Here is a 57,671-nt window from a genome sequence, read left to right on the forward strand (position 1 = left end):
CCATTGTTTTTACCTTTCTTGGCATTACCTTCTGTTAGAATTCTTTCAGGTGGAATTGTAGATGTGAAAAAACGGCGTTACATACAACCGATCAACTAAGTAATGTTAAAAAGGGGGATTCGGGGACTGAAGCTGAAACTAAATGGCATCGATTCAACAAGGACCAAATGGACCTGTTCTAGTTCTAAAAGAAAGTGCACTACAACAGAAAGGTAAAGATGCACAACAAAACAATATTTCTGCAGCAAAATTAGTTGCAGAATTAGTAAAAAGTAGTCTTGGACCTCGTGGTCTAGATAAAATGTTAGTTGATTCCTTAGGTGATGTTACTATTACAAATGATGGTGCTACCATCCTCAAAGAGATTGATGTTCAACATCCAGCAGCAAAAATGATAGTTGAAATTTCTAAAACAGTAGACAATGAAGTAGGTGATGGTACAACTTCTTCAGTTGTATTTGCAGGTGCTTTGTTGGCAAGAGCAGAGGATCTTCTCAAAAAAGATGTTCATTCATCAACCATTGTTGATGGTTTTCAGGCAGCTGCAGACAAGACTCTTGAAATTTACTCTGCACTAGCAAAAAAAGTACTGCCTGATGATAAAGACTCTCTTAAGAAAATTGCTACAACCAGCATGCAATCAAAATTAATCTCTGAAGATAGTGGAATATTATCAAAAATCGTAGTTGACGCAATTCTTAGCATCGCTACAAAGAAAGGCGATGAATATTCAGTTGATCTTGAAAACATTAAAGTTGAAAAGAAGTCTGGCGGTTCAATTCAGGATACACAAGTTATACAAGGAATTGTTTTGGATAAAGAAATTGTTCATAGTGGAATGCCAACAAAAATCGAGAATGCCCATATTGCATTAATTAATTCTGCATTAGAAATTGAAAAAACTGAAATGAGTTCTGAGATTAGAATTACAGACCCCACTCAAATGCAGATGTTCTTAGAAGAAGAAAATAGAATGATAAAATCCATGGTAGATAAATTGCATGATATTGGAGCGAACGTTTTGATTTGTCAAAAAGGCATTGATGATATTGCTCAACACTATCTTGCAAAATATGGGATCATGGCAGTTCGTCGCGTAAAAGAAAGTGATATGATTAAACTTTCAAAAGCTACAGGTGGAAGAGTAATTAGTAATCTTGATGATCTTTCAGAAAATGATTTAGGTTCCGCAAAATTGGCCCATCAAAAAAAGGTGGAATCTGACAAATGGGTTTTCATTGAGGGTTGTAAACACCCACAATCTGTTACAATGCTAATTCGGGGAGGTTCTCAAAGAGTAATTGATGAAGTTGATCGTTCTATTCATGATGCATTAATGGTCGTAAAAGATGTAATTCAAAAGCCTGAAATTGTTGCAGGTGGTGGTGCACCTGAAGCATATGCAGCATCATTGCTAAAAGACTGGGCTGATAATTTTGATGGCAAAGAACAACTAGCTATCAAGAAATACGCAGAGGCTCTAGAAGTAATACCATTGACAATTGCTGAAAATGCAGGAATGGATCCAATTGATACTATGGCAAATCTACGAGCCAAACAAAATCAAGGTCGTAAATGGACTGGAATCGATGCTAGAAATACTCAGATTGCTGATATGATGGCAATTAATGTTATAGAACCCATTGCAGTCAAAGAGCAAATAATCAAATCTGCTACAGAAGCTGCTTGCATGATTCTTAGAATTGATGATGTTATTGCTACATCTGGCGCCCCCGGTGGCGGAATGCATTAAATCTGTAATTTAGTTAAAACTAAAAACTTCAAATTTTCTAAAGTTACTATTGTATAAAATTGGCATAGATTTAGGCGGTACCAAAACCGAAGTAATTTTACTTGATGAAAATCTTCGTGCTTTAGAAAGAAAAAGAATCCCAACACCACAAAATGATTATGAAGAAATAATCAATAACATTTCCTCTTTGGTTTTGGAAGTATCAGAAAATATTTCTGATTTTTCTATTGGTGTTTGTACACCTGGTGCCATTTCTAAACAAACTGGATTAATAAAAAACAGCAATACTCAATGCTTGATTGGGAACTCTCTAAAACAAGATCTAGAAAAAAAACTTGGGAAAAAAATTTCTATTGAAAACGATGCTAATTGTTTCACTATGGCAGAAGCTAAAATGGGTGCTGCTATGGATTATGGTTTAGTTTTTGGAGTAATCATGGGTACTGGTATTGGAGGCGGTATTGTGATTGATGGAAATCTTCATTCTGGTAGAACCAACATCGCTGGAGAATGGGGACATCATATTTTACATCGTAATGGAAATTCCTGTTATTGCGGAAAAGCTGGGTGTGTTGAAACTTACATCAGCGGCCCGTCATTAGAAAAACAATGGAAAAAACAAACTGGCAAATCTATGTCTCTTCCTGAAATTCTTTCTAATATTGACAATAAGGTTGGCCAGAAATGGAAAGATGAATTTCTTGAAAATTTTGGTTACGGCCTTGCTAATGTAATTGACATTTTAGATCCTGACGCAATTGTTTTAGGTGGTGGTTTGTCAAATATTGATTTTCTATACACTGAAGGAAAGAAATTAGTTTATGATAAAGTATTTTCAGATCTAGTTGATACTCCAATTTTGAAAAACAAATTAGGTGATTCTGCTGGTGTGTATGGTGCAGCGCTATTAACTTAGTTTTCAGGACACCCATCTATTCTTTGAATAAAATATCCATTTGTCATTATCTCAATTTCCATATCTTCTGGAACTGATTGCGTATGGCAAAATCTACATTCCTCTGTGCTTACTTTTGCTGTTTCTTCCCCAATTCCTTTTAGCCATTCTTCTGCAAAAGAAATCGCTTTTTCTATATCGCTTTCATCAGTAACTACATCAAAATGCATTGTATGACCATCTTTTGCCTTAACATATGTGTCAAAAACATGAAAATCCATGTTTATCCCAAATTTTTGGAATATTTATTTTTAATTTCCAGAATTTTATCTACAGTTTTGTTTACATCTACATCTAATTCTGTACTAATCAAAATTAATCCTGCACCACCAATAGGAATTGTAATACGATAAATTTTCTCATACTTTGCTAATGCAAAAATTGGTTTGCCGATTTTATCTGATGTTTTTTTACGTGTAGACCAGCGATAAACTGCCTGAGATAAAGACATCTCAGTTTCTTCTCTTGTTAAATGACTTTTTAATCCCTGTCTCATTTTATCATAAAGTTCACCGTAATCATAAATCCCAACATATCTGATTTTTTTATCACATTCTAAAACTTCATCACAAATTTTTTCATATTCCAAAACTATCCCTACTGTGGCTCAATCGTTGCAGGCGGTTTACTTGAAATTGTGTATGTTACCCATGTGACATCTTCAATCTCATTTGTTATTCTATTACTCATCTTCTCTAAAAGTCCATGTGGAAGTCGAGTCCAATCTGCCGTCATTGCATCTATTGAATCTACGACTCTAATCATTACAATATTTCCATATCTTCGTTCATCACCAACTACGCCTACTGCTCTATCATCACCTACAGCTGCATAAGCTTGCCATACTTTATCATACAAATTAGCTTCTAGTAATTCATCTTCAACAATTCTACTAGCCACTTTTGCAATCGTTAGTTTAGTTGGGGTTACCTCTCCGATTATTCTGACAGCTAGTCCTGGACCGGGAAATGGATGTCTCATGAAAAGCTTTTCTGGAACTTGAAGAATTTTTGCTATTTTTCTTACCTCATCTTTATACAGTTCCCTTAATGGTTCTAAAATTTCTAAATTAAGCCAATCTGGCAGTCCTCCTACATTGTGGTGAGATTTTATCACAGCTGCAGGACCTTTGGAGACTCCACTCTCAATCACATCTGGGTATAGTGTTCCTTGAGCCAGCCATTTGAAGGGACCATTTTTTTCTGCAAACTCTGTAAAAACATGAATGAATTCCTCACCCACAATCATTCTTTTCTTTTCAGGATCTTCTACACCTTTGAGTTTCCCAAGAAATTGATCAGCAGCATCAATTGAAGTAAAATTCACTTTGAAATTATCTTTAAACATCGCCTCAATTTCTTTTTCTTCATTTAATCGTAAGAGGCCATTATTTACAAAAACACACTTTAGTCTATCCCCGATTGCTTTGTGAATTAGTAGTGCCACTACTGTGGAATCTATCCCACCACTAACTCCACAAAGTACATTTCCTTCAATTTTAGAAATTTTCTCTACTGCAGAATCAATAAATCCCTCCATAGTCCAATCTTGATTTGCACCACAAACTTTCAAAACAAAATTCTTGAGAATTTCTGTACCTTGTTCTGTATGTACTACTTCTGGATGAAATTGAATTCCATAAATTGATTTGTTTTCTGATGCAATTGCCGCAGCTTTTGCACCTTCTGTATGTCCAATAACTTGAAATCCAGGTGGAATTTGCTCAGCTTCATCACCGTGACTCATCCATGCTCTAACTGATTCTCCAATCCCATTTAGAAGATCTTTGTCATTATCAATTGTAAGCAAAGATGAACCATATTCTTTGTTTGCTCTTTTTACTTTGCCGCCGTACTTGTTAACAATTAATTGATGTCCGTAACAAATTCCGAGTAACGGTAAATTCATTTCAAATATTTTATTTTCAGGAACTGGGGCATCTGAATTATAAACGCTTGATGGTCCTCCAGAAAAAATTATTCCTTTTGGATTAAGTTTCTGTAATTCCTCAAAACTAATATCATAAGGTACAAGTTCTGCATAAACTGAAAATTCTCTTATTCTTCTGCAAATCAAATGGCTATACTGTGACCCGAAATCTAAAACTACTATTTTGTCCATGTTATCACTTTTTGATATTTTCAAGCATTCTAGTTAATGACCACCCTGCTGTGTTAATTAATTCGTTGACTCTTTCTTTTTGTCTGTAGTTTTTAATTATGATTTCTCTAATATCTGATCCATTTTTGTTAATTATGTAATCAATAATTGACTCTTTTTGGATTTTTCCGTTCTCCGCTTCTTGGAAATCTTTCTTTTTCATTTCCCCAATAATTCTGTCTAAGAAGAATGATTTGAAGGGTGGGGTGTCTGCATTTATCATAATTTCATTGTCTAAAACTATGGATAATTGCTCTGGTGTAACATATGCATTAGCAATTATCTTGCCATCGTTTACTCTTTTAATTGGAATTGAATTTTCCACTGGGTTTTCAATAATTTCTGGTTTGGAATGGGTTTCTGGCCCTTTTTTCATTTCTAATTGAGATGCTTTTGTAAAACTAGAATCTTTTAAGAATAAATCTAAAACAGTGATGTTTTTTTCTAACATTTCAATGGATTCTTGATGTTTGTCTATTTGTTCTACCAAACTTTCTTTCATAGCGACAATTTCCTTTACCTGCTCTTCAGAAAATTTCATAATTTGGTTAATGTGGGATGGGTATTAAATGCATTCTAGGTAATTATAATATCCAGTTCTTTGTATGATATTTTTTGAAATCCCTTAATTGATTTTGACGTGGTAAATAATTCTGACTTTGTAATAGTTGATAACCATTCTAAAAGATTTTCCCCTTTTTTTAATTTCATTAATTTTGTTTCTCTATCTATTTTTTTTGTCTTTGAAAATTTACCAATTTTTTTTCCAAAATCCATTCCAAACAAAATTATTTTTTTTGCCCCATAATGATTTGCAAGAAATACTCCTCTATCTCCATCAGTAAATCCACCAAAATTTTGTATTTTACTAAAAGGTTTTGATTGTGTTGTTCCAATACAATTTTTAAATTTTTTTGCTAATGCTAACTTTTCCATATTATCACCATGCGCATGAACAACAAAAATGGCTTGTGTTTTTGCAATTTTTTTTAATGTGTCTTCATCGCCATCCAAATCTGTAACTATGATGTTTGGCATGATTCCATTTTTTACAAGTGATTCAAGTGAACTATCTGCAGCAATTTTAATTGATTTTCTGTATCTTTTTAATACTGGGATGGCCGTTAATAACGAAGGGCCTGAACCAATAACAAAAACTGTTTTTCCTTCAATTAGGCGGATAATTTTCTGATTTGCGTTTGATTCTTTTAAAATTGAGTTTAACAGAATAGCTGACTCTTTATCCTTTTTTTCACTATAATTGAATTCTTTTAAAATATCTGCATATCTCTTTTTCCAACCTAATTTCATCATATGACTCAAATTGCATTAGATTTGATAAACCATGTGGCAAAACTTGCAAATGTAGGCGTAGGTGGAAAAAATCCTGTTCGAATAATGGGAATTCTAAATACAAGTCCTGAATCATTTTACAAAAAATCCATCCATACAAGTACGATTAAAATAAAAAATTACATAAAAGAGATGGAAAATGCAGGTGCTGATTTTATCGATGTTGGCGGAATGTCCACTGCACCATATCTGCCTACTATGATTTCTGAGAAAACAGAATCAAAAAGAGTTCTTTCTGCAATTAAAATTATTCAAAATGTCTCCAATCTACCAATCTCAGTTGATACATGTAGGGCCAAAGTTGCAAAAGATGCTTTGGAAAATGGTGTTGAAATAATCAATGACATTTCAGGATTAAAATATGATGATGAAATGAAAAAAGTAGTATCAAAGTTTTCACCCTCTCTAATTTTATGTGCATATGACTCTAAAACTGTTTTAGGAAATCCCATCACTTCAACTAAAAAACTTCTTAGAGAAAGTTTGAAAATAGCCAAAAGTTCTCATATTTCCTCTGAAAAAATTGTATTGGATCCTGCTATTGGATTTTTTAGAAAAACAGGGCAAGGTCAATTTTTTACCAAAATTAAGTCAGATTGGGTAGAGCGAGATCTATCGATAATTCAAAATTTGAATTTGATAAAACAAAGTTTTCCAATTTTGATCTCGGTTTCAAACAAATCTTTTCTGGGAAGAATTTTGGGAAAAGAAAATCCTGCTGATCGGTTATTTGGATCAATTGCAGCAGAGACAATCTCTGTTGTTAATGGGGTCGATGTTATCCGTACGCACAATGTACAGGCAACTAAAGATGCAATAACTGTTGCATCTAATCTGTCAAAACAACACAAAGGCTTATAATCAATATTTAACTTTCTTAACAAGGTTTCATTGGAATTTAAAGAAGGATTAACTTTTGACGATGTTCTTCTTGTACCCAAATATTCAGATATTACAAGCAGAAGTCAGACCGATCTAACAACAAAATTATCTCGAAATATATCAATTAACATTCCTTTTGTAAGTGCAAATATGGATACTGTTACAGAATCCTCCATGGCTGTAGCAATGGCTCGTGCTGGCGGTATTGGAATAATTCACAGATTTTTGACCATAGAAGAACAAGCACACGAGGTTCTCAAAGTAAAACGTTCAGGAAGCATAATGATAGAAAATCCATATTCTATTACTTCAAACAAGTCTGTTCAAGATGCTATAGATTATGCAAATGATATGGAAATATCTGGTCTTTTAGTGGTTGATTCAAATTCCAAATTAATAGGAATAATAACGGAGAGAGATTTACTTTTTGCTGATCCAAAACTTCGCATTGAAGATGTTATGACAAAAGATGTCATTACTGCAAAATTTGGGGTTTCTCTTGATGAGTCTAAAGAAATCTTGCATAAACATAGAATTGAAAAATTACCAATAGTTGATGATTCTGGAATGATCAAGGGATTGATAACAAGTAAAGATATTACAAACAATGCTGATTTTCCAAATGCGTCAAAAGATAAGAAAGGACGCCCACTCGTTGGTGCTGCAGTTGGTGTAAAAGGTGACTTTTTAGAAAGAAGTGAATCTCTTTTAGAAGCAGGTGCAGATGTACTTGTTGTTGATATTGCACATGGTCATAGTGAAAATGCCCTGAGTACAATTCGTAATATCAAAAAAGCATTTCCTGACTGTGAACTGATTGCAGGAAACATTGCAACTGCTCAAGGTGCTGAGGATTTGATTAAAGCAGGTGTTGATGCAGTTAAGGTTGGTGTTGGATCTGGATCAATTTGTATTACTAGAGTAATTACTGGTTCTGGCGTTCCACAATTAACAGCAGTGATGGATTGTGCAAAAATTGGCAAGGATTATGGCATTCCTATAATTTCTGATGGTGGGACTCGAACTTCTGGTGATGCGACAAAAGCATTAGCTTCTGGAGCATCGTCTGTAATGGTAGGCAGTATGCTTGGCGGAACTGATGAATCGCCTGGTACAGTTTTGACTAAAAATGGAAAACGCTTCAAAGTTTATCGTGGAATGGCTTCTTTAGCTGCTTCAATTGGTAGAAAATCCAAAGAAACAGGTTCAATTTCCCTTGATGATGATCTTAATGATTATGTTGCAGAAGGGGTTGAAGCAATGGTTCCTTACAAAGGAACTGTTACTGATATTCTCAAGCAACTAACTGGTGGGGTACGCTCTGGATTGAGTTATTGTGGTGCTCATACAATTACACAAATGCAAGAAAATGCAGAATTTATCAAAATGTCAAGAGCCGGATTTGCAGAAAGTCAGCCTCATGATGTTTCTTTGATGTAACTCCTGTTCCATGAATTTTGTGTAACAATTATGAACTTGAGGATTTTCACCTATAGTCTTCATGAAAAGCAATAATCAGTACAAAACGGGAATAGCTAATTTTTTAAGCAGTATCCTAAACAATTCAAACATGTTGTCCAAAAGAACTATCATTGGTTTGGTAATTGGAAGTGTAATTATCGCTATTGGTGGATATTCTCTGATTTTACATATTGGAACAATCACAATTAATGAAAATTATGTTGTAGCAGTAGGCGATTCTACATTTTATACCATACCTGCACCTGCGCATACACAACAAACTATGACGATTACTGGTGATTCTTTTGATATGAAACTTGAAAGTCCTGGAGATGGATTACAGATTCCTAATACTTCATACAAAAAGGAAGTGAGTTTGAACTGGACTCATCTAATAGACGGTGAAACAAAAATCCATATTCAAAATACTGGTAATGCTGAATTGATAATTACTGGAGTTTTAGTTAGAACTTCTGATCCAATATGGTTCACTTTTGATCTTATGGTTATTACTTCTGGTATGGTGATCATTGGATTTAGTATGGGTTTTACTCTAAGAAAACCTAAGGGATTTTAGCCAAGTTTTGCAGAAGGATACGAACCTAAAACTTTCATAAATAGTGTATCGTGTTTTATTTTTTCCAACATTTCTGAAATCTTTGAATCCTCTTTATGCCCTTCAAAATCCACATAGAAATTATATTCCCATGTGTTTGTTTTTGTTGGTCTTGATTCAATTTTTGTTAGATTTACATTATTTTTGTGAAAATTTTCTATAATCCGAAACAATGAGCCTGGCTCATGCTTTATTGAGAAAATTATTGATGTTTTGTCATTACCAGTAATTGGACTGTTTGTTTTTGACAAGATTAAAAATCTGGTATAATTATTTAGGTTATTTGTAATGTTACTGGAAATTATTGGCATTTCATAAATTTCTGCTGCGTTCTTACTTGCAATGCTTGCACAATTTCTTTTGTTTAATTCTTTAACGATTTTTACACTTCCTGCAGTATCATATGATGGAATTGTCTTCATACTGTGTTCTTCGATAAATTTTCTGCACTGTCCCAAAGCTTGTGGATGTGAGTAAACAGTATCCACCTCATCTAATCTGCCAATTCCAATTAAACAATGTTGAATTCTATGATAGACTTCTCCTATTGCATTTAGATCTGTAGAATACAATAAATCATAGCTTTCGCCAACGCTTCCTTCCAATGAATTCTCTACAGGTAAAATTGCATATTCTGTTTTATCTGATGATGTATTTTCTAATACTTCGGCAAATGTGGCAAACGAAACAGTATCTATTTCATTATTAAAAAATATTAGTGCCGCTGCTTCACTGTACGCACCTCGTTCACCTTGGAACGAAACATTTGTCATTTTTTATTCTCTCAATTTTATAAAATCGCTATTGCCGAAATTGGAAGAAAGTTTTCTTTCATCAATCCATGCACATTCTGTACATTTGATGGCATCACGCATTGGAACAACTTTTCCACCACATTTTCTACACTTTGTAAATAAAACCCCTAAATTTGGTTCACTAATTGTTGCATGAATTGTACCATTAAGATGATTTAGAATTTTTAATGCTACTATATCATTTACCAATGCAACATTTCTTATTCTTAAATTTCGTGTGGAACAAACACATTCTACTTTTGATGTAGTTGGTCTTCCATTAATGTAATCAATAGAAACCGCAATCATTGATGACATTACTGCTGCGACTGTCCCAATAACTATGTCATCTACTTGAGGAATTGATAGAAGTTTTGGATGTTTAATACTGGCAATTCGTGTTGTCTTGTCAATATCTTTTTCACCTATGGTTGCTGCTCTTACCATATCGCCATCATCAAAGGTGTTATTTCCAGCCTCATATTCTTCAATAGATGCTATTTTGTCTCCCGGAAATGTCGCATTTTCAGACATGCAGGGATTTTTGTTTTTATGATTATAATTGTTTGTGGTTTGAGCCTCTGTATTTTTTGCAAGTTCTACTGATTAGGAAAAAGGAGAAATCAAAACTAGTCCAGGTTCATCTGGAACAAATTTAATCATGGCAATATCTTTATCCAATACATTATTTTGAGACTCTAATTGACCCGGAATCTGACCATTTACTGTGACTAACATTTTTGATGCAACAAATTCTTTAGGAATGTATAATATTACATATTGTGGTTTATCAATAGAAAACGAGATCATTCCAATTTCAGGAATGAATTCAAAATTTGATACAACAGCAGGGCTTCGAATGTCAATCGTTTTAGTACCCTTGATGAATTGTGGTTGGAATTTCTCTCTGTTCTCTTTTGTTAGAGGATCATCTTCATATTTTTCTGAATCTTGAATCTCTAATCGCAATCCTTCAATGCAGTAATTTCTTGTATCTGGTTCTTCAATTAGGTTGCATAGTTCTTTACCCTTTTCAAAATCATGGTTTGTGAAAAATGCAAGTGTTGTTCCGGTAGACATACTGCATTCTACGTAATCATTTTTTTCAAGTTGCTTTGCATTACAAAGATTAGAAATCACATTCTTAGATATTCCGTCTCTTGTAAAAGCATTATCTGTATATTGCATCATGACACCTTTCACACACAAGATATCTTGATAAAACGACAAATCATCACATGATTCCAATGAAGAGTTTAGGTCATCTCCAAAATAATGAACAAATCCGTGCCCCAAACCATGAATGCAATCCTGATAGTTTGAAGAACCTATCAAGTCATCACATATTGTTTGATATGAATTTGGAAAAGATGCTTCAGATTTCCCAATATTGTGGAAGTAAGATGCTAGTACTCCATGAAAATAGCCTCCTCTACACATAGTACCGTCCATTCCTTGCAAGCTTTTTGTTACATCCCTAGTCTCATCGTATGCAACATGACCTATCTCATGAGATATAAAATGACAGTCATCCACCGTACCGATTTTCGACAGCGCTATTGATAATTCTAGTGCATCCAAGTTATTTTTCTCACTCTTTACAAGTTTGCCAAAAAACTGCGAATAGCAAACAAGACGTGATGTACTATCACCCATATATGCACATGTGTCTATGTCTTGAAGATATTTTATAGTCAAGATTTCTGAAGATAGTAATGGAGTAGAATCGTCAACATCCAAAATTCCATCATTGTCATCATCCGTGTCTTTATTTGAACCCACTCCATCAAAATCAAAATCAGACCAATCTAGAGGATCTGTGTCAAATTGATCAAGATAATCTGATACCATATCATTATCATCATTAGTATCACATTCATCACCCACTCCATCAAAATCAAAATCGGCCTGATCTGAATTTACGTTTAAAGGACAATTATCAATAGAATCCATTATGCTATCTTTATCCGAATCTGCAAATGTTGCAAATTCTGATAACAAAAAAGATACGCCAAAGGTAATTCCTAACAAAACAAGCAAGAATTTAATTTTCTTATCAACCACAAAGTATACCATTGAAGATGATTCGATATGGCGCTCCCTATATTTTAAATCATATGATAAAACTACTTTCTAGATACCATCTATAAACAAGAAATCATTATGTCCTATGATAGTTGTTAGTACACAATACAAGTCCTTTATTTTATTATGATAATCTGACAGAACTTTGGTAAATCATATAACCAGAAAAAGTTTGAAATAATCATGAAAGCTCTAGTGTATGATGAGTATACCACAGATGACGACTTTTCTAAAATCTTAAAAATTAAAGATCTCCCATTACCCAAACCAAAATCTAATGAGGTAGTTTTCAAAGTAAACGCAGCAGCATTAAACTATGATGATATTTGGGGAATGAGGGGAAAACCATTGGCCATTCCATTACCTCACATTTCTGGAACAGATGCTGCAGGTGAAGTAATTGCAGTAGGTAAGGATGTAAAAAACGTCAAAGTTGGTGATAGAATAGTCTCTCATGGAAATATGTCATGCAGAGTTTGCAAAGCATGTACTGATGGACGAGAATATGATTGCAGAAAGCGAGCAATATGGGGTTTTGAAACAGGTCCACTTTGGGGTGGCTATTGTGAATATACACATCTTCCAGAAGTAAATGTTGTAAAAATCCCTGATGGTGTTTCATATGATGAGGCAGCAGCCGCTTCAATGACTTTGTTGACATCATGGCATATGTTGGTAGGAAGAGCAAAAATTCAACCAGGACAGATTGTTCTGGTTATGGGTGGAAGTTCAGGTGTTGGAAACTATGGAATTCAAATTGCAAAACTTTTTGGGTGTATTGTAATTGCTACTGCCAGTCCTGACAAATTGGATAAACTATTGGAACTAGGAGCTGATTTTGCAGTAGATCATAGAAAAGAAGACTGGCATAAAGAGGTTAGATCAATTGCAAAAAAAATTCCAAAACAATATGGGGATGTTCCTGGAGTTGATGTGATTTTTGAGCATATTGGTGGTACTCATTGGAACAAAGAACTCACCCTGTTAAATTATGGTGGAACCATTGTCACCACTGGTGCAACTACAGGTTATGATGCAAAAACTGATCTTCGTCATATTTTCTTTAAGGGAATTAACATTTTAGGCTCTACTCAAGGAACTAGATCTGAATTAGAACAAGGTCTCTACTGGATGTCACAAGGAAAAATAAAATCTGTAATTGATTCGGTATTTCCATTGGAAGAAGCCGCAGAAGCTCACAGAAAGATGCTTACAGGTAAAGGACTATTTGGAAAAATCATTATGAGACCAAATTCTGATTAATAATGACTGATCCTAAAATAGATTCAATCTTAGATGAAGGTAATAGATTATTTTTACAAGGAAAACTAAAAGAAGCAATTATCTACTATGATGAAATTTTAAATGAAAATCCTTTGCATCTTAGCTCTCTTAACAATAAGGGATATGCTCTGAGCAAACTCAAGGATTATGAAAATGCTATGAAGTGTTATGATGCTGCATTACAAACATTCCCTGATGATCTTTCAGTCTTGATTAACAAAGTTTCATCATTTCGTAAACTGGGAAATTTTTCCAAAGCTCTATCACTTTGTGATGAAATTCTAAAAAATAATCCAAATTATAACATTGCATTATACCATAAAGAACGAATTTTATTCTCTATGGGAAAATTTGATGAGTCTATTTTATGTTGCAATAGTATATTGAATGATTATCCTAATAATGGTGATGTCTTGTTTGATAAATCCTGTAATCTTGCAATGCTTTCCAAAATAGATGAAGCACTTGATATGCTTGAGCGTGCAATATCTCAAGGATTGCAATACAAAATCAAGGCTAAAAAATCCAAATCCTTTGAAAAATTATTTGATAATTCTAGATTCAACAGCATGGTAATGTGATTACAACCAATGTGGGATCTCTAGATATTCTTCAATACTTTCGTTTCGTAAAATTTTAAGAAGCGCATTTGCTTGTGGTGAAGATAAAACTGGCTTGTCAAACTGATTATCCGTAGAGATTCTCGGGCATGCCACTTGAACAAAAGCATCTATTCCTTTAAGATTTTGTAATCTATCATTAGTAATATCTGTCAAACCAAATAACTGAACTTTCTTGCCTTCTTTCTCTAGCTCTTTTTTGATCTTTAAAGCAAACACTTTGGATAACTGTCCTTCTTTGAGTCCCACAATTACCCCAAATGTCTTTGCTTCAGCTGCTTTGTATATTGCAAGAGTTGCTTTCTTTTTTAATTTTTGAGCAAATTCGGTAATTTCTCTTACTTCATTAAAGTAAGGATCTAAAATGTATGTTGGTAAATTAGTTGATAGTGCAATTCCTGCTGCATGAAAATTACTTTGTCCTAAAAACACATAGGCATCAACTTCTTTTTTTAGTTCTGATGCAGGGTAAAACTCACAACCAAACACTTGACCGTCATTTAGTTGCCCCTTGCCTTTTCCGATTTTTACTTTGATTCCATTTTCTGTTAAAATTTTTTCAACTTTGTCTACTTGATGTAAGTGTTGGCTGTCTGTGACCAATGAAATAGTTTTTCCTTTTAATATTTCTGGGCATTTTTTTGCAACGCTGTCAAACTCTACATCATCATACGCGTCAATTAAAACAAGATTTTTTTCTAATGATTCAGTGTTAATTGTGTGTCCTATGTTGAATTGGATTTCTGCTCCAAGCACTTTGGAACCATTTGTATTGAGATCACATGTTCCCCATGTGGTATCTGCTAAAACATAAGCTGGAATTCCAAATTTCTCTGATATTCTCATGGCAGTTTCTTGAACCTGAGGCAAAATTCCATCCGGACCATTTAATGAAACTGAAGATGGATTTTTCTTTTCGATTTCTTTGAAAATCCTTTCTTCATCTATTATGATCAATTCAGCTTGGAATCTAACTTTATTAATTTAAATCAACTGAACCATCCAACAACTAAAAATGCCTTAATTATCAAAGTGAAATGTGGAAAAAGAAACCATTCTAAATATTGGGTTTGATGACACTGATTCACCCAAAGGAATGTGTACTACGTTTCTAGCCTACAAAATTGTTGATTTACTCAAAAAACAAAAAACTGAATTTCTTGATTTTCCAAGATTAATACGATTTAATCCTAACATTCCTTGGAAAACTAGAGGCAATGGAGCAGTTTCCATGAAAATTAAGACAAAAAACCCATCCAGTGTTAAAAGCCAAGTCAAAAATCTTGTTTCAAAATATTCTGATGTTAAAAATGGTGCCAATCCTGGCTTGGTATTTTTTGAAAGTGAAACAATTCCATCTGATTTTATTGATTTCAGTAACTTGGCTTTATGGAGATTAATTAATAGAAACAATGCAAAAAAATTTGCTAAAAAAAATCATCTTGAATTTTTTTACAAAGGAAACGGTCAAGGATTGGTTGGTGCAATTGGTGCAATCGGATATGATTTTCATGATCATACATTAGAGCTTTTGAGCTATCGCAAAAGATCCAAATTTGGAAAAGAAAGAAAGATTTCTCCAGACAGTGTAAAGATTATGCAGGAAAAAACTTTGCCAAATACATTTAACAGTTTTGATACGAAGAAAGGACGAGTTTTGATTACGCCACATGGACCCGATCCTGTTTTTTATGGTGTTAGAGGAGAAAATGTTGATTCACTTCTTTATGCCACTAAGATTCTAAAAAGTGAGGAAAAATTAGATGGGTATATGATATTCAAATCTAATCAAGGAACTGGAGATCATCTAAAAAATGAATTGACTTTTGAGAACATGTCACCTTATGCTTCAGGAAAAATTACTGGAATGGTGTCAAATACCCCTAAAACTGTTAAAGGAGGACATGTATTTTTTAAAATTAATTCAAATGATCATGAACTTTGGTGTGCAGTTTACAAACCAACTGGAATTACTACTATTGCTTCAAACTTGATTAAAGGAGACAAAGTCTGTGTAGGTGGCGGAGTAAGAAAAGCCTCTAAAAACTTTCCACGCATAATCAATCTTGAATTTATTGATGTCATCCACCTTGAAAAAAAACTCGTAACATCAAACCCTCTTTGCAAAAAATGTAATAAAAAGATGAAATCTAAAGGAAAGAATCAAGGATTTCAGTGTATCCGATGCGGGAAAAAAGCTTTGAGTAAGACTAGCAATGAAGTTTCAAGAAAAATCCAAAAAAAATTATATATTCCAAAAATGTCTGCCCATAGGCATCTTACAAGACCATCACAGAGAGTGGGATTAATCAACAAATCCACAAAATTTGACGAATCTCAATCATGGTTTTGTGTTTATAGAAACTATAGCGGGGAGTAGATTTGAACTACTGAACTGCGGGTTATGAGCCCGCCGGGATGACCTAGCCCTAATTAGTCTGGCTTCCCCACCCCGCTGAACATAAAAGAAGTCCAGCCGTATATACGCTTTATTAAAATCTTGAAAGTAATTAATAGGATTTGAAAAGGTAATCTTTTTGTGGATAAAAAAATCCAAATCGTTGCAATTGTTGGAGCTATAATATTTTCAGTATTGGTTTTAACGTCACCGTCTGATCCTATACCTTTACCAAAACCAATTTCTAATTCTCAAAATGATTTTGTTGCTATTTTAGCTGAAAAACTTGACAAACCTCGTGCAATTGCAGTTTATGAAAATAGAATTTTTGTTACAGAAAAAGATGGATTAATTAGAGTAGTTCAAGATGGAAATCTGTTAGAATCACCACTGGCTGCATTTCGTCCAGCTAATGTATTTGATGGAGGATTACTAGGAATTGCACTTCATCCAAATTTTCCAAATAATCATTTTCTCTATGTATTTCTGACATATGAAGAGGACGGAGAATTGTGGAATAAAATTATTCGAATAACGGAATCAGAAAATAAACTACAAGATGCTGAAACCATACTTGATAAAATTCCTGGCTCTTCATTTACAAATGGCGGTTTTATAAAATTTGGACCAGATGAAAAATTATACGTTGGCACTGGCACAATTTCTGATGCATCTCATCTTCCCCAGGATCTTAATTCTTTGTCTGGAAAAATATTAAGACTAAATGATGATGGAACAATTCCTGATGATAATCCGTTTTCAGATTCGCCAGTTTATTCCTTGGGACACAGAAATCCTCAAGGGATGACTTGGGATGATAAAGGAAATCTGTATGTATCTGAATTCGGACCTGAAAAAAATGATGAGATCAATATGATCAAAGCCGGAAAAAACTATGGATGGCCTGAGCAAGAATGCTCAGGCAATGTAAATTTTGAAGATGCCGTTCTTTGTTATGATCCAAGCATAGAGCCTGGCGGAATCCTGTTTTACACTGGAGATAAACTTGATTTTGAGTTTCCATTTATTATGGCATCTATGAGATCTGCCAATCTTTATCAGGTTGATTTTGAGGAAGGACTGAGCTCTCAAAAATCTATTCTTAGCGGAATTGGAAGAGTTCGCGATGTTGTAGAGGGTGATGATGGGAGTCTTTATGTAATTACTTCAAATACTGATGGAAAAGGTTTTCCAGATAGAACGGATGATAAATTGTTAAGGATACTAAAATAAAATGGCAGACTCGTCAATCTCAAAATTATTTGAAAAGTCAAGAAAAGAAAGACTGGACATCGTTGCAAATTTTGCAAATCTTTCTAATGATGAAATTAAAATTTTAGAAAATGAAAACGGTGGAATTTCATTTGATAAAGCAGATAAAATGGTTGAGAATGCTATTGGTACATTTTCATTGCCATTAGGTATTGCAACAAATTTCAAGATTAATGGCAAAGATTACATTATTCCAATGGTAATAGAAGAACCATCTGTAATTGCAGCAGCTTCCAAGGGAGCAAAAGTTGCACGAATTAAAGGTGGATTTGAAGTTTCAGCAATTGAATCATACAGTATTGGTCAAATACAAGTTTTAGATGTTGATATTCCAACAGCAATCAAGCAAATTGAAAATTCATCAGATGAAATTTTAAAATTAGCAAATTCTAAAAGTAACACTTTGTCTAAAATGGGAAAGGGCGCAAAAGAGATTTCATGTAAAGAAATTGATACACCATCTGGAAAAATGCTCATTGTTGAACTCTTAATTGATGTTGGAGATGCAATGGGTGCAAACGTTACAAATACGATGTGCGAAGCTGTTTCACCATTAATTGAAAATATTTCGGGAGGAAGAACATTGCTTCGTATTCTATCAAACTATTCTACTAGAAGAATTGCAAAAGCCCGAGCAATATTTGAAAAGGATGCAGTTGGAGGAGAAGAAGTAGTTGACAATATTATTTTGGCATATGAATTTGCTGACAATGATGTGTATAGAGCAGTTACTCATAACAAAGGAATCATGAATGGAATTGTTGCAGTTGCAAATGCAGTTGGTCAAGACAGCAGAGCCATTGAGGCTGCAGCAAATGCATATGCTGCTGAATCTGGAAGATATTGTTCCCTTAGTAAGTGGAGTAAAGATGATGAGGGAAATTTAATTGGAACTTTGGAGATTCCACTATCTGTTGGAATAGTTGGTGGAATAGCAAATGTCCATCCTGTGGCAAAGGTTTGCACCAAAATTCTAGGTGTTTCATCAGCACAAGAACTTGCATGTATAATTACTGCTACAGGATTGGCTCAAAATTATAGTGCCATCCGTGCTCTTTCAACTGAAGGAATTCAGAAAGGTCACATGCGTCTTCATGCTAGGAATCTTGCAGCTGCTGCGGGAGCTACTACTGAACAAATTGATGATATTGTTCAAAAAATGATTCAAGAAAAGAAAATTTCACTTGATAGGGCTAAAGAGTTACTTGAGCAAATTTAAACATGAGATTATATAGATAAAAAATGAAAAAATTGAAAATGTCTGAAGTAAAATTTGCAATTCCTAAAGGAAGTTTGGAAGAGGCCACTTTCAAATTATTAGAAAGATCTTGGACTAAAGTTAATCGAAAGAGTAGAACTTATCGAGTGTATCTGGATGATCCAAGTATAATTGTCAAAATGCTTCGTCCACAAGAGATCCCAACTATGGTGGCTGAAGGACTGTATGATGTAGGCATTACTGGTAAGGATTGGGTTGGAGAGACAAATTCTGATGTTGAAGCTATTTTGGATTTAGAATATGGAAAAATCAGACTAGTGATAGCTTTTCCAGACAAATATAATTACAAAAATCTTGATGAGATGATTGCAGATTACGGAAAAAAGAAAAAGACACTTCGTATATCTTCAGAATATCTTACTACAGCTTCAAAATTTCTAAAACAATCAAAATCATATAAAAAATATCATGGCTCCAAAGATCCACTTATCGTAACACCCTGGGTCAGATTGGGAACAAACAAAAGCGTCCAAATTCATTTGTCCTTTGGTGCAACTGAGGCAAAGCCTCCTGAAGACGTAGATGCTATAATGGATGTAACTGAAACCGGAACAACATTAAAACAAAATAAATTGAAAATTGTAGATGAAATTCTTACATCTACTGCACACTTGATTGTAAACAAAAACTCGCTAAAGGATCCCAAAAAACGTGAAAAAATATTTGATATCGTCACTCTTATGAGAGGTGCTGTTCATGGCAGAAAGTATTTGCACATTTACCTGAATGTCGAGGAAAAAAATCTAAAGAAACTTTTAGCTGAAATGCCATCTCTAAAGAGACCTACTGTCAGTCCACTAAGCGAAGAGGGATGGTTTGGAATAAACACTGTAATTAAAAAAGAGGAATTCCACAAACTCATTCCTAAACTAAGAAAGATTGCTCAAGGTCTTGTGGTTCATGAACCACGACAAATTCTTGAGCTCGAGGAGATCAAGCGTGATGAAGAAAATTGATGAGAATAATCAAAGTATCTAATGTTGAAAAATTTGCCTCTAAAATTATTCCAAAACACCCTCAAAAAAATAAATCCATAATTGAATCCATTTTAAAAGATGTACAAAAAAATGGCGATAAAGCAATAAGAAAATATGAAAAAAAATTCAGCAAGGCAAAAATCACTTCTTTACGTTTGTCTCAGGTTGAAATAAAAAATGCATATTCTAAAGTGTCAAAATCTGAACTTGATGCAATTCGTTTAGCAAAAACTAGACTTGAAAAAACAGAAAAATCCATTAAATCGCTATTAAAAAATAAAACGATCAATAATGATGGAATAAAAATAACCAAAAAATTCATTCCAATACAGAGTGTTGGATGTTATGTTCCTGGAGGTTTGGCACGATATCCAAGTTCTGCCATAATGTCTATAGTTCCAGCTAAAGTTGTCGGAGTGCCAAGAATTGCAGTGGTGTCGCCACCAAACTCTGATGGTACAATTGATCCACTGACAATTGTTGCAGCAGACATTTGTGGTGCAAATGAAATATACAAAACAGGTGGTGTGCAAGCAATTGCTGCACTATCGTTTGGAACAAATACAATATCCAAAGTTGATAAGATAGTCGGTCCAGGCGGTGCATTTGTAACTGGTGCAAAATTTCTTGCAAGTGCTCAAACTGGAATTGATATGCTTGCAGGTCCCACTGAATTGGGAATTATTGCAGATAATTCTGCAAATCCAAAATTTGTTGCATTGGATTTAATTTCACAAGCAGAACACAGTAGTGATACTTTTTGCTATCTTATTACTACTTCAGAAAAACTTGCAAAGTCAGTAGATAATATGATTTCTGAATTGCTCTTAAAAATTCAAAGAGTAAATATTGTAAAATCTAGTCTGAAAAATAACGGCTTTATTGCAATTTGTAAGACTAAATCTGATATGACAAAACTTGCAAATATGCTAGCACCTGAACATCTACAAATAATGGCAAAAAACCCATCATCAATTTCCTCCCAAATTACCTCTTCTGGCCTGGTTTTACTTGGGAATGACACGCCATCTTCTGCAAGTGACTATATTTTAGGCTCAAATCACATTCTTCCTACCAATGGATTTGGAAAAATCCGTGGCTCCCTTTCAGTTTTGGATTTCATTAAAACAAATACTGAGGTCATCTGCTCAAAGTCCTCGTTGCCAAAACTTTCAAAACATTTAGAGGTCTTAACTAATGCTGAAGGACTTTTCAATCACTATGAATCAGTTAGAGGTAGGTTAGAATGAAGAAAAACTGGTTTGATGAAAAAATAAAAAAATTCTCTTTGATTGGTGGTTACAAAAAACCTGAACTTCTTAAAGATGCGGTAAAGCTTGATTCAAATGAAAACTATGTAATTTCAAAACAATTTCAAAATGACATTCTTTTATCGGCAAAAAAAAGCTCTGATGTAAGAGAATATCCACTTGGTGGTGCAGAACGATTAATTGATATGATATCCAAATTCATCAAAGTATCTTCTTCGATGATTGGAGTAGGAAATGGCTCTGATCAAATTTTGGATTTGATACTTTCTAATTTTGCATCAAAAGAAACCAAAGTTCTTACATCAAATCCTACATTTGGATTTTTTGAAGAACGCTGTAAATTATATTCAATTCCGTTAATTGCAATTCCGTTTTCAAACTCAATGAAATTAGATGTAAAAGATTTTATGAAACAATCTAAAGATGCATCTATACTTTATCTAGACTCTCCAAATAACCCGACTGGATTTCAATTTTCCAAAAATGACTTGACCAAACTTGTTAAATCTTTTGAGGGTCTTGTGATAATTGATGAGGCATATGGGGAATTTGGCGATTATTCTCTTGCAAACATGGTGAAAACTCAGGAAAACTTGATTGTAGTGCAGACTCTTTCCAAATCATTTGGTTTGGCTGGACTACGACTGGGGTATTTTATTGCAAATAAGAAATTCACTGATACTTTTATGACCGTACTACAATATCCTTATCCTTTGAGTACAATTACAATTGAATCCGGAATTTCTGCTTTAGAAAAATCTGATCTCATGAAAGATGCAGTGAATAACATCAAAACTGAAAGAAAAAGAGTTATTGAAACTTTACAAAAATATGATTCCTTTGAAGTCTTTGATTCCAAGGCTAATTTTGTGCTTTTTGATGCTCATGGTTCCTACAAGCGAGTATTTGCAGCCCTTGCAGAACAGGGAATCTCAATTCGTAAACTGGGAAAAATTGGAAGTCATGAAGGATGCCTTCGGGTTACAATAGGTACTAAAGAGATGAACTCAAAATTCTTACTTGCAATTCGTGACTTGTTGGGATGACTTTAACAAAAAAATTTGATGGAATTTATTTTGATGATTCAAGCGTTGACTTGCTTGATGGAATAGATGCTGTGATCTTTGATTGTGATGGCGTTTTAATTGATATTACAAAATCATACGATTCGGCAATCATCAAAACCACTAAATACATTTTAGAAACTTTTGCAAAAATTAATGATTCTGTAGATGTGGATTTTAAAATAATTGATGGGTTCAAATCCACTGGTGGATTCAATGATGAGGTTGATCTTACATATGCCGCAATAATTTCCCTAGTTGCAGCAAAAAAATTACAAAAAGATCCATATGATTTTATTTTTGATGTGATAAAAAATGCTGATTCCACCGGCATTGCATCAGTAGAAAAATATTTGGATGCTCTAACTGATATATCTGAGATTAAAAAACAATTATCTTATCCCGGTCCACATCATGAAAATATTCTGTATCAAAATTTTGATCAAATTTTTTACGGCCCAGAACTGTATGAAAAATTATTTGCCAAGTCTTCAAAATTTACTTCTCCGGGTCTAATTGAACAGGATGATGTAATTTTAAATGATGAATTGCTTGAAAAACTACAAAATAAATTTGGTTCAAAAATTGCAATGGTTACAGGTAGAGGAAAAGAATCTGTAAGTTATTCATTAAAAGAATTGATAAATAAATTTGATTTGAAAAATTCAGCATTTTTGGAGGATGAACCAAGAGAACTTGCAAAACCAAATCCTAAATCCCTTTTAGATTCAATTAGTGGCATGAATAGCGTTTCTACATTATATGTTGGGGATTCAATGGAAGATTTCATTATGGCAAAAAAGGTCACTGACTTGGGATACAAAACTATTTTTTGTGGAATTATGGGGACTAGCAAAAATCCTAAAGAAAAACTTGAATTATTTGAGAGAAATGGCGCCATCTTGGTATTGGACTCGATTAACTTGCTCCCGAAGGTATTAAATTTAGAATAAAGCAAAATCTATAGTCTGAGAAAATATGGTTATTAGAAAAGCCTCAATCAAACGAAATACCAAAGAAACCAGCGTTCAAGTATCTGCAAATATTGATGGAACGGGTAAAACAAGCATCAAAACTGGCATTAATTTTCTTGATCACCTGATGGTATCTTTTGGAAAGCACGGAATGATGGATTTGAAGGTTAATGCAAAATCTAATGATGGAATTGAACACCATCTAATTGAAGATACTGCAATTACCCTGGGGCAAGCAATAGACAAAGCACTAGGATCCAGAAAAGGAATTACAAGATTTAGCTATGCATCAGTTCCGATGGATGAATCGCTGGCAGAAGCTTCAATTGATTTGATAAAGCGCCCATTTTGGAAATTAACTCTATTAATTAAGCGAAATAAGATTGAAGATATTTCAAAAGAAGATCTTGAACATTTTTTTCAGTCGTTACTTCAAAATCTGAATAGCTGTATTCACCTTACTGTAAAGTATGGGGATAATGATCACCACAAAGTTGAAGCTGCCATAAAGTCACTTGCAGTTGCTTTTAGAAATGCATCTTTAATGGATAAAAAACAAAAAGGAATTCCAAGTACAAAAGGTTCAATGTAATGGTCAGTGTGGCAATCTTTGATTATGGTGCTGGAAATATTTTCAGCTTAAAAAACTCGTTAGAAAAAGCAGGAGCATCTGTTGATGTAATTACAAACTTTGATGAGCCTAACAAATATTCTGGTTTGTTACTTCCAGGTGTGGGAAACTTTGATCCTGCAATTAACAGCATTCGGAATTATTCTAAAACTGAATTTCGAGACTATGTGGGAGACATGCCCGTACTTGGAATTTGTCTTGGCATGGAGATGTTTTTTGAAAAAAGCGAAGAAGGAAAAGAGAGTGGACTCAATGTAATTGATGGTGAAGTGATTGTACTTCCACCAACTCTTAAAGTCCCTCATATGGGATGGAACGATCTTGAAATCAAAAAACCTGGAAAAATTCTTGAAGGTGTTGATGATGGCTCATGGGTTTATTTTGTTCACTCTTACAGAGTAAAACCAAGCTCTGATGATGTAATTACAGCAGTGTCTGATTATGGAATAAAGGTTCCAGCAGTAGTTGAGAAAGATAATTTCATTGGTACCCAATTTCATCCAGAAAAATCAAGTACTGTTGGAAAGATGATGATTAAGAATTTTCTTGATGTGTGCAAAAAATGAAAATTATTCCTGCAATTGACTTGATGGATGGACAAGTAGTTCGGCTCTACAAGGGTGATCCAAATCAAAAAACTGTGTATAGTGATGATCCTGTGGATATTGCAAAAACATGGGAAGCAAACGGTGCAGATATGCTGCATGTTGTGGATTTGGATGCAACTTTAGGATTGGGTTCAAACATTCCAATAATAAAGAAAATTTTAGAGCAAGTTACAATCCCAGTAGAAGTAGCTGGTGGTCTGAGAGATGAATCACTAATTTTAGATGTTCTAAAAATATGTGATAGAGTAGTAATTGGAACTTTGGCATTTAAAGACAAGGCATTGTTAAAGAAATTACTCTTATCTTTGGGTTCTGAAAGAATTGTAATATCGGTTGATCACAAAGACGGTGAAATTGTTATTCATGGATGGCAGGATAAAACCGGAATAAAACTAGTTGATTCAATTAAAGAATTCCTTGAAATGGGATTTACTGAATTTTTGCTAACAAATGTGAGTCGTGATGGGACTCTGGAAGGCCCTGACTTGGAATTTTTAGAGCAAGCATGTAATCTTGAGAATGCTAATGTAATTGCCAGCGGTGGAATCTCAAATGTCAATGATGTTAAAGATGTTAAGGAAAAAAATCCATACGGAGTAATATTGGGAAAGGCTCTTTATGAAAACAAAATTTCAATAGAGGAAGCAAAGAGAATAGCATGACTTTAACAAAACGAATAATCCCATGTCTTGATGTAAAAAATGGCAGAGTAGTAAAGGGTCTTCATTTTGAATCAATAAAGGATGCAGGAGATCCTGTGGAATTAGCTAGAAAATACAGTGATGAGGGTGCTGATGAATTGGTATTTTTAGACATTACCGCATCTGATGAACAAAGAGAGACAATCAAAGATTTAGTTCGAAGAGTTGCATCCGTAATTGATATTCCATTTACTGTTGGTGGTGGTGTCAAATCATTAGATGATGCAAGAAACATTTTACTTAATGGTGCTGACAAAGTAGGTATCAATACTGGCGCAATAAAAAATCCGCAAATAATTACTGAATTGATGGAATTGTTTGGCAGGCAATGTGTTGTAGTTGCAATTGATGCAAAAAGAAATTATGATTTAAAAGATGGTGTAACTGTTTTTTCTGAAAACGGGCAATCTTTTTGGTATGAGGTTTTCATTTATGGCGGAAAAAAAGAAACTGGAATTGATGTCATACAATGGGCCAAAAAAGTAGACGAACTAGGTGCTGGAGAGATTCTACTTACCAGCATTGATAGAGATGGAACAAAAGACGGCTATGATATTTTATTGACAACATCAATTGTTGATTCTGTTTCTATTCCCGTGATTGCATCAGGTGGTTGCGGAAAACCATCTGACATGGTTGATGTATTTGAAAAATCAAATGTTGATGCTGCATTGGCTGCATCCATTTTTCACTATGAAACTCATGGAGTAAAAGGCGTCAAAACATACCTAAAAGAAAAAGAAATTCCTGTAAGGTTATAAAACCTGTTATTAATTTTGAAACATGCAAAAATCTATCGATGACATTGATTTTGAAAAAAGTGGAGGCCTAGTTCCAGTAATTGTTCAGGATATACTCACAAAAGATGTTTTGACTCTAGCATATGCAAACAAAGAATCGCTTGAACTTGCAAAAAAAACAGGAAACTCTTGGTTTTGGAGCCGCTCAAGAAACAAACTTTGGATGAAAGGAGAGGAATCAGGCAATACTCAAAAAATTAAAGAAATCCTAGTTGATTGCGATTCTGATGCAATTATTTATCTTGTAGAGCCGTTAGGTCCAGCTTGTCATTTGGGTGAAAAAGTATGCTTTCACAATTCATTAGAAAAATAAACTAGCATACTGATTCATAACTATCCTCTTCACCTGGAAGAATATCTTCGGTAATTTTAAATTCTAAATTTGGATAGTCTGTACCTCTGAACACCACCCTCCAATCCCCGATGAAATCCTCTACAGAACAATATCCTTTAATTTTTGATAGCTGAGGTTCAAGATAATAATTGAATGCTGGTCTTTCAGCACCGTCAAATGGAATAGTCCAATAAACAGAGTAATGACTGCTATTTAATGGTCTGAGAAAAACTATCTGCCCTTTTTCATCATAACTAATTCCGTTAATCCTTAGAAAAATTTTCTCACCTAAAACATATTCACTACGATCAATTTGAAATGGTCCTGATGTAAGCCATTCTCTCTCTTTTGGTGAATATTCATTTTCTAAATTGATTTTTTCTATCTCATCTAATTTCTCTTGAACTTCGGCATTCTCTTCAACTGGAACTAATTCCTTATCCATTGCATCTTCAACTTCCATTGATCCTGTTTCTTCACTCTGATTCATAATTACCATCATTGTAATTATCATTGTAACTATTAGTAATCCTGATCCAACCAGAATCCCGATCTTTGCAATGTTTTTCAATGATAGGAATTTTGTGAAAATATCTAAAAACCTTCCTCATAATTGAGAAATTTCAATAATTGCTTCTTTTAAGAGGTTTTTTCATGTTTAAGCGTTTTTTATCAATTTTTTTATATTTCAGCAAAAATTTTCCACTATATTTTTATTGAATAGAATTAAGTATTACTTAACTTGATATTAGGATTTTTTATCTATGTTCTGTGAGGAAAAACTGATCTTGACTAAAACATCGTTGCAATGCAGGGAATGCAAAAAAGACTATGATAATGCTTTCAAGTATATCTGTGATGAGTGTTTTGGACCCCTTGATGTAAAATATGACTTTCCTGCACTCCCTAGAAATACATTTACAAATCGTGAACATACCTATTGGCGATATTTTGAACTGCTGCCTGTAGAGAATAAATCAAATATTGTCAGCATTGGCGCTGGCATGACTCCTCTAATTAAGGCTGACAATCTTGGAAAAAAATTAGGACTAAACAATCTTTACATCAAAAATGATTCTGTAAATCCAACATTTTCATTCAAAGATAGACCTGCAGGAGTTGCAGTATCAAAAGCAAAAGAATTTGGATTGTCTGCTGTTGGTTGTGCATCTACTGGTAATCTGGCGTCAGCTACTGCAGCACATGCAGCAAAAGCTGGAATGCCTTGCCATGTATTTGCTCCAAGTAACATTGAGATGGCAAAAATCACACAGGCATTATCTTATGGTGCAAACTATATCGCAGTTGATGGAACATACGATGATGCAAACAGAATTGCTGCACAAATTGGTGACAGCAAAGGAATTGGAATAGTAAACATTAACATGCGTTCTCATTATGTGGAAGGATCTAAAACATTTGCATTTGAAGTTGCAGAACAACTTGATTGGCAAGTACCAGATCAAGTTATAATTCCAGTAGGAAGTGGTGCAATGCTTAATGCTATTTGTAAAGGATTTGAGGAACTACAAACTGTTTCATTGATTAATGATGTATCTAACATGCATATGATTGCAGCACAACCACATGGATGTGCACCTATAGTTGACGCATTTAAGAAAAATTCTAAAGCAGTGATTCCAGTTGAGAATCCTGACACCATTGCAAAAAGTCTAGCCATTGGTGATCCTGGTGATGGCAGATATGTTCTAAAACGTTTAGCACAGTATAATGGATTTGCAGAAGAATGTAACAACAAGGAAATACTTGATGCAATTTTATTACTTGCGCAAACTGAAGGAATATTCACAGAGCCTGCAGGTGGAGTGTCAGTCTCTGTTCTCCAAAAAATGGTAGAACAAGGAAAGATTGACGCAAATGACAAAGTGGTTTGTTACGTAACTGGCAATGGTCTAAAGGCAACAGAATCAATCATGGAAGTTTTGAAAAAACCTGACGTACTAAAAGCAGACATATCAGAAATATCGGCGGTAGTAAACTAATGGCAAATATCACATTTACAATACCCTCAGTTTTGAACCAAAGCGGAGGGGAGAAAAAGACTGAGATTTCAGCTGATTCCCTTACTGACGCGTTTGCAAAAATTTCAGAATTAATGGGTGATGACTTTAAGCGAAGAGTTTTGGAAAGTGATGGTGTTCCACGCTCATTGATTAACATCTACATCAATGGAAAGAATGCAAAATTCTCTAGCGGCATGGACACTTTATTAAAAGACGGTGATGAAGTTTACATTTTGCCTGCAGTAGCTGGTGGTTCTGAAGAACTATCTGCAAAAGAGCTTGACAAATTTTCACGACAAGTAATGCTTGAAGAGATTGGTTATAATGGACAACTAAAACTAAAAAACTCCAAAGTCTGTGTTGTTGGAGCTGGTGGTTTGGGAAATCCTATTACATCAAGGTTGGCTGCAATGGGAGTTGGAACTCTAAGAATTGTTGACAGAGATGTAATTGAATTATCAAATTTGCATCGACAAACAATGTTTGATGAGGATGATGTTGGCCAAATCAAAGTTGAAGTAGCTGCAAAAAAATTACAGAAGCTAAACCCTGATTGTAACATAGAGGCATTAGCTGTATCTGTTAATGATTATACGGCACTTGAAGTAGTTGAAGGATGTGACGTTGTAATTGATGCACTTGATAGTGTCAATGCAAGATATGCGTTAAACAAAGCGTGTGTAAAATTTGGAATTCCATTTGTAACAGGAGCTGCAGTTGGGGTTTCAGGACAAGCATTTACTATTTTACCAAAGGAATCCGCATGTTATTATTGCATGTTCCCTGATCTAAATGAGGATACAATGCCAACATGTAGTATTGAGGGTGTTCACCCATCAATACTGTCTATAGTTGGTGGAATAGAAGTTGCAGAAGCTGTAAAAATCATTATTGGGAAAAAACCAAGTCTGTCTGAAAAAATACTTCACATTGATTTGGAAAATCTTGACTTTAACAGTGTCCGAACATTTCGAGCTGAGGAGTGTCCAATTTGCGGAACAGGAAAACTTGAAGTCATTCCTAAAGAAGAATTAATTTTGGAAGAACTATGTGGCAGAAACAGAGGAAAGCGAACATACTCTATTACTCCAACTGAAACATTTGATCTTGATGTAAATAATGTAACTGACATTGCAAAAGAGAAAGGATTCATTGTAGATAATCAAGGAAACTTGGGATTATCGATGAGAACTAATGAATTGTCTGTAAGTTTTATGAAGAAGGGATCGGCTGTCATTGTTGGTCCAAAAGATGAGGCAGAAGCTATTGCATTGTATAAAAGCCTCTTAGGAAAAGAGATCAAGGCATAAAATAGTCTGTAAAATTTACATAAATTATTAGAAATAAATGAAATATATGGGGATCATTTGATTAATTTAAGAAGAAATATGACATTTATATTCAAATGTTATAGAAAATTCATAAAATTTCAAAATAATGTAAAATAATCACAAGATCCGCGTATATTGTGGACAAATTGTCCATTAGGCTTAAATACAAACTTTAAAGAAAAATGCTAATAACATGAATAACGAAATAGGACGTAAAATAACTAGTCTTACATTAATGACAATTATGTTAGCCGGTGGTTTGACATTTGCTGCTCCATCTATGATGCCAGTAGCATTTGCTGCCAACGCTAACCTATTTGTTTCCGCAGAAAACTCACAGTTTGATAACTACATGTCAGGACCTCAAGTAATTGAAGTCGTGGTAATTGATTCAGACATTAATGACACAGATGAGGCAAAGGGTGAACCAGACGTTACAGTAAACGGTAAAAAACTTAGAATGGTTCAAGCCGTCGACGGTAACTGGTATGGTTACTTTGCAGACAGAAAACAAGCATCTATCGCTGACTTTACCGCTATTGGTGGTGGTACATCAGCAGCTTCAGTTCCAGCAGGCAATGGATTGGACTTTGGTACATTATGTGCTACTGGTTCAAGAACCGATGCAGCAGTTGGATTTTCAGTTGCTGAGACAGTAGGTATTGCATTACCATTCACCGGAGCTAATGGTGGTGGTTCTAACGGTACTGCAACTGGTGCAGCATTAACACTAGAATGTGGTGGTGCTAACACCGCGTCAGTAAATGGAACCATCAATGTCGTTAGAGAAGCCAAGGATCCAAACCTCACCTTAGCTGGTGATACAAATGGGCAAATTGGTCTCAACAGTACTAACGTAGATGGCTTTGATCATGTCTGGCCTTTCGTACAACTATACAATCTAAACCCAACTGGTAACGTTGTTGTTCAGTACAACAAAGGTGGTGGTGTTCAATCAACAACACTAACTTTTGATTCTGTAGATCAATTTGCCAGTGCAGTTGTAGATAGTACAGTATATACACGTGATGCACAAGTACATGCAACTATTACTGACCTTTGGTTAAACATTGACCCAACTGATGAAGATTCTTGGACATTTGGAACTGCAAGTGGAAGCTTGAGTACAAACTACCAAGTCTTCGATGAAAACGGTCTAGCAGCCGGTGCTGGCGTTGGTGGTGGAATCATAGACATTTCCGGAAATCTCACAAACATGATGATTGAGGATAACGGTGTCTTGAGAGTAAACACCAACACACAAGGTGCAGCTAACACAGTTTTAACCATACAAGACAATGATGACTCTATCATCACTTGTACCAATGCACAAGTAGCTACTACTTGTAGTGCTACAAATAATGCAGGTGGTGGTCTAGCAGCAGGTACTAACCCAGTCACAATTACAGAACAAGGACCAAACAGCGGTGTCTTTGGAACATATGATGAATCAGATAAATCCGTATTCAAAATAACCAGTAATGCCTTAAGGGGCACTTCTGCTACAATTGATTACAATGAGACACCAAAATCAATACTTGTGGGATTCGGCTTTGCAACAATTGATATACAACCAACTGATGATGAATGGACCTCTGGTGAAGAGATTCCAGTAGTCTTAGTTGATAGCGATGCAAACAAGAACAGTAGAGTAGATGAAGATTTAGATTTAAACAACATAGATGTTGGTCTTATACCATCTCTAGCAACTGGTGATCCATTCACATTAGGTGAAGGTGATTCATCACTTAGAGTATTTGTAACAAACTCAACAGTTAACTACCAAGTAGCAGCAGCCGGTACAACCACCTCATTAGGTGTTAACACAATCGCTACTGCAAACAGTACTGGTGTTTTAACTGTACAAAGTTTCTCTCAAAGAGGAATCTTGAATGTTACAGGTTCTGGTGCCGTTAATAACGCCCCACCAGGATTGGTAAAAGGCATCTTTATTGATCTAGAGACAACACAAGAAGAACTAGCACAAACCATAAGAGATAATAGATTGAGCACCTTCACAGGTTTCAATTTCTTCAATTATGATGTTAGATCTTTGGGTGCTACCTCTGGAACAGTAGGAATCTATCTCATTAACGATACAATGCCAATTCTAAACAATAATGGACTCTATAATGCAAACTCTACCAACAATGCTCTTGCATTAGTTGATAATGGAGCAAGCCAGGGATTCGTTAGTTTGAATGGTGCAGCAATGAATGCTGCTTTGTTTGACGATTCGACAGCTGATGCATCTACAAACTTAGGTTTAGCTATTGTGTTAAACAACACAGGAGTTACACTTGATGCACGCGAACCAATTGTTATGGACTTCTTCTCATTTGGTTTCACGGATGATGGTTTCCAAGCAGACGAAAGAATTGCTAACCAAATCATTAGACTTGAATTAGAAGAAACAGGTGATAATACAAGTACCTTTGAAGGTTCACTTGAATATATCATGGTTAACCAAATTAACATCAACGATGTTAACACCTATAGTGGCTTGTCTCCAATTGCCGATGATCCAAATTTCATCGTGATTGAAGACTTGACTGATGAGGATTCACCAAGAGTTAATTATCTTGACTTAGGTGGAGACGGTGTTTCAACACAAATTGCTGATCAAGAAGAAGCTCCATCTCATTCAGGAGTAGTATCATTTGACCAAAGCTCATACAAGACTGCTGACACAGTTATAGTTACACTAGAAGACTTAGATCTTAACGTAGACTCTGATCTTATTGATATCTTTACCGTGGTTTCAACTGCTAGTGATGCAAACAGAGATACTGTTGGTAGCGGAAGTGCTGCTAACGGTACAGGTACATCTGTTACATTAACTAATGGTGACGAACTCGGTAGATTACTAGATATCACATTTGATGATGAAAGATGGACAGCAGCCAATAGTTGTGGATTAGATTCTGCAATTGATGCTGGTTTAGCCGCCACTGGTTTCACACTAATTGAAACTGGCGTCGAAACTGGTATCTTTACTGGTTCCTTCCAAATCCCATCAGCATGGTGTAGATCAGGTGCAACAGCATCTGAATCTGCCACCGGTCTTGACATTGAAGTCAACTATGTTGACTTTAGAGACGCATCTGGTGAAATCATCGAAGTTGGCGACTCCGCAGGAGTTCGTGCAAATACAGGATCCGTCAGTCTAGATAGAACAGTCTATCCAGTACCATTTGGTACACCGGCTAGATATGACACCAATACATCAAGTTCCCCAGCAAGTAGATCACTGTTCCCAATCCACCAAACTGGAATGGATACAACAGCCGGTCTGCAGACAGGTGAATTCCTTGAAAAAGGTGGTCTGACTATCCACGTTAGAGTTAACGATCCAGACTTTGATATTTCCGCAAGTGGTGAAGATACCATTGCTCAAAATAAAGCCGGTACCACATTAGGACCTGTCAAGCTCTCTGTTATCAGAGGCGCTAGTACAGTAGTCTTAGGTTATGCTGGTGGTCCAACTGCAGTAGCAGGGGACATTGACGTTGGTGGAAACAACTCCACAACTGGTACACAAAACATTAGACAATTCGGTCCAATGGTTGAAATCGCACCAGACGCAGGAATATTTGAATCTGATATCTTAATTAGATATACTGATGGTCCAGCAAGCAGCACATGTCCAAATACAGATAACTATGTTCCAATTGATGGCACTGCCAACAATGGTAACAATGGTTATGTGAACAGATTTGACGCCGCCCCAAGCACAGGTGATTACTGTATCCTACAAGGAGATATTCTCCAAGTAGAGTATACTGATCCAGCTGATGCTTCAGGTGATCCAAATACTGTAACGGACTCTGCTACTTTTGACCTAAGAAACGGTGTATTACAATCTGACAAATCTGTGTATATTATCGGCTCTGACATGATCTTGACCCTCATTGAACCAGACCTTGATCTGGACAATGACCAGGCTGAGACATATGACTTGGACTTGATCGAATGGGACTCTGATGCAGCCACACTTACCATGGGTAATAAAGGTGGTTCAGCATCTAATAACGGAGCCGCATTTGACCCAGAACCACTTAGCTTTAGAGAAACAGGTGACTCTACTGGTATCTTCCAGATAGTCATCGAGATTCCTAACACTTTAGGTGGTGATAACTTAGAAAGAGGAGAAGAAATTGTTCTCGAGTATACTGACTGGGGTCCATCAGGAGCTGATTATGTTGGTAACGAAGATGAAGATGTCAACTTGACAATCTTCACTTCAAACTTTGGCGCAACCATAGAACTTGACCAAAAAGTTTACACATGGACTGATAAAGTATACATTACTATTGTCGCACCAGATCACAACTTTGATAGTAACTTAGTTGACGAAATCGGTGATACCGATTCTGATCCAATTAGAGTTGCTACCAGAGGATTTGATATTGACAATTACAAACTTGTCGAAACTGGTACTGATACCGGCATCTTCACTGGTGAAGTAATCCTTACAGGATTTACCCACGATGCAGATGGCGTTGATGGTAGTGATACTAATCCAAGAACTTCCGCTGATGGCACAGGTCCAACAGACGGATTCCTACAAACTGATGATGATGACGGACTTACAGTCTCCTTTGAATTCTCAGAGGATGAAACCGTAGTCGGTTCAGCACTTATCAGATGGAATATTGGTGAAGTTCAGTGGCTTGAAGCAAGTTATCCAGCAAGCGGAACAGGTGTTGTAAGAGTTATTGACCCAGACATGAACTTAGATCCAGAATCAGTCGACAACTTCAATGTCGATGTGTGGTCTGACTCCGATGCCGGAGGTATTGACCTTACTGTAACTGAGACTAATGAGGCAACTGGAATCTTCGAAGGTACTGTGTTCTTCACAACTACTGACGAATCTTCTGGTCACAGACTCAGAGTCGCAGAAGGTGACACTGTCACCGCAGAATATGAGGACAATACACTACCTGATCCATACACAACTGCAGATGAACTTGATATTACTGCCACTTCACTAATCGGTACTGTCGTACCACCTCTTGAGAGAGCACCAGCTGCTAACTTGAGAACAGTTGACGCATTCGGTAACAGTTTAGATACTGTTGCAGTTGATCAACAGGTGCAAATCAGTGCTGACTTAGCAAATGGTCAGGATAGAGAGCAAGCATTTGCATACTTGGTACAGATTCAGGATGGTAACGGTGTTACAGTCTCACTAGCATGGATTACAGGTTCACTATCTGCTGGTCAATCATTCAGCCCAGCATTATCATGGATTCCAACCCAAAGTGGTAGCTACACAGCAACCGCATTTGTCTGGGAATCAGTTGATAATCCTACGGCATTATCACCACCAGTTAGCACAACAATAACTGTACAGTAAGAAAACTAGTTCACATTATCCTTTTTTTCTTTTTTTTGAATCTTCTTTAACGTAAGTTGTAGACAATTTTTCCAGAAGCAATATCTAGGAGATAATTAACAATTAATTAAAATGAAATTTCAAATTCTATTTTCTATTTTGATTGTTTTACTAATTGTAAACACACCAAATTCATTTTCAGAACTGGAATTATTTACAAACAGCAAAGTATACGCTCCATCTCATACCTTACAAGTTTATGGAAAGGGATTGCCTGAAGAAAATTTGATTATACGAATATTTGCCCCTGATGAATCCATTGCAAAATTTGACCAGATAACCACTAAATCAGACGGCTCTTTTAATTATGGTTTGATGACTTGGCCCCAGCCATCCACAAATCTTCCTTTTGGGACATATACTGTGGAAGTAATCAGTACTCAGCAAAACGGTATCTCACAAAAGATTGATGTAAAATTTTCAGCCACAACAGATCTCGTTGATGTACCAGTAGAAAGAATTGTAAATACACTGGTCTTTGCCCCTGAAACTGCGGCAATAAATAACCCAATTCGAGTATTTGTACAAACTACCAGTGATGGTTTGTTAATTGGAAATGAACCTGCGGAATTATTGGGAACAACACATGTTCATCTGCCTTCTGGAATTTCCATCCCTCTATCAAATTCATTTAAGACTCTTCATCAGGGATTGTACTATGTTGACTATATTCCTAGAGAAGAAGGGACACATGTGTTTCATGTGGTTGCTTTTACTCAAGGAACCACATCTCATGGTTCTGCTGCAACCAATGTTCTAAGTCAAGATCTTGGTGGAATTTCAGAGCAAATAATCAAACTAAATTCAATTTTGGATGAGACATCAGAAGAGCTTGACGTTCTTAAATCTGAAATAGCAGGATTTGATACAACATTAAAACGCGCAAGTATTCAAATTGATGAAAACATTGGAACAATTTCAACATCTGTAAAATATATCACTGAGGCTTCCTCCCAACTCAACGCACTAATGTTGCCAATTATTGCATCAATTGGATTAATTGTTGCACTGCAAGTAGCAATTCTTACCCGACGAAGATAGTTATAATAATGCAAGAAAAACAATTTAACTGGATGCCCAAAGCGGCCATTTTCTTTTCAATGATTTTGCTTTCATCCATATTGTCAAACTCGTATGCGACAACTGGAGATTTAATTTTAGATGATCATTCGGTTACACCTATTTTTGATTCTGAAATATTTGATATGGATTATACTTTTTTTAAAGAAAATGATTTTAAGAGATATCTGATTTTTGGCACAGACACACAAGATATTGATTTTTTAAAAAACAATTCATTGTATGGGATCCAATCTGATACTGGTTTTTTCTATGTCTCTGTTCTTTCTGAAAAATCTGTGTCTAATCTTGTAGCACAAGGTTACCATGTCATTGAGGATTACAAATTGGATTTTCATTCATCTGATGAGATAATTTCAGATTCTTCAAGAATTGGCAAGATAACAGGATCAAGTGATGCTAAAAAAAAATATGGCGCCTCAGGTAACGGAACAATAATAGCAATTGTAGACACTGGGGTTGATTTTTCAAATCCTGACATCCAGCATTCACTTGCACGAGACAAAATCAATCACCCAATCATGCTTGATCCTGACGGACAGGGAATTGTTCTGACAAATGCTACTTTCTTTGCCTATATTGATGAGAATGAAATTATCAGAAATTACAGCAAACCCCTTCCGTCAGATATGACTTCATCTGTATATGTCAATAAAGACGGCGTTTTCCTTGATGTGTCTCAAGGAGGTAAGGGAAGTAAGATTCCAATTTACAATTCGTTTTTTCCACAGCTTGGCACCTCGCCAATTTTTGAAGGAATATTAGACAAAGATATGAAGATTGGAAAAGACAATAGAAATTACATAAAATCAAAAAGTGGAATATATCATCTTGGTGTAATCTATCAGGGAGCAACACAAGGACCACAAGCTAGAATACAAGTTGTACCGGTTCTTGTAGTTGATTCGTTTATCCCTGGAATTTATGATACTATAATTTCAGATATGAGCACCTCTTGGAAAGACTACACTAGATTTGATCTAAAGCAAGGCCAGACACCAAATTATGATTTTGATTTTACTGATGAAAAACCTATTGTGTTGGGCAGTGGTAAAGAGTTTCTAGTATTTGATTCAAACAATGATGGAAAAAATGATTACAGTGCAGGAACATTTGGTGCACAAGTTCTTGATGTTTATGGTGTGATTAGAAACAATGTAACTGACATTGATGATTCATTACAAGCAATAAATGGAACGATACTGCCAGCATTGGACTCGGATGGAAACTTTTTTGGTCTAATGAGCGATTTTATGGGTCATGGAACATCAAGTGCAGCTTCCATTACCTCAAGAGGTCACGAAGTATATGACATTTACAACAATACAGAAAAACATTCCATTATTGGTGTTGCACCTGATGCAAAGATTGTACCTGTAAAGGCACTCTGGTTTGGTGATACAGTTTATGGTTGGTTGTGGTCTGCAGGATTTGAAAACAAAGATCACAATTGGAAATTCTCAGGTGAGCCCAAAGTTGATATTATTTCTAACAGCTGGGGAGTTTCAACATTCCCTTCTTTTAATGCATCTCCTGGAATGGATGTGCTGTCATTGATTCTAAGTGCACTTGTGACTCCGCATTCCTTAGATGATGATTATCCCGGAATAACAATAATTTCAAGCGCAGGAAATTCCGGACATGGATACGGGACAATTGGATTGCCAAATGCATCACCATTTGGAATTTCAGTAGGCGCTACAACTAACAATGTCTTTGTAGGGTATGGTCCGTTCAAAGACCAGCCCCGATTTGGCAATTCTACTATTTATCATGATGACGTTGTAGATTTCTCAAGCAGAGGCCCAGGCTCCATTGGTGATCCAAAACCTGACATTATGAGCATTGGTGCACACGGTTTTACACCATCAAATGTTTTGAAAATTAAAAAAGACTCCAAGGAAGAATCTTTCTCATTATTTGGAGGTACCAGCATGGCAGCTCCATTGGTTTCTGGAAGCGCTGCAATATTGATGGAGGAAATGAGAAAACAATCTCAAGATTATGATCCATTTCTAATTAAAAACATCCTAATGTCAACTGCAACAGATCTTCAAAACGATCCATTCACTCAAGGTTCAGGCCTGATAAATGTTGAAACTGCGTTGAATTATGTTCATGGTGATGACGGAGTTTTCATAGTGTATAATGATAAATCATATGATAATATCAAAAAAATTCTTGAACCTGCAATTGAAAATATCAATTCAACTAAGATAGGATTTGACCAGTTTCAACTTTCTTCGTCATCTCTTCCTATGACTAGCTGGTTTGGCGGACAATTGAATCCCGGAGATAGAAGTACTGCCACTTTTACAATTAATAATCCAACTGATGAAGAACTTTTAATTAATGTAAAATCTCAAACGCTATCTCTGATTACAAAAAATCAATATGACGGAAAAACTGTTGTACGACAACACGATTCTATCTTAAATAAAACTGATGCATTCATTCCAAACTATGTCAAACTATCTGATGTAACCAATCATGAAAAGATTGGCGATTTCTTTGATGATCAAAATCCAATTCCAGACGAATCTGTATTAATGATAGTTAATGTGAATTTTCCATTTGCAGATTTTATGAACGGTACGTCTGACGTATACGCTGATGATCTGAAAATCTCTTCATTGTACCTTTATGATTGGCTTGATAACAATAATGACACAAAAATTACCAGCAATGAATTATCTATGATAAATAGAGCTGGTTCATGGGGAACGGTTCAAGAGTTAAGAGTTTCAGAACCTGATAAAAAGTTTGACGGAATACCATTAGTTGGAGTTTATCCAGTTCCAACAAGACATTCTTATTGGCTAGGTGATACAAAACAAAATTCAACTTCGATGGATTATACAATCTCTGCAAGTTATTATCAAAAAGAAAAATGGTCCATGCTCTGGCCTGAATCTGAAACAATTACTGTTCCTGCAAAAGACACTGGTACCATTAATGTCACACTAATTACTCCAAATGATTTGCAGACAGGAGTCTATCAAGGATTCCTAACTTTTGAAAGTGACAGACACACAGTTAATGCTCCAGTGTCTTTTGTAATTAAACAGCCAATAACTGAAAATGATACAACAATACTGATTCAAGGAAAACAAAGTGACGATGTTATTTATGGAAACGGATACACAAAGGGTGCATTTGACATGGTTAATAGATACATGACAGGAGACTGGAGACAATATTATTTTGATATCCAAAACGAATCAATTAATTCTGGAGCAATTGAGCTTTCATGGACCAGTGATGACACAAATCTTGCAGTATTTGTGATGGATCCGCAAGGAAAAATAATTCAAACCAATGTACCTTCTGGTGTGTTTGGCCATTTTCTTAAATGGCCTTCACTTGATTGGCTTGGCAATTCTATATTCAGTCAGGGAGGTGGTTTTTTTCCAGTAAAAAACAAAGACGAGACTTCAACGGTTCTTTTCATCCCAATTAATCAAACGGGTACCTACACACTTTTGACACATTCAACCTTGTTTGGTGGAAATTCTACAACTGAACCAATCACGCTTGCAGCTAAATTTACAAACATTTCCTCTAATATGACATCTCAAAATCAACAAATTGAATCTGAATTAGTCTCTGAAAAAGAAGCTACTTCGCCCTCTCAAATCCCTGAAACTATCATTGTTGAAAAGTATACCCTGCCTTTGGAATCTGATTCATCTTTTGGTACAGGAATTGCAATTGGCGTTGGCATTGGCATTGCGATCGGAATACTGTCTATTTTTATCATTAGACAAAAACCTCCCAAATAATTGAACAAGGTTTATAAGCAATTTGGCGAGTACGTCAGCTTGAATGTCAGAACTGGGGACAAAAAAGTCTGACGGATTATCCCGAAGAGACTTTCTAAAGTTGATGGGTGCCGCAGGAACTGGACTAGCATTTGCTCCGTTTGTTCCATTTGGCAATTTCATGCCAAATCCAAATCAGGCATCACTTGAAAAAGTCCCCGTAATTTTACCTGATGGCACTCAGGCAAATATCAATACGTATCCAATTAATCACGCCGAAGTAATCACATATCCATCAACTGGTGATGCGGCACTTGATGCTGAAGCATTTCGTAAATGGCAATTCATCAGACTTCCTGAAGAGTTAGGTGGAAGAAAAAAAGACACATCGTCTCTTAGAGCATACAGTATGATATGCTTGCATCTTTGGTGCTTGTGGAAATATTGGCCAGATGAGGGAAGAAAGAGAGGCGAATGTCCCTGCCATGGCAGTATGTATGATCCAGTTACTGGAACAGCTTTTGTTGGTCCGGCATCAGTGCAAGCTGCACCATCAAACACATTAGCTCAATTGACTCTTGAGATAGATTCTGATGGATTTGTATTTATTTTACCACCAAAGTTTAACGCAAATGATAATGGAGTAATTGGATATGGCCGCTTCGCTTGAGAGAAGAACCGGAGCTGTTGGCTTTTTTTACTGGCTTTGGGATGGTGTAGATAGAACTATCTTTACTGCAATCAAGTTTTCATTTCCTGCAAGATTTGTAAGTCCTTTTGGATTTTTGGGAATGCTAACGTTTACTGTGTTTATCATACTTGGAGTTTCAGGAGCTCTTCTCATGTTTTACTATCAACCAATGTTGGATAGGGCGTGGGATAGTGTCCAATTCATTAACGACGAAGTTCCATTTGGTTTTCACATAAGAAATATTCACTATCATGGTTCCAACGCAATGGTTCTCTTGGCTGTACTTCACATGTATTACCAATACTTTAGTGGAAGATACAAAATCAGAAATGAAGTTCTGTGGATGACGGGAGTCATTCTTGGAGTTGTAACAATTCTTGAAGCATTTACTGGATATGATGTTATTTTCAGTGAAAGAGCAGAACTTGCAATTAGCATTGCAGCATCTCTGACAACTTCGATTCCTGTTGCAGGTCCGACAATCCGTGACGCTGCGTTAGGCAGTGGATTCTCAGACTTTGTATTAAGATTCTATGCTCAACACGTATTCTTGTTACCTATTGTGATGCTTGGACTGATGGCTGTCCACTTTCCAAGATTTTTGGTCTTTGATGTGCCTATGGTGATGGCAATAGGTGGCGCGATTCTCATCACTGGAGGCGTATTCCCGATTGATATGGGATTCAAGTTTGAACCAACAGTGCCGCCAGGTGTAACTGTTCCTGAATGGTATCTGACAGGAATTTATGCATTCATGAGAACACAGTATGACAAATTTGTTACGGGATTGTTATGGCCTTTACTATTCATCATATCGTTGGTATTGATACCCTTCATAGACAGATACAAGAAATTCTCGTGGAGAGACAGACCGCTCATCACTGCATTTGGCATTACTAGCCTTGCCCAAATTATGGTTACAACATATTGGGGATTCTACATTTCTCCGGATGTATCAGTTCCGCTAGTAGAGCGTTTGGTCATTGATCCGATATTCTTCTATTCGACAATGATCTTGATGGTGCCACTTGGATTTGGATTCACATACATGATGATAAAACTTGCAAATGAAGCTGAAAGAAAATCAAAACTTGCAAAAAGTACAGGACCAAAAAAAGTGGCCACAATCAATCTTTCTGAAAAATGGATTAACTGGCTACTTGTTGCGCTTTTGGCATTCCAAGTGTTCCTAAACATTGCAGCATACAATGCCGCATTAATTGGAATGAAGAACATTTCATTATTCTTTGTTGGAATTATTCTGTTGGTGTTTGCAGCATTCTTCCATATCTACAGATATGCACTAAGTCAAGAAAAGAGTGCACCGCCACCCCCACCTACTCTAGTACAGGATGAAAAACCAAAACTGGCAGAACCAGTATCTGTAGAACAAAGTAAACTACCAAAAGGTGATTCTTTACCTGAAGGAAAGCCAGAACCAAAAGAATTAGCACCTGAGGTTCCAACACCAAAGACTCAGGCAGATTTGGGAGTTGGTGCAGATAACAATCTGAATGTTGGTTCTGGAGATCTTAACAAACCATGATCTCGAAGATTCTAAAGAAACTTTATAAGAACTTTGGAGGCGTAAAAAAATTATGAGTGGTCCGTCAAGTCATGCATATGGAATTGGAGTAATTGCATTAATTATCGGCATGTCTGCATCTGTAGTCTTTTACACTTCATTTTATCTTCCAGAATCATTGGCAAAGCCATCAGTTGATGAACACATCTTACATCCTGAAAAAGGATTGCTGATTGAAATAGTTCCAGGTGCAGTAATTGAGGGTAATGAAAACTATGTTCCAAACAAGGCAGAAGTATTATTGACTGTCGATAATCTTGTAACTTGGCAAAATAATGACGACACTGCACATACGGTTACTCCTGATCACAGACATTCTGATAGTTATAGTGGAGACTTTGGCTCATCAGGTGTTCTCAAACCAGGCGACACATATGAATTTCTGTTCACTGAGCCTCAAGAGGTTCATTATCACTGTCAACCACATCCATGGATGACTGGTTCCCTTACTGTAGAAATAAGTAGATTCTAGATAGAATACTTTGCAAAAATTATTTGGCTCTCAATTTCTTTGTGCTGCTCAATAATTGATGCTCTGAATTTTACTTCATGCTCTTGTTTTGGCTCGAATTTAATCAATGCAGTAAACTCTGCTTTGTTTTCAGGCATAACGTCTTTGTTGATAAATAACCTTGAAACGTTTTGTGAAATGTTTTTTCCATTGTATGATTTGTAAACAATATGTTCATTTGAATCCAAAATCTGCGTATTGATTACAACTCCGTCATATCTTCCAGGATATGAAACTAAAACTGTCCCTTTGATTTCTGAATCTGGATGAATCTCAGTTAAATTAATCTTGAATTCTATGTCTTTCACAAAACATCCCACGTAAATAATAATAAATAATTTTGTAAACGGGCCCAAAGGGCTTCGATCCCTTGGCGTCTGGATTAGAAGTCCAGCACTCTATCCATGCTGAGTTATGAGCCCAAAAACCTGACAATTAATACCATTTTAAGGGTTTACAGCCACTTCTTCTGGTAATTTTCTCTTTCCATTTTAAAGAGAAATTGCTGTGAATAACCTGCAAAAGGTCCAAAGTGATTAACAATCTTTTCATGTAAAGTATCGTATTGTTTTTCAGTTACAGTTTTTGTGTCTAGCTGAAATTTATCGAAATAGTATTTTTCTAAAATTCTAATCATCCACCTATCTAATGGAAATGCTTCTAATTTTTCTAATGAAAACAGCATTACACAATCTGCAACTTTGTTTCCAACTCCTGGGATCGTACAAATACTTTGTTTGCATTCTTCATATTTGCATTTTTTTAATAATTCCAAATCAATTTTCTCTAAAAGGATCATCCTTGCTGCCTCTTTGATGAATTTATCTCTGTACCCAACACCACAACTTTTAATTTCATTTATTGATGCTTTGGCAAGTTTCTCCGGTTTGGGAAATAAAAAAAACTCTTGATTTTCATATTCTACTTTTGTCCCAAATTTTTTTGATAAATTTTCTAAACTAGTTTTGATTTTTTGTATGTTGGAGTTTGATGATACAATAAATGATATTAAACATTGAAATGGATCTTGTCTGAGAATTCTTAAACCTGGATATTTTTTTACAGCATTTTTGACCGTCTTATCTTTTGAAATTGATTTTATGATGCTCTCTGTATTGTCTTTTTTTCTAAAGAAATCTGTTCTTGAATTATGAAAAGAATCAATTATTCCTTTTTCATCCACACGAAGAACATCTTGGCCGTTTACTCCATACCAATAATTTTCATTTTTTTTCCAAAGAAATACTTGACCGCTATTAATTGAATTTTCTACATTTATTGTGCTGTATTTTTGCATGTTATACAGTAATTTCTTCATTAACTGCAGGTGAAAATGCCTCTAACCCGAATTTCTCATGAATTTCTTGTGCAAAAATATCACATGATTCAGAATCGCCATGAACGGTCAACACTTTGGGATTGCCCTTTATTTTTTTGATCATATCAAACAGCTCTTTTCTATCTGCATGTCCTGAAAATTCAAACTGCCTTACCTCTGCCTCGACATTTAGATCTTTTCCTCTGGTTGAAACCTTTCCTGTTTCTAGTAATTTTCTTCCTGGCGTGCCCTCTCCCTGGTATGACACAAGAGCTATCCCATTTTTGCTGTCAAAAGACAGTTGCTGCAAATAGTATACTGCATTTCCGCCAACTAGCATCCCTGCTGGTGATATCACAACACATGGTTCTTCCATTGCACGTTTTCTATCTGCATGTTCAGTAATTGCAGTTGCACTCTTTATTGCATCAGAAAATATTTTTGGATCTCTGAGATATTCTGGATATCTAAACATTATTTCATTTACCTTCAATGCCATTCCATCCATTATGATTTTATGTTTGAAATTCGAACTTCGTAAAACGCATGCAATCTCTTGTGAACGCTCAACTGAGAATGATGGGATGAATAATATTCCTTTTCTATCCATTACCTCGTTTGCAAATTCTATTAGTTCGGATTCTGATTCTTTTCTTGGCTTTTGTTCTGTTTTTGCATACGTACTCTCAGTAATCAACATGTCAATTTCCCCAATGTCTAAATCCATCTCTCGAAGCATTCTTGAACCATGAGTCTTGATATCTCCTGTGTAGAAGAGTCGTCTTTTCTCTGATTCTACTAAAACCGTACTTCCACCAATCACATGACCTGATTCTCTTAACTCAAAAGTTGCATTACCTTTGGTAATTTTCTGCTTGAATCCAATCTCTTTTGCATTTTTCATCATGTTGTTTACTTCGGGCAGGTCAAATGGATGTGAATTTTTTTCAATTTTTAGCATATCCTCAATTAATAACTTTGATAAATCAAATGTTGGTGGTGTGGCATAGACATCGGTATTCCCACTGACAAACAGTGATGGGACATTTCCTGAATGATCTAAATGAGCATGAGAGATAATTATTGCATCCAAATCTTTTGGTTTGACATGAAGCGGATATTGCGGAGGCGTCCCCCTTCTGCCAAACAATACCCCATAATCTAGCAAGAGATTTGTTCCATTACAATTTACCAAAAATCCCGATCTGCCAACTTCGTTTGCGGCTCCTAAAACTTTAACATTCAAGAATTATGATGCTTTTTTATCGACGTTAAAACCTTCTTAGAGTGCATCCGATCATTATGCTTGTAATGGAATCTACACAAGCTTTAATTAGTGTAAGCTAAGATCCGATCCTCATGGGAAGAAGCTTCCAAGAATGGTTAGGACAACAAGATCAAGCCGTCGTCGCTAAAACACGTGCTGGTGACGAAGCAAACAAACCACTCCTAAACCAAATTAACTGGATTTGGGTAAACAATCTGATGAATCAGAAAGCAGACCTTAATCCTTCTTCAGCTGAACTACTTGACTGGGTAACTTCTGGTCAAATAGATGCAATGAGAAAATAAACGTGCAAAACACGTTATCTTTTTGTTTTTTAAATTTTTCAATCTAAATTCTACGCACATGTTTTGATTCGATCTTTTTCATAACAGAGTTATGATTTTCGATCATGGTTTAAATAGTGACCAAGCGGTATTAATTTTGTAATGCCAATAGCAATACTTCCAGACATTGATGAACAAAGATGTATCGGATGTGCACTATGTGTAGAAATCTGTACAACTCTTGGTCCTGATGTCCTTAGAGTAAAACCTGTTGAAGGCTGGAAGAGAGGTAAAGCATTTGTATTTTATCCAGAAAGATGTATTTCTGATGGTGCATGCATCGGTGTGTGCCCAACAAAATCAATCTTTTGGATGAGACCAATGAATTACACTGCTGGACAACCAGTACCTCTTCACAAAAACGGTATCTTCATCAAAGGTTGGGCAGAAGACGCAGCACTATAAGCTGAATCTTTTAGCACATTCTTTTTTCTTATTTTTAATCAAACAATTGATTTTCTTTTGATCTCTTTTGGAAGAGTTTTTACAAAATGTTTTAGAAACCCATCGTTCTTGTCATAATGTATTTCTAAAAACTTGTTGTTTGAAAAAAAATCATTCCATGTTTTTTCAAATGCGGGGAATTCTTTTGGTTCAAAATTAATTCTAACCGTTTCATGATGTGCTGCAGGAAATATGTCTGAAATTTCTATTGGGATTAACCCCAAAATAGGATTGTATTGGCATATCTGCATAGACTCAAAGTCTTTGAACTTTCTTTTCAGTCCAACATATTGATTGGACAAATAACCTGGTTTTGTACTGGATTCTTTTGTGATCAGTAATTTCTTTTTCTTTGATTTGAATTTCCTAACCATATTGTGATATGACTGAACTTCTGGACGATATTGGTCTTCTTTAGAGTATAGGAAAATAGCTTTTTCTTTGAATTTTGGTGTACTCAAACCAAGAAACTTATAATTTTCAGTCATTACCTCGATCATTTCAAATAATTTGGGATGGGCTCTTGCTTTTTTTATAACATATTCCCATAATCTTCCCTCATGAATTGCTTGTTTTACTTTGTCAACTTCGAGTTTAATGGCATATAGGTTGTGAATTGCCAATTCATTTATCCTGTCAACTTCATCCAGATTTCTTAATTCTTCAGGTGAGTATTTTGAGCATATTTCACAATTGCACGGAAATACCGTGATATCTGACAAGTACCTAGTTCCATCATCTGTGATGTATCTTGATTGTTTAGCATAAAGCATGTATGATGCAGAATCAAATGTGTCACATCCCAAAGCTATGGCAAATGGTATTGTTAGTGGATGTCCTGCGCCAAAAAGATGTAAGGGGATTGAGTGTGGCATCTGTTTTTTTGCAGCAACTATCATTTGTGCTAATAATCTATATTCATAAGATTCCATAAACTCAACTGGACTTCCCAAAGCTAACATTTGAAAACCGATTTTGACCAGACTCTTTGTGGATTTTGCAACAAGATCAAAATGTTCGCCACCTTGGATGGGTCCGATCCAAATTTGACCATTATCTTCACTGTTCTCAAGTGTTTGTTTTGAAACTTGAAGAGTGTGCTTGACATATGCTTCTGCTTTTTTTATTGGCATTCCAAATCCAGTTGGCTTGTCAAGTGGAATTGCAAAATCCGTTAAGATTCCTTTTTCAAAATTTGCCATTTCTGGCGGTGACACTTTGACATCGCCGTATTCTAAAACCTGATATCCTCCAGAGTCTGTCATAATCGCACCGTCAAAATCTATAACTTTGTGAATTCCTTTTTTTATTGCATCATCACCATAATTATTTCTAGTAATGTATGCATTTGTAATGACTAAATCAAAACCGATGTCTCTGATCTTTTTTGACGGGATTGTTTGTTTTACTGGGTGAATAACTGGAACATATGCTGGAGTCTCAATTTTGCCATGATTTGTATAAAGAGTTCCGATTCTTCCAGCCAAATCCGTTTTAGATATCTCAAACAAGTAATTTCACAATCTATAAGGCGTTATTTAATCAATCAACAAAAAATTTTTGCAAATCATTATTTTTTGTAACTAGATCAAGCCAATCTACTTTTTCATCTCCTTCATTACCTGAAATCATAACCATCACTTTCTCTATTGCTTCTTGGATGGTTTTACCAGTAATGTCTATCTGAATTGTTTTTTCTTCAAATTTACTAATTGCATCATGCGAAATAATTCCTAGTATTTCACTTCCTGTATTTTCTCTGATTTTCTCATCAGGATATCTTCTCTCTTTGTAGACCTTGATCAAGTCATAGGGACTCCTTCTTAAAATAATCATTTTCTTTACTTGATTTTTTTCTAACACATATGGTGCCAAATGTCCTATAATCAGATTGTTTTCAGAAATTTTTTCAGCGATAATTTTTTCTAGTATTTCAGTATCTACATCATTTGTATCTTGATTTTCTTCAAACAATCCTGCATCTTTTGCAATTTTGTTAATATCAAATATGACCAACCCTAATCTCTGAGCAATTTTTTCAGCAATGGTGTGTTTTCCAACACCTGGATTTCCAGTAATCACTAATGACATAATATAAAATCTAACGAACTAGATTAAACGATTTCTGCAATACTAATAAGTAGAATTGAGTTTTTGACAATATTGCAAATTGGTTTACTAGGTAAGGCAAATGTGGGAAAGTCAACATTTTTCTCAGCTGCAACTGAAACCTCAGTACCATCAGGCAATTTTCCTTTTACAACAATTGAGCCAAATGTTGGTGTGGCATATGTCAAGGCAGACTGTGCGTGCAAACATTTTGAAATTAAGCATGAAAATGAATTTTGTGTTAATGGAATTCGTTTCATTCCAGTAAAACTCATTGATGTAGCTGGACTAGTCCCAGGAGCACATGAAGGAAAAGGATTGGGAAATCAGTTTCTTGATGATGCAAGGCAAGCTGAAGTTTTGATTCATGTAGTTGACATTGCAGGAACTACTGACATTCAAGGACAACCAGTTCCCGCTGGAACTCATGATCCTTTGGAAGATATAGCATTTGTTCAAGATGAGTTTGATCAATGGTTTGCAGATATTCTAAAACGGGAATGGGATAAGATTACGCGCGAAATAGATCAAAAACGAGCAAAACTTGTTGATGGAATCGCGAAACGATTTAGTGGTTTAGGAGTCAAAGATTTTCAGGTCCAAGAAGTATTGCAAAAACTTGGATTTATGGCCAAAAATCCAAAAGAATGGAACGACTCTGATATCCAAAACTTTGCTAAAGAACTAAGAAAAAATACAAAGCCACTGATAATTGCTGCAAATAAAGCTGATCTGTGTAAGGATCTTGGAGTTCTTGAAAAAATCTCTGATTGTGTGGTTCCCTGTAGTGCAGAAACCGAATTATTATTGAGGAAAGCATCAAAAGCTGGAATTGTAAATTATTCTTCAGGTGATGCAAATTTTACAATTGTACATGGAAAAGAAATTCCACCACCACAACAAAAAGCGCTTGATCTAGTAAAATCTGTCTTTTCTAAAATACCTTCAACAGGAATTCAAAAAATTCTGAACACTGCCGTTTTTGATTTATTAAAATTCATAGTAGTTTATCCTGTTGAAGATGAAACCAAACTAACTAACAAAGATGGCGTGATTCTACCTGATGCAAAGTTGCTCCCGCTTGATTCTACTGCAAAAGATTTAGCAAGTTTAATTCATGCCGATATTGCAAAGGGATTCTTGCATGCCATTGATTGTAAAACCAAGCAAAGAATTAGCGGTGATCAGAAACTAAAAAATGGCGATGTGATCAAAATCGTTTCTACATTAAGTCGTGGATAATATGTTGGGTTTGGGTATAGAAAGCACAGCTCACACATTTTCTTGTGCGATAATTGAAAAAAATGGAAAAAAAGGAAAAATCCTTTCAGATGTTAGAAAAATTTATCGTCCTGCAGAAGGAGAAGGAATTCATCCACGTGAGGCATCACGTCATCACATTGAAAACAGTTCTTTAGTGTTATCTGAATGTCTAAAAGAAGCAAACACATCAATCAAAGAACTAGATATTGTATCATACGCTGCAGGACCTGGATTAGGACCGTGCTTACGTGTAGGCGCAGTGGTAGCAAGATCTTTGTCATCTTTTTACAAAATTCCAATATACCCTGTTAATCATGCAATTGGTCATATTGAATTGGGAAAATTACTTACTGGCGCAACAAATCCTTTGGTACTTTTAGTTTCTGGAGGTCACACAATGCTTTTGGCATTTCTGAACAAACAATGGAGAGTCTTTGGTGAAACTCTGGATATCACACTAGGTCAATTGCTTGATCAGTTTGGAAGATCAATAGGGTTTGCTTCTCCCTGTGGAAAAAACATTGAAGAATTGGCATCTACATCAACAAACTATGTTACATTACCTTATTCTGTAAAAGGAAACGATGTTTCTTTTTCTGGTCTACTATCTGCAACTAAATCTGTAGCAAAAAAAAGTAAAACCGATGCATGCTACTCCCTTCAAGAAACTGCCTTTGCAATGATTAGTGAGGCTGTAGAACGTGCCTTGTCATTTACACAGAAAAGGGAACTAATGATAGTGGGTGGTGTTGCAGCCAACAAAAGATTATCTGAAATGCTTCAAGATGTTTGTAAACGTCACAATTGCAAATTCTTTGTAGTTCCCTTACGTTATGCAGGTGATTGCGGAAGTCAAATATGTTGGACCGGTCTCTTAGAATCTCAAGTCAAATCAGGATCTTCTCTAAAGGATACTTTTGTTACACAATCTTGGAGATTAGATACAGTTAAAGTAAATTATTGATTTTTGTTTTCATCTATTTGTCTTTGAATGCTTTTAGTCCAATCTTTTGTGTTAAACACTCCGAACTTGAAAGTCTGTTCGCCTTCTTTTGTTTTTGCAGTAAAGCACACTTTTTTCATTAACAATCCTTCTTTCCAAACTTTTGTGATATCATTCAATTGAATATCCATTACGGTTTCACCAAAATGTTTTGAAAAATCCATAATTCTTGCATTAGTTTTGTCAAATGCCAATCTTTTGTTTGTTAAAGTTAGAATTCCTGCACCCAAATTATCCTCGCTACAATCCTCTTGTTTTATTCTATTTTCTCCTTTTTCCATGATTAATTTTTATTGAATTCATCTGGATATAACGTTAATGAAATTAATCAAAAAAGGTGCAGAGGCTGACATTTTTCAAACCCAATGGCAAAACAATAATGCAATTCTTAAAATTAGAAAAATAAAAAATTACAGAAATTCTTTACTTGATACAAAAATACGAAAACAAAGAACAATAAAAGAATCTCAAATGTTATCCAGCGCTAGAACTTTTGGCATTCCTACGCCTCTAGTTTATTTTGTAAACCTGGAAAAATCATATATCATAATGCAGGAAATTCCTGGAACTCCTGTGCATGACTTATCTGAATCTAAAATTATTAAATTATCCAAAGAAATTGGAAAACTGGTTGGAATCTTGCACAAAAATGGAATAATGCACGGTGATCTTACCACCTCTAACTTTATCTTATTCAAGAAAACGATTTATGTGATTGATTTTGGATTGTCTCAAAAAACAATAAAACCAGAAGATCATGCAGTTGATTTGAGGCTAATTAAAGAAATTCTCAACAGTGCGCACGCAAAAATCATGCAGTCTTCTTGGAAAAATTTCCTTCTTGGTTACAAGTCTATAGTTGGAAATGCCTACCATAACAAAATCGTTAAACTTGTTTCAGATATAGAAAGTCGTGGTAGATATGCAGAAGTCGTTTGATCTGTTTTTTGTTTCTTCAAATGATCACAAATATCTGGAAGCAAGAAAGATTCTGCACGGATTTGGTATTGCACTTGGTTTTTTAAAATCTGATTTAGAAGAGGTTCAATCAAATACTCTTAATGAAATTGCATTAAGAAAAGCAAAAAATGCATTTTCAAAATTCAAAAAACCTATAATTATTGAAGATGACGGGTTGTTCATTGATTCACTAAAAGGTTTTCCAGGACCTTATTCATCATATGTTTTCAAAACTATTGGTAATGATGGGATTCTTAATCTCTTGAAAAATAACAGAAAAGCAAAATTTGTTTCAATCATAACTTATTGTGATGAATCTGTTCTACAATCATTTGATGGAAAGCTGGATGGCACGATATCAAGATCACAAAAAGGAAAAGGTTGGGGATACGATCCAGTATTTATTCCAAAAAATTCAAAGAAGACATTTGCAGAAATGAATGACAAGAATAATTTTTCTCATAGATACAAGGCACTGAAAAAATTTTCTAATTGGTATTTGAATAAGTAGGAATAAAACGATCAATATATCGTTCATTATTTTGTAAAATTGAAATTCTTGAAATAATACTTTCGTCCATTACTGAAAATACTCTGCTTTGTTTTGCTATCTCCTCACTGAATTTTTTAACTTCTTCCATTTCTAGCATATTTGCATGTTCTAATCTGTTAGTGGAACGTCCAATGTGCATGTATGATTTTATTTCAATAAAGTGCGGACTAGCTTTTCTAAACATTTCAGCAAATGCCGGAATTGATTCTTTTTGGTCGTTATAATTTCTGATTAATGTAACTCTTAGGACAGTTCTAGTGTTCAAATCTTTTAGCATATTTAGAGTTCTGTTCCATCTTTCCCATGAATCGTCATATTTTGGCTTGTTTATTCTGATAAATGATTCATAATCTGCAGCATTTGTTGACAAATACAATTGAGTTGGCAGCGCATCTTCGTCTTGTAATTTTTGAATCATGTCTGGTTCTTGACCGTTTGTTACAAGAAAAATTGATTTTGTTGATTCTAAAGAATTAAGATACTTGATTAACTCAGGTAATTTTGGATACATTGTTGGCTCGCCAGACAATGAAATTGCATAATGACTTGGTAACAATGACTCATCTAATCTCTGTTTGTCATTTCTAGAATCTCCATAGTATCCATTGATCAGTTTTTTTCTTTCAGCCATTAGTTTTGTTAGAATTTCTTTTGGTTCTGCAACTTGTTCTGGTTCCATTTTCATTGAATCATAAAACTCCATTGGTCTCCAGCAATAGACACATCGATTCTCACAATGCATGCCAGCTGGTGAAAATTCCATACATCTGTGGGTTGAAATTCCATAGAACTTGTGTTTGTAACAACTTCCTTCATGCTTGAATGATTTTTTTGTCCAATGACAGAGCTCTACTGTAGAGTGATCAGCAACACCATACTTTGCTTTTTTTAATTGCTCAGATATTGCAGGCTTGATCTGAATTAATCGATCATCTTCTTCGATTATTTCACCTGAGCAACTCATGTGTTCAAATTCTGTTTCGGTTTACTTAAATTGATCGAGTTTTTCACCAAGATGGAAATATTTTCTCAAAATTATTAAAAATCCAAGTCGATTCCAGAGTGAGGTTTAATTACTGGATCCTCTGGGTAATTTTAGGCATTGAAAAAAATACACATTTTACCGTTCCTATTGTTGCTTGTAACGACATTAACTAGTATGCCACTCAACCCAGCTTTTGCTGATGATGACTTGGATAACGATGGAGTTGATGATTCCGTTGACGCTTGTCCAAATTTGCAAGAAGATTATGAAGGTGCAATAGATGGATGTCCCTCCAATTTTGTTCCATGGTATGATGAAGACTTTGATGGAATAGAAGATCATATAGATCAATGCCCTACTCTCAAAGAGCGTTACAACAAATTCCAAGATGAAGACGGCTGCCCTGATTTTTCCCCTGATGGAGGAAAAGGTGGATTACCTGATTCAGATGGTGACGGTATTGTTGACACCCTAGATAAGTGTCCAAACCAACCAGAAACATTTAATGGAATTCTTGATACAGACGGTTGTCCAGATACATATGGATCTGGTGACAGAGATAGGGATGGTGTTCCAGATGCTGCAGATAAATGTCCACTAGCTGCTGAGACTTATAATAGATTCCAAGATGAAGACGGCTGCCCTGATTCTGTTAATGATTTTACTTTTATTGATACTGACAATGATGGATTACAAGATAAAATTGATCTGTGTCCGACAGAACCTGAAGTATACAATGGTTACAGAGACACAGATGGTTGTCCTGATGTTTTACTAGATACTTCATTTAATGATAAAGATGGTGATGGAATTGCAGACCAGTTTGATATTTGTCCAAACCAACCTGAAACTTTCAATAGATTTGCTGATTATGACGGTTGTCCTGATTCAGCTCCTTCATTTGATGGTACGTTAAATGATGCAGATGGTGATAGAATAATGGACGTTAATGATGTATGTCCATTAGAACCAGAAAGGTATAATGGATTCCAAGATGAAGACGGTTGTCCTGATGTTCCTCCTTATTCTAGTGATGTTGATTCTGACCTTGATGGAATTCCTAACAGCATTGATCAGTGTCCACAAGTAAAAGAAACTTACAATAGATTCCAAGATGAAGACGGCTGCCCTGATTATGTTGGTACTAGTAAAGATATGCCAGATACTGATGGCGATGGAATTAATGATTATTCAGATCTTTGTCCAAACCAACCAGAAACTTTCAATGGCATATTTGATAGAGACGGTTGTCCTGATACTATCTCTACACAAGATAGAGATAGAGATGGTGTTCCCGATGGTCTAGATAAATGTCCAACCTCCAAAGAAATCTACAATGGATTCCAAGATGATGACGGTTGTCCTGACAGTGTCTCTGGATTATCTGCAATGGACTTTGATGGAGATGGAATTACTGACTTGAATGATAAATGTCCACTAAAACCTGAAACATTTAATGGATATCAAGATGAAGACGGCTGCCCTGATGTTGCAGTGTTAGATTCAGATGGAGATGGAATTAGAGATGATTTAGATCAATGTCCCACATCTTCTGAAACTTGGAATAGATACCAAGATCACGACGGTTGTCCTGATAATCCTTCAGAATCTGACTCAGACTTTGATGGAATACTAGATTCAGTAGATCAATGTCCTCTTGATAGAGAAAGATACAATGGATTCCAAGATGATGATGGATGTCCTGACTATCCTGATTATATTACAAGTTTGGATTCTGATTATGATGGGATTGTTGATTCACAAGATCAATGTCCATTAGCTCCAGAAACTTACAATAAATTCCAAGACTTAGACGGTTGCCCTGATTCTGTGGCCGATAACAAGGGAATACCTGATACTGATGGCGATGGAATTAATGATTACAATGATCATTGTCCAAACCAACCAGAAACCTATAATGGAATTCTTGATAGAGATGGTTGTCCAGACACCTATATTGGAAAGAATGATCGTGATCTAGACGGCATTCCAGATGCCATTGATGCATGTCCAACTGCCAAGGAAACTTACAATAAATTCCAAGATGACGACGGCTGCCCAGATACTGTATTCAAATCATTTGTAATTGATACTGATAATGATGGAATTATTGATGTCAATGATGATTGTCCACTTGTTGCTGAAAACTACAATGGATATCTGGATGACGACGGATGCCCAGATGTTGATGACACTCAACCTGATTCAGATGGAGATGGTGTACCAGATGTGATGGATTTATGTCCAACACAAAATGAAGTTTGGAACAAATATGTTGATTATGACGGATGTCCTGACACATTACCAACCGGAAATATAAGAATAGATACTGACGGTGATGGAATCTATGATGATAACGATTTATGTCCAAATGATAAAGAATCTTGGAACAAATATCTAGATGACGACGGCTGCCCAGATATTGTACCTGAACAATCAAGATACAAACATGATGCTGACTTGGATAATATTACTGATGATCTAGATTTCTGTCCTCTTGAACCCGAAGATTATGATGGTGACACAGATTCTGATGGATGCCCTGACCCATAGGTGTTATCAGAATGAATAAACAATTTCTTTTAGGATTTTTACTTTTACTTACCTCATCTATTGGCATGCTACCTAGTGGTGTTTTTGCTGCAGAAGGAATAGATACTGATGGAGACGGAGTTCCAAATAATATTGATCAATGTCCAAATCTATTAGAAGATTATGATCCACAGTACGGCAATAATATTGACGGCTGCCCAGCTGATTTCGTTCCTTGGTATGATGCAGATTATGATGGAATTGAAGATCACATAGATGATTGCCCAACAGTAAAAGAAACTTACAATAGATTCCAAGATGAAGACGGTTGTCCTGATTTGTCTCCTGATGTTGGAAAGGTAATTGCTGATACTGATAATGATGGCTATCCAGATTACATGGATTTATGTCCAAACCAACCTGAAACATTCAACGGTGTTGATGATAAAGACGGCTGCCCAGATAATGCTTCTAATTTAAGAGATACTGACAGAGATGGCATATCTGATACATTAGATGAATGCCCACTTGAGCAAGAAACTTACAATAGATTCCAAGATGAAGACGGCTGTCCTGACACTGCTGACACTACCACCTTACAATACCAGTTCCCAGATACTGACGGTGATGGAATCATAGACAGATGGGACTCATGCATTGATGAACCAGAGAACTTTAATGATTATCTAGATTGGGATGGCTGTCCTGACATACCCGGTGCTATTTCTTTGAAAGCGCCAGATGCTGATTTTGATGGAATTCCAGATGATAAGGATGAATGTCCCTTAGATCGTGAAAATTACAATAAATTTGAAGACACAGACGGCTGCCCAGACGTTATTCTTTACAAATTAGTTGGTGATATAGATGGTGATGGGCTCTTAGATCAGAATGATTTGTGTCCTTTTAGTCCTGAAACTTACAATAGATACCAAGATGAAGACGGCTGCCCTGACTATGTTGCAGACAACAAGTTTGCATTTGATACTGATGGTGATGGCATCATTGATAACTTAGACTTGTGTCCAACCCAACCTGAAACATTTAATGGATTCCAAGATAAAGACGGCTGTCCTGACAAGCAATCATATAAGATAGATTCTGACATGGATGGAATCCTAGATGTAGATGATGAATGCCCACTTGAGCAAGAAACTTACAATAGATTCCAAGATGAAGACGGCTGTCCTGACACTGCTGACACTACCACCTTACAATACCAGTTCCCAGATACTGACGGTGATGGAATCATAGACAGATGGGACTCATGCATTGATGAACCAGAGAACTTTAATGATTATCTAGATTGGGATGGCTGTCCTGACATTAAGGGAACAACTGCTGGTGATATGCTTGATGCTGATTATGACGGTATAGCGGATCATCTAGACGAGTGTCCAACAATTGCTGAAAGATACAATGGATTCCAAGATGAAGACGGTTGTCCTGACAGCATTGATTTCCAAACAGTGGCCGATTCTGACTTTGATGGCATCTATGATGATTTAGATCAGTGTCCATTTGCTAAAGAAACTTACAATAGATACCAAGATGAAGACGGCTGCCCTGACTATGTTGCAGACAACAAGTTTGCATTTGATACTGATGGTGATGGCATCATTGATAACTTAGACTTGTGTCCAACCCAACCTGAAACATTTAATGGATTCCAAGATAAAGACGGCTGCCCTGACAAGCAATCATATAAGATAGATTCTGACATGGATGGAATTCCAGACCTCTTTGATGAATGTCCAAACCAACCTGAAACTTACAACAAATTCCAAGATGAAGACGGCTGTCCTGACACTGCTGACACTACCACCTTACAATACCAGTTCCCAGATACTGACGGTGATGGAATCATAGACAGATGGGACTCATGCATTGATGAACCAGAGAACTTTAATGATTATCTAGATTGGGATGGCTGTCCTGACATACCAGGTGCAGAATCAACAACTCCTGTTTATGCAGATTCAGATCGTGATGGTTATCCTGATGTAGTTGATTCCTGTCCAACTGAACCTGAAACTTGGAATAAATATTTGGATTGGGATGGCTGCCCAGATATTGCTCCTGAACAACAGAGATTTGTCCATGATGATGATCTTGATGGCATAATCAATGATAAGGATTTATGTCCTCTAGATCCTGAAGATTATGATGGTGATAGAGACACAGACGGCTGCCCTGATCCATAAACATACTTTGTAAATTCTAATTAAGAATCTATT

53 protein-coding genes and 2 tRNA genes (1 of these 55 cut by a window edge) are annotated in these 57,671 nt (G+C 35.6%); 36 read left to right on the forward strand and 19 right to left on the reverse strand.

Annotated elements, in window-relative coordinates; translation table 11 throughout:
* The 3 genes in view from OO712_RS01040 to OO712_RS01050 are tightly spaced (at most 49 nt apart) and all read left to right on the forward strand, a layout consistent with a single transcriptional unit that may run on beyond the window.
* A protein-coding gene (locus OO712_RS01040) for an adenine deaminase (protein ID WP_109877402.1) crosses the window boundary here: on the forward strand, positions 1 to 99 show its end. It extends 1,617 nt beyond the left edge of the window; only the last 99 of its 1,716 coding nucleotides appear in the window; the start codon falls outside the window, past its left edge; its stop codon occupies positions 97 to 99.
* 43 nt (positions 100 to 142) lie between these two features.
* Positions 143 to 1,753 carry a thermosome subunit beta gene (gene thsB, locus OO712_RS01045; RefSeq protein WP_109877401.1) on the forward strand — a complete coding sequence of 537 codons (1,611 nt, stop codon included), beginning with the start codon at positions 143 to 145 and terminating at the stop codon, positions 1,751 to 1,753.
* A 49-nt stretch (positions 1,754 to 1,802) separates the two neighbouring features.
* Positions 1,803 to 2,669 carry an ROK family protein gene (locus OO712_RS01050; protein WP_109877400.1) on the forward strand — a complete coding sequence of 289 codons (867 nt, stop codon included), beginning with the start codon at positions 1,803 to 1,805 and terminating at the stop codon, positions 2,667 to 2,669.
* On the opposite strand, the gene OO712_RS01055 is transcribed toward OO712_RS01050, so the two are convergent.
* From OO712_RS01055 to OO712_RS01075, 5 genes are read right to left on the reverse strand one after another with little or no spacing between them, the layout of a single operon-like run.
* The gene (locus tag OO712_RS01055) at positions 2,666 to 2,929 is read right to left on the reverse strand and encodes a DUF2024 family protein (RefSeq protein WP_109877399.1); all 264 of its coding nucleotides are present in this window, start codon (positions 2,927 to 2,929) and stop codon (positions 2,666 to 2,668) included. The genes OO712_RS01050 and OO712_RS01055 overlap by 4 nt on opposite strands.
* Before the next feature lie 2 nt (positions 2,930 to 2,931).
* Complete coding sequence (locus tag OO712_RS01060; protein ID WP_200829098.1) at positions 2,932 to 3,297, reverse strand: hypothetical protein; 366 nt, start codon at positions 3,295 to 3,297, stop codon at positions 2,932 to 2,934.
* An 8-nt stretch (positions 3,298 to 3,305) separates the two neighbouring features.
* Positions 3,306 to 4,829, reverse strand: a complete 1,524-nt coding sequence (gene guaA / locus OO712_RS01065) for a glutamine-hydrolyzing GMP synthase (protein WP_109877397.1) — start codon at positions 4,827 to 4,829, stop codon at positions 3,306 to 3,308.
* 4 nt (positions 4,830 to 4,833) lie between these two features.
* Entirely contained in the window at positions 4,834 to 5,409 is a 576-nt protein-coding gene (locus tag OO712_RS01070) for a hypothetical protein (protein ID WP_109877396.1), read from the reverse strand.
* Positions 5,410 to 5,444: 35 nt separating this feature from the next.
* Positions 5,445 to 6,182: a 6-hydroxymethylpterin diphosphokinase MptE-like protein gene (locus OO712_RS01075; RefSeq protein WP_109877395.1), complete on the reverse strand. Its 738-nt coding sequence runs from the start codon at positions 6,180 to 6,182 to the stop codon at positions 5,445 to 5,447.
* On the opposite strand from OO712_RS01075, the gene folP reads away from it, so the two are divergent.
* The 3 genes from folP (at position 6,183) to OO712_RS01090 (ending at position 9,141) form a co-directional block, all read left to right on the forward strand.
* The gene (gene folP / locus OO712_RS01080) at positions 6,183 to 7,082 is read left to right on the forward strand and encodes a dihydropteroate synthase (protein WP_370684794.1); all 900 of its coding nucleotides are present in this window, start codon (positions 6,183 to 6,185) and stop codon (positions 7,080 to 7,082) included.
* A 30-nt stretch (positions 7,083 to 7,112) separates the two neighbouring features.
* Positions 7,113 to 8,543 carry an IMP dehydrogenase gene (guaB, locus tag OO712_RS01085; RefSeq protein ID WP_109877394.1) on the forward strand — a complete coding sequence of 477 codons (1,431 nt, stop codon included), beginning with the start codon at positions 7,113 to 7,115 and terminating at the stop codon, positions 8,541 to 8,543.
* A gap of 130 nt (positions 8,544 to 8,673) precedes the next feature.
* Positions 8,674 to 9,141, forward strand: coding sequence for a hypothetical protein (locus OO712_RS01090; protein WP_109877393.1), 468 nt, complete (start codon positions 8,674 to 8,676; stop codon positions 9,139 to 9,141).
* Here the strand turns inward: OO712_RS01090 and pheA are convergent.
* The 3 genes from pheA to OO712_RS01105 form a co-directional block, all read right to left on the reverse strand.
* Entirely contained in the window at positions 9,138 to 9,953 is an 816-nt protein-coding gene (pheA, locus tag OO712_RS01095) for a prephenate dehydratase (RefSeq protein ID WP_109877392.1), read from the reverse strand. The genes OO712_RS01090 and pheA overlap by 4 nt on opposite strands.
* Before the next feature lie 3 nt (positions 9,954 to 9,956).
* Positions 9,957 to 10,508, reverse strand: coding sequence for an exosome complex RNA-binding protein Csl4 (locus OO712_RS01100; protein WP_109877391.1), 552 nt, complete (start codon positions 10,506 to 10,508; stop codon positions 9,957 to 9,959).
* Between the two features lie 72 nt (positions 10,509 to 10,580).
* Entirely contained in the window at positions 10,581 to 12,038 is a 1,458-nt protein-coding gene (locus tag OO712_RS01105; protein ID WP_225866917.1) for a thrombospondin type 3 repeat-containing protein, read from the reverse strand.
* Positions 12,039 to 12,242: 204 nt separating this feature from the next.
* Between OO712_RS01105 and OO712_RS01110 the strand changes: the two genes are divergently transcribed.
* On the forward strand, positions 12,243 to 13,322 hold the full coding sequence (locus OO712_RS01110) for a zinc-binding dehydrogenase (protein WP_109877390.1): 1,080 nt from the start codon (positions 12,243 to 12,245) through the stop codon (positions 13,320 to 13,322).
* Positions 13,323 to 13,324: 2 nt separating this feature from the next.
* Positions 13,325 to 13,924 (forward strand): tetratricopeptide repeat protein, encoded by a 600-nt coding sequence (locus tag OO712_RS01115; protein ID WP_109877389.1) that lies wholly within the window; start codon positions 13,325 to 13,327, stop codon positions 13,922 to 13,924.
* Here OO712_RS01115 and dph2 read toward each other — a convergent pair whose 3' ends face one another.
* Positions 13,925 to 14,920, reverse strand: coding sequence for a diphthamide biosynthesis enzyme Dph2 (gene dph2, locus OO712_RS01120; protein WP_109877388.1), 996 nt, complete (start codon positions 14,918 to 14,920; stop codon positions 13,925 to 13,927). It abuts the gene before it with no gap.
* Positions 14,921 to 15,002: 82 nt separating this feature from the next.
* Between dph2 and OO712_RS01125 the strand changes: the two genes are divergently transcribed.
* Positions 15,003 to 16,343 (forward strand): tRNA(Ile)(2)-agmatinylcytidine synthase, encoded by a 1,341-nt coding sequence (locus OO712_RS01125; protein WP_425342917.1) that lies wholly within the window; start codon positions 15,003 to 15,005, stop codon positions 16,341 to 16,343.
* Here OO712_RS01125 and OO712_RS01130 read toward each other — a convergent pair.
* Positions 16,331 to 16,420, reverse strand: a tRNA-Met gene (locus OO712_RS01130). The genes OO712_RS01125 and OO712_RS01130 overlap by 13 nt on opposite strands.
* Before the next feature lie 82 nt (positions 16,421 to 16,502).
* Here OO712_RS01130 and OO712_RS01135 point away from each other — a divergent pair.
* Genes OO712_RS01135 through hisI form a run of 11 tightly spaced genes read left to right on the forward strand, consistent with a single transcriptional unit; the run spans position 16,503 to position 26,251 of the window.
* Complete coding sequence (locus tag OO712_RS01135) at positions 16,503 to 17,594, forward strand: PQQ-dependent sugar dehydrogenase (RefSeq protein ID WP_109877387.1); 1,092 nt, start codon at positions 16,503 to 16,505, stop codon at positions 17,592 to 17,594.
* Between the two features lies 1 nt (position 17,595).
* Complete coding sequence (locus OO712_RS01140; RefSeq protein ID WP_109877386.1) at positions 17,596 to 18,852, forward strand: hydroxymethylglutaryl-CoA reductase, degradative; 1,257 nt, start codon at positions 17,596 to 17,598, stop codon at positions 18,850 to 18,852.
* 38 nt (positions 18,853 to 18,890) lie between these two features.
* Positions 18,891 to 19,868: an ATP phosphoribosyltransferase gene (hisG, locus tag OO712_RS01145; RefSeq protein WP_109877418.1), complete on the forward strand. Its 978-nt coding sequence runs from the start codon at positions 18,891 to 18,893 to the stop codon at positions 19,866 to 19,868.
* Positions 19,868 to 21,139: a histidinol dehydrogenase gene (hisD, locus tag OO712_RS01150; RefSeq protein WP_109877385.1), complete on the forward strand. Its 1,272-nt coding sequence runs from the start codon at positions 19,868 to 19,870 to the stop codon at positions 21,137 to 21,139. The genes hisG and hisD overlap by 1 nt, the downstream gene beginning before the upstream one ends.
* Positions 21,136 to 22,206: a histidinol-phosphate transaminase gene (gene hisC / locus OO712_RS01155; protein WP_109877384.1), complete on the forward strand. Its 1,071-nt coding sequence runs from the start codon at positions 21,136 to 21,138 to the stop codon at positions 22,204 to 22,206. Before hisD ends, hisC begins: the two co-directional genes overlap by 4 nt.
* Complete coding sequence (locus OO712_RS01160) at positions 22,203 to 23,177, forward strand: HAD family hydrolase (RefSeq protein ID WP_109877383.1); 975 nt, start codon at positions 22,203 to 22,205, stop codon at positions 23,175 to 23,177. Before hisC ends, OO712_RS01160 begins: the two co-directional genes overlap by 4 nt.
* A 25-nt stretch (positions 23,178 to 23,202) precedes the next feature.
* Positions 23,203 to 23,790, forward strand: a complete 588-nt coding sequence (gene hisB, locus OO712_RS01165; RefSeq protein WP_109877382.1) for an imidazoleglycerol-phosphate dehydratase HisB — start codon at positions 23,203 to 23,205, stop codon at positions 23,788 to 23,790.
* The gene (gene hisH, locus OO712_RS01170) at positions 23,790 to 24,395 is read left to right on the forward strand and encodes an imidazole glycerol phosphate synthase subunit HisH (protein ID WP_109877381.1); all 606 of its coding nucleotides are present in this window, start codon (positions 23,790 to 23,792) and stop codon (positions 24,393 to 24,395) included. Before hisB ends, hisH begins: the two co-directional genes overlap by 1 nt.
* Positions 24,392 to 25,099: a 1-(5-phosphoribosyl)-5-[(5-phosphoribosylamino)methylideneamino]imidazole-4-carboxamide isomerase gene (hisA, locus tag OO712_RS01175; protein ID WP_109877380.1), complete on the forward strand. Its 708-nt coding sequence runs from the start codon at positions 24,392 to 24,394 to the stop codon at positions 25,097 to 25,099. The genes hisH and hisA overlap by 4 nt, the downstream gene beginning before the upstream one ends.
* Positions 25,096 to 25,899 carry an imidazole glycerol phosphate synthase subunit HisF gene (hisF, locus tag OO712_RS01180; protein WP_109877379.1) on the forward strand — a complete coding sequence of 268 codons (804 nt, stop codon included), beginning with the start codon at positions 25,096 to 25,098 and terminating at the stop codon, positions 25,897 to 25,899. The genes hisA and hisF overlap by 4 nt, the downstream gene beginning before the upstream one ends.
* 22 nt (positions 25,900 to 25,921) lie before the next feature.
* On the forward strand, positions 25,922 to 26,251 hold the full coding sequence (gene hisI / locus OO712_RS01185; RefSeq protein ID WP_109877378.1) for a phosphoribosyl-AMP cyclohydrolase: 330 nt from the start codon (positions 25,922 to 25,924) through the stop codon (positions 26,249 to 26,251).
* A gap of 1 nt (position 26,252) precedes the next feature.
* Here the strand turns inward: hisI and OO712_RS01190 are convergent, their stop codons facing one another.
* Positions 26,253 to 26,786 (reverse strand): hypothetical protein, encoded by a 534-nt coding sequence (locus OO712_RS01190; protein ID WP_109877417.1) that lies wholly within the window; start codon positions 26,784 to 26,786, stop codon positions 26,253 to 26,255.
* A 274-nt stretch (positions 26,787 to 27,060) separates the two neighbouring features.
* Between OO712_RS01190 and OO712_RS01195 the strand changes: the two genes are divergently transcribed.
* The 8 genes from OO712_RS01195 (at position 27,061) to OO712_RS01230 (ending at position 42,617) form a co-directional block, all read left to right on the forward strand.
* Positions 27,061 to 28,275, forward strand: a complete 1,215-nt coding sequence (locus OO712_RS01195) for a threonine synthase (protein ID WP_109877416.1) — start codon at positions 27,061 to 27,063, stop codon at positions 28,273 to 28,275.
* Positions 28,275 to 29,606: a ThiF family adenylyltransferase gene (locus OO712_RS01200; RefSeq protein WP_109877377.1), complete on the forward strand. Its 1,332-nt coding sequence runs from the start codon at positions 28,275 to 28,277 to the stop codon at positions 29,604 to 29,606. The genes OO712_RS01195 and OO712_RS01200 overlap by 1 nt, the downstream gene beginning before the upstream one ends.
* A 214-nt stretch (positions 29,607 to 29,820) precedes the next feature.
* On the forward strand, positions 29,821 to 34,989 hold the full coding sequence (locus OO712_RS01205) for a beta strand repeat-containing protein (protein ID WP_264953752.1): 5,169 nt from the start codon (positions 29,821 to 29,823) through the stop codon (positions 34,987 to 34,989).
* 111 nt (positions 34,990 to 35,100) lie between these two features.
* Positions 35,101 to 36,069: an envelope protein gene (locus OO712_RS01210; protein ID WP_109877375.1), complete on the forward strand. Its 969-nt coding sequence runs from the start codon at positions 35,101 to 35,103 to the stop codon at positions 36,067 to 36,069.
* Positions 36,070 to 36,101: 32 nt separating this feature from the next.
* Positions 36,102 to 39,890 (forward strand): S8 family serine peptidase, encoded by a 3,789-nt coding sequence (locus OO712_RS01215; protein ID WP_109877374.1) that lies wholly within the window; start codon positions 36,102 to 36,104, stop codon positions 39,888 to 39,890.
* Between the two features lie 43 nt (positions 39,891 to 39,933).
* The gene (locus OO712_RS01220; protein ID WP_109877373.1) at positions 39,934 to 40,539 is read left to right on the forward strand and encodes a Rieske (2Fe-2S) protein; all 606 of its coding nucleotides are present in this window, start codon (positions 39,934 to 39,936) and stop codon (positions 40,537 to 40,539) included.
* Positions 40,523 to 42,106: a cytochrome b N-terminal domain-containing protein gene (locus OO712_RS01225; RefSeq protein ID WP_109877372.1), complete on the forward strand. Its 1,584-nt coding sequence runs from the start codon at positions 40,523 to 40,525 to the stop codon at positions 42,104 to 42,106. The genes OO712_RS01220 and OO712_RS01225 overlap by 17 nt, the downstream gene beginning before the upstream one ends.
* A gap of 52 nt (positions 42,107 to 42,158) precedes the next feature.
* Positions 42,159 to 42,617: a cupredoxin domain-containing protein gene (locus OO712_RS01230; protein ID WP_109877371.1), complete on the forward strand. Its 459-nt coding sequence runs from the start codon at positions 42,159 to 42,161 to the stop codon at positions 42,615 to 42,617.
* On the opposite strand, the gene OO712_RS01235 is transcribed toward OO712_RS01230, so the two are convergent.
* The 4 genes from OO712_RS01235 to OO712_RS01250 form a co-directional block, all read right to left on the reverse strand.
* Positions 42,614 to 42,964, reverse strand: coding sequence for a hypothetical protein (locus tag OO712_RS01235; protein ID WP_109877370.1), 351 nt, complete (start codon positions 42,962 to 42,964; stop codon positions 42,614 to 42,616). The two genes, OO712_RS01230 and OO712_RS01235, sit on opposite strands and share 4 nt — an antisense overlap.
* 39 nt (positions 42,965 to 43,003) lie before the next feature.
* A tRNA-Arg gene (locus tag OO712_RS01240) sits at positions 43,004 to 43,078 on the reverse strand.
* A 32-nt stretch (positions 43,079 to 43,110) separates the two neighbouring features.
* Positions 43,111 to 43,974 (reverse strand): DNA-3-methyladenine glycosylase family protein, encoded by an 864-nt coding sequence (locus tag OO712_RS01245; protein WP_109877369.1) that lies wholly within the window; start codon positions 43,972 to 43,974, stop codon positions 43,111 to 43,113.
* Complete coding sequence (locus tag OO712_RS01250; protein WP_109877368.1) at positions 43,955 to 45,220, reverse strand: MBL fold metallo-hydrolase; 1,266 nt, start codon at positions 45,218 to 45,220, stop codon at positions 43,955 to 43,957. Before OO712_RS01250 ends, OO712_RS01245 begins: the two co-directional genes overlap by 20 nt.
* A gap of 113 nt (positions 45,221 to 45,333) precedes the next feature.
* Between OO712_RS01250 and OO712_RS01255 the strand changes: the two genes are divergently transcribed.
* Positions 45,334 to 45,546: a hypothetical protein gene (locus OO712_RS01255; RefSeq protein WP_012215921.1), complete on the forward strand. Its 213-nt coding sequence runs from the start codon at positions 45,334 to 45,336 to the stop codon at positions 45,544 to 45,546.
* Between the two features lie 141 nt (positions 45,547 to 45,687).
* Complete coding sequence (locus OO712_RS01260; protein ID WP_007403030.1) at positions 45,688 to 45,990, forward strand: ATP-binding protein; 303 nt, start codon at positions 45,688 to 45,690, stop codon at positions 45,988 to 45,990.
* Positions 45,991 to 46,028: 38 nt separating this feature from the next.
* Here the strand turns inward: OO712_RS01260 and tgtA are convergent, their stop codons facing one another.
* A complete protein-coding gene (tgtA, locus tag OO712_RS01265) occupies positions 46,029 to 47,540 on the reverse strand; it encodes a tRNA guanosine(15) transglycosylase TgtA (protein ID WP_109877367.1) in 1,512 nt (503 codons plus the stop codon).
* 31 nt (positions 47,541 to 47,571) lie between these two features.
* Positions 47,572 to 48,120, reverse strand: coding sequence for an adenylate kinase family protein (locus tag OO712_RS01270; protein ID WP_109877366.1), 549 nt, complete (start codon positions 48,118 to 48,120; stop codon positions 47,572 to 47,574).
* Positions 48,121 to 48,192: 72 nt separating this feature from the next.
* Here OO712_RS01270 and OO712_RS01275 point away from each other — a divergent pair, with 72 nt between their 5' ends.
* Both OO712_RS01275 and kae1 read left to right on the forward strand, forming a co-directional pair.
* Positions 48,193 to 49,380 (forward strand): redox-regulated ATPase YchF, encoded by a 1,188-nt coding sequence (locus OO712_RS01275; RefSeq protein ID WP_109877365.1) that lies wholly within the window; start codon positions 48,193 to 48,195, stop codon positions 49,378 to 49,380.
* A gap of 1 nt (position 49,381) precedes the next feature.
* Positions 49,382 to 50,365 (forward strand): KEOPS complex N(6)-L-threonylcarbamoyladenine synthase Kae1, encoded by a 984-nt coding sequence (gene kae1, locus OO712_RS01280; protein ID WP_109877364.1) that lies wholly within the window; start codon positions 49,382 to 49,384, stop codon positions 50,363 to 50,365.
* Here the strand turns inward: kae1 and OO712_RS01285 are convergent.
* The gene (locus tag OO712_RS01285) at positions 50,359 to 50,685 is read right to left on the reverse strand and encodes a hypothetical protein (protein ID WP_109877363.1); all 327 of its coding nucleotides are present in this window, start codon (positions 50,683 to 50,685) and stop codon (positions 50,359 to 50,361) included. The genes kae1 and OO712_RS01285 overlap by 7 nt on opposite strands.
* Positions 50,686 to 50,722: 37 nt before the next feature.
* On the opposite strand from OO712_RS01285, the gene OO712_RS01290 reads away from it, so the two are divergent.
* Together OO712_RS01290 and rdgB are read left to right on the forward strand one after the other, a co-directional pair.
* Entirely contained in the window at positions 50,723 to 51,343 is a 621-nt protein-coding gene (locus OO712_RS01290; protein ID WP_109877362.1) for a KEOPS complex kinase/ATPase Bud32, read from the forward strand.
* Entirely contained in the window at positions 51,327 to 51,875 is a 549-nt protein-coding gene (gene rdgB / locus OO712_RS01295) for an RdgB/HAM1 family non-canonical purine NTP pyrophosphatase (protein ID WP_109877361.1), read from the forward strand. Before OO712_RS01290 ends, rdgB begins: the two co-directional genes overlap by 17 nt.
* On the opposite strand, the gene twy1 is transcribed toward rdgB, so the two are convergent.
* Entirely contained in the window at positions 51,853 to 52,881 is a 1,029-nt protein-coding gene (gene twy1, locus OO712_RS01300; RefSeq protein WP_109877360.1) for a 4-demethylwyosine synthase TYW1, read from the reverse strand. The genes rdgB and twy1 overlap by 23 nt on opposite strands.
* Positions 52,882 to 53,076: 195 nt before the next feature.
* Here twy1 and OO712_RS01305 point away from each other — a divergent pair, with 195 nt between their 5' ends.
* Entirely contained in the window at positions 53,077 to 55,455 is a 2,379-nt protein-coding gene (locus OO712_RS01305; RefSeq protein WP_109877415.1) for a thrombospondin type 3 repeat-containing protein, read from the forward strand.
* An 11-nt stretch (positions 55,456 to 55,466) separates the two neighbouring features.
* Entirely contained in the window at positions 55,467 to 57,638 is a 2,172-nt protein-coding gene (locus tag OO712_RS01310; RefSeq protein WP_264953754.1) for a thrombospondin type 3 repeat-containing protein, read from the forward strand.
* Positions 57,639 to 57,671: the final 33 nt, after the last annotated feature.

Source organism: Nitrosopumilus zosterae (assembly GCF_025998175.1).
In the GTDB taxonomy this organism is placed as follows: Archaea; Thermoproteota; Nitrososphaeria; order Nitrososphaerales; family Nitrosopumilaceae; genus Nitrosopumilus; species Nitrosopumilus zosterae.

Coding starts and splice junctions, on each gene's coding strand:
- guaA (WP_109877397.1), bottom strand. CDS start 4,829: ATGGACAAAATAGTAGTTTTAGATTTCGGGTCACAGTATAGCCATTTG.
- OO712_RS01190 (WP_109877417.1), bottom strand. CDS start 26,786: ATGATAATTACAATGATGGTAATTATGAATCAGAGTGAAGAAACAGGA.
- OO712_RS01215 (WP_109877374.1), top strand. CDS start 36,102: ATGCCCAAAGCGGCCATTTTCTTTTCAATGATTTTGCTTTCATCCATA.
- OO712_RS01305 (WP_109877415.1), top strand. CDS start 53,077: ATGCCACTCAACCCAGCTTTTGCTGATGATGACTTGGATAACGATGGA.
- OO712_RS01115 (WP_109877389.1), top strand. CDS start 13,325: ATGACTGATCCTAAAATAGATTCAATCTTAGATGAAGGTAATAGATTA.
- OO712_RS01160 (WP_109877383.1), top strand. CDS start 22,203: ATGACTTTAACAAAAAAATTTGATGGAATTTATTTTGATGATTCAAGC.
- OO712_RS01285 (WP_109877363.1), bottom strand. CDS start 50,685: ATGGAAAAAGGAGAAAATAGAATAAAACAAGAGGATTGTAGCGAGGAT.
- folP (WP_370684794.1), top strand. CDS start 6,183: ATGACTCAAATTGCATTAGATTTGATAAACCATGTGGCAAAACTTGCA.
- OO712_RS01055 (WP_109877399.1), bottom strand. CDS start 2,929: ATGGATTTTCATGTTTTTGACACATATGTTAAGGCAAAAGATGGTCAT.
- hisI (WP_109877378.1), top strand. CDS start 25,922: ATGCAAAAATCTATCGATGACATTGATTTTGAAAAAAGTGGAGGCCTA.
- hisA (WP_109877380.1), top strand. CDS start 24,392: ATGAAAATTATTCCTGCAATTGACTTGATGGATGGACAAGTAGTTCGG.
- hisH (WP_109877381.1), top strand. CDS start 23,790: ATGGTCAGTGTGGCAATCTTTGATTATGGTGCTGGAAATATTTTCAGC.
- OO712_RS01230 (WP_109877371.1), top strand. CDS start 42,159: ATGAGTGGTCCGTCAAGTCATGCATATGGAATTGGAGTAATTGCATTA.
- OO712_RS01210 (WP_109877375.1), top strand. CDS start 35,101: ATGAAATTTCAAATTCTATTTTCTATTTTGATTGTTTTACTAATTGTA.
- OO712_RS01220 (WP_109877373.1), top strand. CDS start 39,934: ATGTCAGAACTGGGGACAAAAAAGTCTGACGGATTATCCCGAAGAGAC.
- OO712_RS01075 (WP_109877395.1), bottom strand. CDS start 6,182: ATGATGAAATTAGGTTGGAAAAAGAGATATGCAGATATTTTAAAAGAA.
- twy1 (WP_109877360.1), bottom strand. CDS start 52,881: ATGAGTTGCTCAGGTGAAATAATCGAAGAAGATGATCGATTAATTCAG.
- hisD (WP_109877385.1), top strand. CDS start 19,868: ATGAGAATAATCAAAGTATCTAATGTTGAAAAATTTGCCTCTAAAATT.
- OO712_RS01260 (WP_007403030.1), top strand. CDS start 45,688: ATGCCAATAGCAATACTTCCAGACATTGATGAACAAAGATGTATCGGA.
- OO712_RS01200 (WP_109877377.1), top strand. CDS start 28,275: ATGGCAAATATCACATTTACAATACCCTCAGTTTTGAACCAAAGCGGA.
- kae1 (WP_109877364.1), top strand. CDS start 49,382: ATGTTGGGTTTGGGTATAGAAAGCACAGCTCACACATTTTCTTGTGCG.
- OO712_RS01255 (WP_012215921.1), top strand. CDS start 45,334: ATGGGAAGAAGCTTCCAAGAATGGTTAGGACAACAAGATCAAGCCGTC.
- hisG (WP_109877418.1), top strand. CDS start 18,891: ATGTCTGAAGTAAAATTTGCAATTCCTAAAGGAAGTTTGGAAGAGGCC.
- OO712_RS01140 (WP_109877386.1), top strand. CDS start 17,596: ATGGCAGACTCGTCAATCTCAAAATTATTTGAAAAGTCAAGAAAAGAA.
- OO712_RS01245 (WP_109877369.1), bottom strand. CDS start 43,974: ATGAAGAAATTACTGTATAACATGCAAAAATACAGCACAATAAATGTA.
- hisC (WP_109877384.1), top strand. CDS start 21,136: ATGAAGAAAAACTGGTTTGATGAAAAAATAAAAAAATTCTCTTTGATT.
- rdgB (WP_109877361.1), top strand. CDS start 51,327: ATGCAGAAGTCGTTTGATCTGTTTTTTGTTTCTTCAAATGATCACAAA.
- hisB (WP_109877382.1), top strand. CDS start 23,203: ATGGTTATTAGAAAAGCCTCAATCAAACGAAATACCAAAGAAACCAGC.
- thsB (WP_109877401.1), top strand. CDS start 143: ATGGCATCGATTCAACAAGGACCAAATGGACCTGTTCTAGTTCTAAAA.
- OO712_RS01225 (WP_109877372.1), top strand. CDS start 40,523: ATGGCCGCTTCGCTTGAGAGAAGAACCGGAGCTGTTGGCTTTTTTTAC.
- OO712_RS01090 (WP_109877393.1), top strand. CDS start 8,674: ATGTTGTCCAAAAGAACTATCATTGGTTTGGTAATTGGAAGTGTAATT.
- pheA (WP_109877392.1), bottom strand. CDS start 9,953: ATGACAAATGTTTCGTTCCAAGGTGAACGAGGTGCGTACAGTGAAGCA.
- OO712_RS01270 (WP_109877366.1), bottom strand. CDS start 48,120: ATGTCATTAGTGATTACTGGAAATCCAGGTGTTGGAAAACACACCATT.
- OO712_RS01205 (WP_264953752.1), top strand. CDS start 29,821: ATGAATAACGAAATAGGACGTAAAATAACTAGTCTTACATTAATGACA.
- OO712_RS01290 (WP_109877362.1), top strand. CDS start 50,723: ATGAAATTAATCAAAAAAGGTGCAGAGGCTGACATTTTTCAAACCCAA.
- OO712_RS01110 (WP_109877390.1), top strand. CDS start 12,243: ATGAAAGCTCTAGTGTATGATGAGTATACCACAGATGACGACTTTTCT.
- hisF (WP_109877379.1), top strand. CDS start 25,096: ATGACTTTAACAAAACGAATAATCCCATGTCTTGATGTAAAAAATGGC.
- OO712_RS01070 (WP_109877396.1), bottom strand. CDS start 5,409: ATGAAATTTTCTGAAGAGCAGGTAAAGGAAATTGTCGCTATGAAAGAA.
- OO712_RS01100 (WP_109877391.1), bottom strand. CDS start 10,508: ATGTCTGAAAATGCGACATTTCCGGGAGACAAAATAGCATCTATTGAA.
- OO712_RS01310 (WP_264953754.1), top strand. CDS start 55,467: ATGAATAAACAATTTCTTTTAGGATTTTTACTTTTACTTACCTCATCT.